This window comes from Micromonospora sp. CPCC 205739, assembly GCF_036906795.1.
GTDB lineage: Bacteria > Actinomycetota > Actinomycetes > Mycobacteriales > Micromonosporaceae > Micromonospora.
This window is the reverse complement of the sequence record NZ_JBAKHS010000032.1, coordinates 1-49,815: the sequence shown is the minus strand read 5'-3', so window position 1 is coordinate 49,815 and position 49,815 is coordinate 1. Positions and strand designations below refer to the sequence as shown.

The following is a 49,815-nucleotide window of genomic DNA, read 5'->3' as shown; positions in this document are numbered from 1 at the left end:
CGGGACGGTCCGCATCCAGTCCGCAAGAGGTCCACGGAGGGTGGGGAGCGGTGAGAGACGCCGGGAGGTATTTCCGCTGCTAGACCATCTAGCACCCAGGTCAGCGAGGCAGGCAGTTTGATCTCGTAATGCGTAGGTCGCCGTGCCATCCACGTGCCAGTACCCGGTACCCCAGACCGCCGGCGCGGCAGAACCCGTCGCTGCCTGAACCGGGCCAGGATCGCCAGGCAGAATCAAAAACACCCATCAACGTGGCTACAACCGGTCGGCGATGCGGCGCCTCAGTGGATCCACCGCGTCAAGCGCCTGCTCAACAGCCTCAGCCGACCCCCGTCCTGTTCTCATGATCTCCTCTACTGCCGACTCGGCGGCTGCCATGTCCTTGACGAGGGCCGAGTCGGCCAGAGCCCTGGCCGTGGCGAAGAGCAACGCATGCACGTCGACCACGGTGGCCTGTCGGTCGAATAGCCGGTCGAACGCATCGAGGAGCGCCTCAAGAAGAGGCAAATCATCTGCCGAGCTCATGCTTCATGACCCTATCGATCCGTCGCCTAAAGACAGGGGTCCGCGGCGTGCCATTAGCGAGCCATTGGGCCAGGACAGGAGGGGCGAGCCGAAGCCACGAGAGACCGCCAGGATCAGGGCCGCCAACCCAGCAGACGGCCAGAGACCGACACTTCCCAAGCTGGCAGTCCGAGCCCTGGCAGAGCGTGCCGAGGAACGACCAGCATGATGGCGATGTGAGTTTCGACCTCGTGGTTCTGGCCGTGGCCCCGAACGCCAGCCTCGCCGAGGCCCGAGCGATGCTCGATCACTGCACCAGCGGGCACCATCGTGACGGCGAGCTTGATGAGCACATCGTTGCCTTCTACGAGGAACTCCGGGCGCGCTATCCCGACGAGCCGCCGCTGCCCCCTGACTCGCCATGGATGTCTACTCCACTCGCCGTGGGCATCGACCACGTCTCGATGAACATCACCTGGTCCGGACATGGCACCGAGGCGGTGGAGGCCGTACTGGAACTGACGCAGCGGCACGGCTTGGTCCTCTACGACCCCCAGGGCGACGAGTTCGTGGGCCTGCGCGCGGTGCGCTCGTAGCTGCGGCCAGCGCGTCAGCAGAAAGTCAGCGAACGCCTGACAGCGGTTCCCCATCAACGAGCCGCAGGCGCCTGCCGATCCTGGGTCACCGCGACCGAGCGGCAGCGGCCGATAGCGGATGACAGCACCGACGGCCGTTCGGGACGAAGAGGTCGTCGGTTCGAATCCGGCCACCCCGACCAGAGGCTGGGGCCAGGTGAGATAACTCTCACCTGGCCCTTTGTCATGTTCCGATGATCTCCTCCATCGGCCCTGGTCGTGAGCTGTCCGCCGCTTTCGTCCTCGTCAGGTCGCCGGCGCCGAGCTGGCACCCCGCCGAACTTCGGCCCTGACGCAACCCGACGGTCGTCCGGACCCGTCGAGCTTGCGGAGGAGGGAGCCCCAATGGCGGATGCCGAGCGTGAGTTCGTGGAGTACGTCTCCGCGCGACTGCCGAGCCTGCACCGAACCGCGTTCCTGATGTGCGGCGACGCCCACCTGGCCGACGACGTGGTGCAGCAGACGATCACGGCGCTGTACGTGAACTGGCGCCGGGTCAGCCGGGCCGACAACGTCGACGCGTACGTGCACCGGATGCTGGTCCACAAGCTCGTCGACGAGAAGCGGTTGAGCTGGGCGAAGGTCCGGCTGCTGGGGTCGATGCCGGAGCCGGAGCGCCCGCCGGTCACGCCGCACGACGAGCTGGCCGAGCGGGACAGCCTGGTCGCCGCGCTCGCCCACCTTCCCCGCGGCCAGCGCACCGTACTGGTCCTGCGGTTCCTGTGCGACCTGTCGCTGGCCGACACGGCCGCCGCGATGGGCTGCTCCGAAGGCAACGTGAAATCGCAGACGGCTCGGGCGCTGGTGGCGGTCCGCCAGCTGCTCGACGTCACTGAGATGTCCGGGAGGAATCCGAGATGACCACGTTGGACGAGCAGCGGATTTCCGAACTGCTGCGATCGGCGCCGGTTCCCGAGCCGCGGGTTGACGTGGGCCGCGCGGTCCGGGACGGCCGGCGTCGCCGCCGGCGCCGCCGCGTCGGCGGGATCGCTGCGGTGACGGTGATGGCCGGGCTCGGCGTCGTGGGCGCCGTCCAGCTCGGCGGGGCCGCCAGCCGGCCGGCTCCGGCCACGCCGGCCGTTGCGGCGTCACCGGCCGGGACCGTGTCGGCCGCCCCGGGCTCGCCGGTCACCTGCGAGGCGTCGTGGTTGCCGCGGCCGATCGGCGGTCCGGTCGCGGTGGCGAACGGCGTCGACCCCACCGGGCGGTACATCGTCGGCGACATCGGCACCGGGCGGGAGGACGGGCGGGTCGTGCTGTGGACCGACGGCCAGGCAGGCGTCCTGCCGGCCGGTGCGCGGCACGCGGCCGCGGTCAACGCCGGCGGCGTCGTGGTCGGCACCAACGGCGACGGCACGGGCTGGGTCTACCGGGATGGGGGGCTGCGCTTCCTGGCCACCCCGCCCGGCTACCACGCGGTCCTCGTGCACGCGGTCAACGGCCGGGGCGACATCGCCGGCACCGCCAGGGGAGCCGGCGACTCGCACCAGGCCGTGCTGTGGTCGGCGGACCGCCCGCAGGAGTACCGGCTGGTCGGCCAGCCGGGATCCGCCGCGACCGGGATCACCGAGGACGGCACGGTCGTCGGTGTGATGGGCCAACTGCCCTACCGGTGGACGCCGCAGGGCACCGGGGCGGCGCTGGCGGTGCCCGACGGCTACCCGCGCGCCTCGGTCGAGTCGGCGCACGGCGAATGGGCGATCGGCATGGTTCCCGGCGTCCGGCAGGGCGGTGCCGTGCAGATGCTGCCGGTACGTTGGAATCTCACGACCGGGGCGGTGAGCCTGCTGCCGTTCCCGGGGACGACCGGGATCGCTGGCAACGGCGACCTGCTGGTCGGCGACGGTGCGCCGCTGGTCGTCGCCCCGGACGGCACGTCCCGCCGGTTGCCGGGCCGGCCCGAGGTCCGGGCGACCGAGGCGGGCACGTACACGGCCAACGGGATCAGCGACGACGGTCTGACCGTGGTCGGTGCCGTCTACGAGAACCAGGTGCACCGGCCGCTGGTGTGGCGCTGCCGCCGCTGAAGGTCGCGCGCCCAGCGCCGACGGCCCCGGACGGTGCGGTCGCGGTGCGACCGGCCGTCCGGGGCGTCAATGGCTCAGGTGATCCTGACCGGCGCCGAGCGCACAGGCGCGGGGCCCGGCGGTCCGACCGGGTGGTCGGTCCGCCGGGCCCCACCGGCGTACGTCAGAGCGGGCGGTTCGGCTCGCTGACCGGACCATTCGGGTAGGTGGTGGCAGCCGGGTCGGGCACGACCTCGGCGTCGGTCACCACGTACTCGGTCTCGGTGGTGGTGGTCGGCGTGCGGTCCTCGTCGTCGCCGGAGCGGTGCTTGGCGGCGGCGAGCCCGGCGGCGGCCGCGGCACCCGCGACGGCGGCGCCGGCCGTGACCGCGGTGCCCGAGACACCGGCCTTGCCGCTGTCACCCTGCGACGACGCCGCGTGCGCGACGCCCGGCGTACCCACGCCGTGCCCCTCGCCGACCGAGCCACGCCAGGCACCGGTCTCGGCGCCCCGGGACTCGATGAAGCTCTTGAACTTCTCCAGGTCGGACTCGGCCTGCTTCTCGACGATGTTCAGCTTGTCGCCGGCCTTCTCGACCAGCCCCTCCGGCTCGTACTCCAGGTGCAGCCGGACCATCGTGCGGCCCGCGCCCACCGGCTGGAAGTAGACCGCGCCGGCGTTGGTCGCGCCCTCGGTCGCCGCCCAGGCGACCTTCTGGTCCGGCACCTGCTCCAGGACCCGCGCGTCCCACTCGCGCTTGACCCCGCCGATCTGGGCGACCCAGTGCATCCGCTGATCGTCGAGCTGACGTACCTCCTGCACGCCGCCCATGAAGCGGGGGAACTCCTCGAACTGCGTCCACTGGTTGTAGGCGGTGCTGACCGGGACGTCGACTTCGATCGACTTCTCGACCACGGTGGTCATGGCAATCCTCCTCGTTCCGGTCGGCCTCCCTCCACGCGGGAGGGAGCAGCGTTCTCGTCCACCAGAATCCCTACCCACCGCCGGGCGACTGAACCGGAAAATGCCGAAGCCGGCGACTTCCCGCTGGTCACGGGGGTCGCCGGCCTCGGCCGGGGTACGGGTCAGTAACCGGCGATGAAATAGCCCGCCTGGTCGACGATCGCGTCGGTGTGTCCGGGGCTGTCGTTCCAGACGGCCACCTGTTCCCCCTCGCCCATGCCGACCATCACCAGGTTGGCGGCGGTTTCACCGGCGACGAAGTTCACGTTCGACGCCTGCGCCGGAACAGCACCGTTCGGGTGCACGGTGAGGACGCCGGCCGCGGTCGGCCCGGTGGCCGTCACGTTCGCCACCACCGCGGTGATCTCCGGTTGGCTGAATCCGATGTACGCCGACCGGAACCCCGCGCGCAGGGTCGGGCCGATCGGGTCGACCGGACGGGTGTCGAGGACCCGGCGCGGGTCCAGCGGGACCAGGACGTCGGTGGCGTCCGCGCCGAACCGGCCGAGCAGGTCGACCACCACGTGGGTGCTGCCGGAACTGGCGTTGTAGATCACCGCCCGGCCGTTCACCACCGGCACCAGCACCATGTTGGGGATGGTCTGCCCGGCGACGAAGTTCAGGTTCGAGGCGGTCGGCAACGACATCGCGCCGTACGGGTAGACCTTCAGCACCCCGCTCGCCGTCGGCCGGGTGACGGTGACGTTCAACGCCACGGCGGTCGTGCCGGACGGGACCCGACCGGTCAGGTCCAGCACCCGGTAGCTGTTGGAGGCCAGGGGCGTCGAGCCGCGGCTGTCGAGCACCCGCAGCGGGGTCACCGCCTTGAACCCGGAACCGGCGGCGGCGTAGAACCCCTGGAGGTCGGCCACCACGTGCACGGTGCCGCTGCCGGTGTTGCGGATCCGCAGATTGCCGTTGGACATCGGCACGGTCACCAGGTTCGGCACCGTCTCGCCCGCCACGTAGTTGACATTCGACACGTCCGGCATCGTCCTGCCGTCCGGCCAGATCCGGATGAAACCGGACGCGGTCGGCTGGGTCACCGTCAGGTTCAGCACCACCGCGCTGACGTCTGCGGCCGGCACCCCGTCGACGGTCTGCATGGGCAGCACCAGCTCGGTGTTCGCGGCCAGCGGCACCGTGGTTCCCACCCCGACGGCGGCCCGGGTGTCGAGCACCCGGACCGGCGACACCGCGGTGTACCGCGCGCCCACGACCGCGCACTCGGGGGGCGGGGTGAAGATGATCTCGGGGATCAGCCGGAAGCCGTCCGTGCTGGCGAACTGCTCGGCACAGACCGGCCCGGCGCGCCGGGCCCGGTGCTCGGCCCGCCCGCCGGGCACGGCGCGGTAGAACGCCTCCCCGCTCCACCGCCGCACGATCGTGCCGACCGGTCCGTCAGTGGGCCAGTCGGAGGTCACGGCCAGCGAGGTGGTCACGTCGAACGGGTTCACCCCGCCGACCGGCTGAACCTTCCCGCCGGTGACGGTCAACTTGCCCTGCAGCTCCACCGCGCCCCGGTCCCGGAAGGCACCACCGGTGTTCGGCGCGGTCGGCGCGTCGGCGTGCGCGTTGAGCAGCAGGTCCGTGGCGGTGGCCCCGGTCGCCGTCGGATCGGCCGAGTCGACCGCCGGCGAGGTCGACGCGAGCGGGAACCAGCCCCGCTCGGTGCCCTGCTGCGCCTGGAGCTGCGCCGGCGCGGCCAGGTCGTCGGCGCCCTGCCCGGTGGTCGCCCGGAAGGCCGCCAGGTCGGTGTGGTCGGTGCCGGCCCATGAGTAGAGCGGGCCGCCGCCCGCCGGGTCGATCAGGTTGTGGTGCGCGGTCGACTGCGGCACCGAGTCGGCCGAGACGCTGATCGCCGTGGCGGCGGCCGGGTCGGCGCAGGGCTGCGGGTCGGGGACCGGTCCGGCCCCGGTCCGGATCAGGTTGTTGGCGACGGCGGTGCCCGGCGACGCGCCGGTCACCCGGACGCCGGCCGTGCAGTCGGTGACCACCGTGTTGCCCGTGACGGTCGTCCCGGGCGCGTCGGTGACCAGCAGGTGGCTACTGCGGAACGTGCTGGCGGTGACGACCGTACCGCTCACCCCCGGCTCGACCACCACTCCGGCGCCACCCGCGCCGGCGAACCAGCCACGGCTCACCGTGACGTCGGCGGACCCGGCGGCCACCCGGACCACCGGACGGGTGCCACTCGAGCCGGCCAGGCCATCGAAGGTGACCCGCTGCGACCCCCGCACCCGGGCGAGCTCCGCGAAGGAGGAAGAGGGGCCGCCGTGCAGGGTGAGCCCCTCGACCCGCACGTCGTGCACGCCGTCGACGTCCAGGGCGGGACCGGTCCAGTTGAGCGAGTTGAAATTGCCCACCCGGACGGTCCGGCCGTACTCGTTGACCGCGCGGAACACGATCGGCGCCGCCTCGGTGCCGGAGCGGGTCAGCCGCACCTTCTCCGGGTAGTTGCCGGCGGCGATCCACACCGTCTGGCCGGGCTGTGCCACTGCGGCGGCGGCGGAGATGGTGCAGAGAGGCGACTCCTGGGAGCCGGTCCCGCCGGCCCTGCAGGTGGACTTGCTGGTGACGTACAGGTCGGACGGTGCGGCGGCGGACGGTGCCGCCGGCGCGGGCGCGGCCGGCGCCACCAGCGCCGCCGCACCCAGCAGCGGCACGACGGCCAGCCGTATCCGCCCAAATGTTCTCGTCATCGACTTCCCCCGTGACGTGTTGGTCGTTGCGTGGTGCTGCCGCAGACTACAGCGACGGTCGCTGATGCGGTTGCCGCCGAACGGCGGAGCCGGCGGCCACCCGCTGGGCGCGGGGGACGCCGGCTCCGGAGGGCGGTCAGGACAGCGGCGCGATGAAGAAGCCCGCCTGGTCCACGATCAGCTCCGAGGCGCCGGGGCTGTTGTGGTGGACGCCGATCTGCCCGCCGGTGCCCGCACGGACGACCGCCATGTTCGCGGCCGTCTCACCGGCCACGAAGTTGACGTTCGACGCGGTGGGCGGCGCGGCATCGGTACGCGGGTAGGCGGTGAGCACGCCCGGCGAGGTGGGCCGGGTGACGGTCGTGTTGAACACGGCCGCGGTGGGCGTCGCGCACGTCGCCGGGCACGCCGTCTGGACGTACCAGGGCAGGAAGGCGACCTTCTCGTACGGCTGGAGCGGGCCGCCGTACCCCCGGCCGTCCAGGCCGATGCTGGCTCGGGTGTCCACGATCCGGTGCGGGTCGACGGGCACGTAGCCGTCGGTGGCGCCGGACGCGGCGGAGCCGTAGTAGCCGGCCAGGTCGGCGATCACGTGCGTGCTGCCCGAGCTGGCGTTGTGGATGCTCACCTTCCCGCCGACGACGGGCACGGTCACCAGGTTGGGGACGGTCTGGCCGGTGACGAAGTTCAGGTTCGACGCGGTGGGCACCGGCGAGCCCGACGGGAAGACCTTCAGCACCCCGCTCGCCGTCGGCTTCGTCACCGTGACGTTGAGGATCGCCGCCGTCGCGCCCGCCGGCAGCTTCGCCGAGAGGTCCAGCTGCCGGGTGGTGTTGGCCGGGAACGGCCCGGCAGTGCCGGCACGGGTGTCCAGCATCCGGGCCGGCGCGAGGGTACGCAGGCCGCTGCCGGTGGCGCCGTACCAGCCCTGGAGGTCGGCGACGACGTGCACGGTGCCGCTGCCGGTGTTGCGGATGCGCAGCTTGCCGTTGGACATCGGCACGGTGACCAGGTTCGGCACGGTCTCCTTCGGCACGAAGTTGACGTTCGAGGCGTCCGGCAACTTGACGCCGTCCGGGTACACGGTCAGGAACCCGGCGCTGGTCGGCTGGGTCGCGGTGACGTTGAGCGCGACCGCCGTGATGTCCGCCGCCGGCACCCCGCCGATCTCGGGAATCGAGAGCACGACCTCGGAGTTGCCCGGCACCGGCGTCCGGGTGGGCACGCCGACCGCGGCTCGGGTGTCCAGCACCCGGGTCGGGTCGATCGGCTGGTAGAGGGAGCCGACCAGGGTGAACAGCGGGCCCACCGAAGCGTTGCCGGCGCGCGACTTCGTGCTGAGGTCGGCCGCGCGGAAGCCGATGAAGTCGATTCGGGCGTTCATGACGACGCTTCCCGCCCGGCGGAACGTGTGCCGCAACGACCCGGCGGTCCCGATCCGCCAGTACCGGTCACCGGTGAACTTGAACGCCACCGAGCCGCCCGGCCCGTCCGTCGGGTACCCGTACGTCGGCACGGCGGTGGCCTCCGTGTCGAGGAACCCGCCCCCGGGCACCCGGCGGAAGCCGGTCGCACCGACCTTGCCCTGCCCGACCCACTCCACCGCGCCGCGGTCGTGGTACCCGTTGCCGGTGCCTTTGTTCGGCACGTGCGGCAGGTCGGCGTGCGGGTTGCCCAGCAGGTCGGTGCGGAGCACACCGGGCGCGTCGGCGTCAGCGCTGTCCAGGCCGGGTGAGCCGCTCCCGAGCTCCCACCAGCCGCGAGACTGGCCGCGCCGGTCGAGTCGCACCAGGTCGAGGAGATCGTGCCCGCCCTGCCCGGTGGCGGCCCGGAACGCGTCGAGGGTCTGGTGGGTGGTGCCGCCCCACCGGTACGGCACACCGCCACTGCGGGAGCCGATCAGGTTGTGGTCGGACGTCGAGCCGGCGGTCGACTCCGCCGAGACGGAGATCGCGGTGGCCGTCGCCGGATCGTCACAGGGCTGCGGGTCGTAGTCGGGGCCGCCCGCGGTCTGGACGACGTTGTTGTGCAGCCGGACGCCCGGCGAGACGCCGGCCACCTGAATCGCCACGTCGCACTCATTGACGACGGTGTTGCCGGTGAGCACCGTGCCCGGCGCGTCGGTCACGTCGATCCGGGCGTCCTCGAGAGCGTTGCCGGTGAGCACCGTCCCCGTCGCCCCCGGCTCGACCGCCACGCCCGCCACGCCGCCGAGGCCGCGCAGCCAGGACCGGCGCAGCGTGACGTCGCTGGACCCGCCGGTGAGCCGGACCAGCGTCGAGGCCTCGAAGGGGTTGAGGACCGCCAGGCCGTCCAGAGTGATCCGGGCGGAGCGGTCCACCACGACGGTGCTGCTGCTGCCCGCGCCACTGGCGATGAAGCCCTCAAGGACGATGTCGTGCACGCCGACCAGGCGGAAGATCGTGTCGGTAAGGGTGTAGTGGCTGCCGACGCGGACCTCGCCGTCGGGGCTGTGCACGGCCCGGTAGGTGATCGGCGCGCCCTCGGTGCCGGACCGGTCGAAGGTCACCGTCTCCCGGTACTCACCCGGCTGCACCAGCACCGTCTGGCCCGGCTGCGCCACCGCCGCCGCGGCACCGATGGTGCAGTACGGCTTCGCCGCGCTGCCGTCGGCGTCCGGGGTGCAGTCCTTGTTGCTGACGTACACCTCCGCCCGCGACGCCACCTCGGCGGTGACGGCGGGCGCCGCCACGGCGGGCGCCACCGGCCCCGCCAGACCGACGCTCGTCACCAGTGGTAGGGCCGCGAGCAGCGCGGCGCCATGTCTTCTCATCGATTGCCCCCGTGATGTCGAGCAGGTGCGGCGGCAGCATATCCGGCCCGCCGCCACTGTGGACGACACCTGCGGATGCGTACAGAGCTCGGACCGAAGTCGCGAGGACCGGTGCCGGGTGGCTTCACGACGCCGGGCCGATGAAATACCCGAACCGGTCCACGATGGCGTGCGTCGTGCCAGCGCTGCTGTTGTACAGCTCGATGCCGGAGTCAACCGCAACCACCGCGGCGTTCGACCCGGTCTCGCCCGTGACGAAGTTGACGTTCGAGGCGGTGGGTCGCTGCGTGCCACCCGGGTACGCGATCAGCACGCCCGGCGCGGTCGGGCCGGTCACCGTCACGTTACCCACCAGCGCGGTTGGAGCCGGGCAGGCCGGCAGGCAGTTCTCCTGCGGGAGGAACGGCTGGAACCGTGCGGTCTCGCGGGCGGCGAGCGGCACGGAGCCGCGATCGGGGAGCCCGGTGCCGTTCCGGGTGTCCACGATCCGGGTCGGCTCGGTCGGCACGAAGGTCTGGGTGGCGTCCGGACTGAACCACCCGGCCAGGTCGGCGACGACGTGGGTCGTACCGGAGCTCTGGTTGTGGATGCTGACCCGGCCGTCCACCACCGGCACGGTGACCAGGTTGGGGATGGTCTGTCCGGTGACGAAGTTCAGGTTCGACGCGGTGGGCACCACCGAGCCGTACGGGAAGACCTTGAGCACGCCGTTCGCTGCCGGCCTGGTAACCGTCACGTTGAGGACGGCGGCCGTCGCGCCGGCGGGCAGCCGGCCGGACAGGTCGAGCGGACGGGTGCCATTGCCCGGGAGCGGGGTGCCGGCGCCCTCCCGAGTGTCGAGCACGCGCACCGGCGACACCGGGGCGAAGCCCGACCCGGACTCCGCGTAGAAGCCCTGGAGGTCGGCGACCAGGTGGACGGTGCCCTGGCCGGTGTGGTGGAACGAGACGGACCCGTTGACCACCGGCACCGTGACCTGGTTCGGCACCGTCTCCTTGGCCACGAAGTTGACGTTCGACGCGTTCGACCCACCGCTACCGGTCGGGTAGACGGTGATGAAGCCGGCGGCGGTCGGCTGGGTCACGGTCACGTTGAGCACGACCGCGCTGATGTCCGCCACCGAGACCCCGGCGATGCTCTCGATCGGCAGCGAGAGGCCGCCGTTCGCCACCACCGGCGCGGCGTGCTCGACGCCGATCGGGATCCGGGTGTCCAACAGCCGGGTCGGCGCCACCGGGACGTACCGTGCGCCGATCTGGGTGCAGACCGGTTCGCCGCCGGTGCTGATCAGGCGGAAGTCGCTCTGGCTGGTCAGCACCTCCACGCAGGCGGAGCCGGCCCGGCGCGCGGTGTGCTCCGCGGTGGCGGAGTCGGTGACCCGCCAGTACCGCTCGCCGGCGAACTTGTACGCGTACGTGGCACGTTCCCGCTCCACCGGCCACGGCGAGTGCAGGCCCGCGCGGGCGATGATGTCGAACGGTCCGCCACCGACCTTGCGTTCGAGCCGCACCGGATCCTGAATCGGGGTGCCCTGCGCCTCCACCGCGCCCCGATCGCGGTAGCCGCTGCCGGTCCCGGTGTTCGGCGCGGCCGGGTCGTCGGCGTAGGAGTTGTCGAGCATGTCGGTGTCGAGGGCACCGCGGGCTCCCGCGTCGGCGGAGTCCCGCGCCGGTGAGCCCACGTCGAGCTGCAGGTAGCTGCGGTTGCCCCCGGGCGCCCACGAAAGCTTCGGGTCCGCGGCGATGTCGTGGGTGGCCTGCCCGGTCGTCTCGACGAACGACGCGAGCGTCGGGTACTGGGTGCCGGCCCAGACGTAGGGCAGCCCGCCGCCGAGCGGGTCGATCAGGTTGTGGTCGGTGCTGGTCTGCGGCGCCGACTCCGGGGAGACGGTGACGGCGGTCGCCGCCACCGAGTTCGGGCAGGTGGGTTGACGCAGCCGGTCGGTCACCACGATGTTGTTCCGGATCGAGGCGCCCGGCGAGGCGCCGGCCAGCTCGATGCCGCGCCGGCACTGGGTGTTGACGGTGTTGCCGGTGACGGTGAGGCCGGGGGCGTCGGTGGCGACCAGGCCGGAGACGTCGAGTTGGCTGGCGGTGACCACCGTGCCGGTGACGCCCGACTCGACGGTGACGGACGGACCGGCAGAGTTGCGGAGGAAGCTCCGGCTAAGCGTCACGTTGTCCGAGGCGCCGCTGATCCGCAGCGCGGTGGGAGCGTACGGACCGCCCCGGACGCTGAGCTTGTCGAGGCGGACGCGGCTGGAGTCCTTCACCACCACGCCGTCCACGTAGCTCACACCGCTCACGACGAAGCCCTCCACCACCACGTCGTGCACATCTGTGACGACGAGGCCCTGCACCTGGGTCCGCTGCCAGGAGACGCTGACCGCCCGGAACGTGATCGGCGCGGCCTCGGTACCGGACCGGGTGAACTTCACGGTTTCGCGGTAATCGCCCGACTCCACCAGCACCGTCTGGCCGGGACCGGCCACCGCCGCCGCTTCCGAGATGGTGCAGAACGGCTTGGCCGCGCTGCCGTCCCCGGTGGCGGGTGTGCCGGCCGGACACCAGGTCTGGCTGACGTACAGCTCGCCGGCGGACGTGTCCGTGGCAGTGACCGGCGCGGGCGCCGCTACCGCCGCGGGCGCCGCCGGCCCCACCAGGCCCGCACCGGCGAGCAGCGGTACGAGCGCAAGCCGCGCCAGCATCTGCCCGGTTGTCATCAACCACCCCCGTGATCAAGTCTTCGGAGCGGGCAGCGTACCCCGATGGACGCCGATGCCAGCAGCGCCGAAAGGGTGGTCGGCCGCACCGTTCGGCGGTCACCGTCATCGAGGTCGCGCTGATCGTCACCCTGATGATCAGCGGCGGGGAGAAGACCCAGTCGCTGGCCCGGGACACCGTCTTCGCCGCCGTCATAATCACCTGCAACGGCATCCTCGGGTTGTCGCTGCTGATCACCGCGCTCCGCCGCCGGGTGGCGGTGTTCAACTCGGAAGGCACCGGCGGGGCGCTGGCCACCGTGGCGACCCTCGCCACCCTGAGCCTGGTGGTACCGAGCTTCACCACCAGCCGCCCCGGCCCCGAGTTCTCCCCCCGACCAGCTGGCCTTCGCCGCGGTGGCGTCCCTCGCGCTCTACGGGCTCTTCGTCATGGTGCAGACCGGCCGGCACCGCGACTACTTCCTTCCCGTGACCAGCGAGGGCAGGCTGCTGGACGCTGACGGCGACCAGCACGCCGACCCGCCGTCCACGCGGACCGCGCTGGCCAGCCTGGGCCTGCTGCTCGTCTCCCTGGTCGCCGTGGTCGGCCTGGCGAAGACCGTCTCCCCCGCCATCGAGGCGGGCGTCGCGGCCGCGAACCTCCCGCACGCCTTCGTGGGCGTGGTCATCGCGCTGCTGGTGCTGCTCCCCGAGACGCTCGCGGCGGCCCGGGCCGCCCGACGCGACAGGGTACAGATCAGCCTCAACCTCGCCCTCGGCTCCGCCATGGCCAGCATCGGGCTCACCATCCCGGCGATCGCCCTCGCCTCGATCTGGCTGGAAGGGCCGCTGCTGCTCGGCCTCGGCGGTACCCAACTGACCCTGCTCGCGCTGACCGCGGTGACCGGGGTGCTCACCGTCGTCCCCGGCCGGGCGACCGTGCTCCAGGGCGGGGTGCACCTGGTGCTGCTGGCCGCGTTCGTCTTCCTCGCCGCGAGCCCCTGACCGACGGGCCCACCATGCACAGCGGCCGCGCCCCTCGTCGGGGCGCGGCCGCTGTCGGAACGGGTCAGTACTGCGGTGTGATGAAGACGCCCGCCTGGTCGACGACCGTGTGGGTGGTGCCCGAGCTGCTGTTGTACAGCTTCAGCCCGCCGCCGCCGGTCCCGACGATGGCGAGGTTCGACGCGGTCTCGCCGGCCACGAAGTTGACGTTCGACACCGTCGGCCGCGCCTGGTCCGCCGGGTGCGCGATGAGGACTCCGGAGGCGGTCGGCCCGGTGACGGTCAGGTTCGCCACCACCGCGGCGGGCGTCACGCAGCAGCCCAGGTCGTTGGCGGACGGAGCGACGGTGATCGTCTCCCGCGGCTGGAGCGGCGTGGTGCCCCGGTTGTACACGCCCGTGCCGTCCCGGGTGTCGGCGATCCGCAGCGGACCGTTCGGCACGTAGCTCAGCTGGCCGTCCGGCCCGAAGTGGCCGGCCAGGTCCGCGATCACGTGGGTACTGCCGGAACTGGCGTTGTGGATGCTCAGCTTGAGGTCCGTCACCGGCACGATCACCAGGTTCGGGATGGTCTGGCCGGTGACGAAGTTCAGGTTCGACGCGGTCGGCACCGCCGAGCCGTACGGGAAGACCTTCAGCACACCGTTGGCCTGCGGCCCGGTGACCGTGACGTTGAGGACGACCGCGGTGGCGGCCGGGGAGACCTTGAGGTCCAGGTCGAGCAGCCGGGTGCTGTTCGGCGCGAGCGCGCCACCCTCGGTACGGGTGTCCAGCACCCGCTTCGGGGTGCCGACGGCAAAGCCCTGCCCGGCGGCTCCGTACCAGCCCTGGAGGTCGGCGATCACGTGGACGGTCCCGCTGCCGCTGTTCCGGATCCTGATCTTCCCGTTGGTCATCGGTACGGTCGCCAGGTTAGGCACCGTCTCCCCGGCCACGAAGTTGACGTTCGACGCGCTCGGTGCGCCCGGGGCGTCCGGGTAGACGGTCAGGAACCCGGCGGCCGTCGGCTGGGTCGCGGTGACGTTCAGGACCACCGCGCTGATGTCCGCCGCCGGTACTCCGCCGATGCTGTCGATCGGCAGCACCACCTCGGAGTTCGCCGGCACCGGGGTGGTGGTGGCCACCCCGATCGCCGACCGGGTGTCCAGCAACCGGGTCGGCGCCATCGCCGTGTAGTGCGCGCCGAGCACCACGCACGACCGCGAGTCGTTGCCTTCGCTCGACCGGTAGTCGGTCCAGCTGGCACGCACCCGCACGCAGGTGCTTCCCGCCCGCCGGAACCGGTGGTCCGCGTCGAGCGACGACCGGGCGGTCCGCCAGAGGGGGGAGTCGTCGTACTTGTAGGCGAACCCGCCGCCCGGCCCGTCGGTCGTCCACTGGAAACGCGTGCTGGCCCGGAGCTTGGTGTCGAGCGGGCCCGCGCCGATCGTCCGGTGCAGCGGCTCGATGTTCGCGCTGGCCCCCTGGATCCGCTCGACCGCGCCCCGGTCGTGATAGCCGGTGCCGGTGCCGGTGTTGTTCCACGTCGGATCGTCGGCGTGCGGGTTCCGGAACAGGTCGGTGGCCGGTACGCCACGCGCGGTCGCGTCGGCCGAGTCCACCGCCGGGGAGCTCTGCTTCAGCCGGATGTAGCCCCGGTCACCGCCGGCCGCGACGTCGAGCAGCGGGTCGGCGGCGATGTCGTGCCCGCCCTGACCCGTGGCGGCCCGGAAGTCGTCCAGGGTCGGATAGGTGGTGCCGGCCCAGGCGTACGGGGCCCAACCGGCGGTCGGGTCGATCAGATTGTGGTGGCTGGTGGTCTGCGGCACCGACTCCGCCGACACCGCGATGGCGGTCTCCGCGACCGGCTTGGCGCAGGGCGCCTGATCGGCGTGGGGCTTCACGATGTTGTTGGCGATGACGGTGCCGGGCGAGGTGCCGGTGACGTCGATGCCGGGACCGCAGTAGGCGACGACGGTGTTGTTGGTGACGGTGGTGCCGGGGGCGTCGGTGAACACCATGCGGCCGGCCGGAATCTGGTTGGCGACGACCGTCGTGCCGGTCACGCCCGCCTCGACGGTCAGCCCCACCTTGGCGAGGGTGAAGAACCAGTTCCGGCTGATCGTCACGTCCCGGGACGAACCGGTGATCCGTACGCCGAGCGGGCCGACACCCTGGCGGACGGCCCCGCCGTCGAGGGTGACCCGGGACGAGCCGTCGACCGCCACGACGGGCGCCGTGCCCGTGCTGTCGCCGTAGACGGTGAAGCCCTCCACGACCACGTCGTGCACCTGGCTGAAGGTGAAGATCGTGCCGGTGACGGAGGTGGTGTTGAAGCGGCCGACCCGCACCATCCCGTCGGGCAGGTTGACCGCCCGGAACGTGATCGGCGCCGCCTCGGTGCCGGACCGGGTGAAGGCGACCGTCTCCAGGTACGCCCCCGGTTGCACCAGCACCGTCTGGCCGGGCTGCACGACGGCCGCAGCGGCCGAGATGGTGCAGAACGGCGCCTCCGCGCTGCCGTCGCCGTCCGGCGCGCAGTCCGTGCCGCTGACGTGCAGCTCAGAGCCGGTCGAGGCCGCCGCGACGGCGGTCGGCGCGGGCGCCGCGACGGCGGTCGGCGCGGGCGCCGCGACGGCGGCGGGGGCCGGTGGCGCCACCAGACCCGCGGCCCCGATCAGGGGTACGAGCGCGAGCAGGGATCGGGCAGATCTTCTCATGGACACCCCGTGACGATGAACGGATGACGCGCCGAGGCAGCGTACCGCGGTCGATATGTGGCCGACGGCCGCCGGACGGCGATGTGGACGGTGACACGGACGGGTCCGGACCGACCGCCTGGACGGACGGTCGGGCCGGACCTCGGATCAGGAAGCCGGGGCGATGAAGTAGCCCGCCTGGTCGACGACGACGTGGGTACTGCCGCTGCTGTTGTTGTACGCGGCGATCCGGCCGTCGGCGCCGACCTTCACCACGGCCAGGTTGGACGCGGTCTCCTTCGCGACGAAGTTGACGTTCGACGCGGTCGGCGCGGCCTGGCCGGCCGGATACGCGGTGAGCACCCCCGCGGCCGTGGGCGCGGTGACGGTCAGGTTGAGCACCGCCGCCGTCGGCTCGGGACATCCGCCGTCGCACTGCTGACTCACGAGCACGCCGGCCGACGCCTTCGCGTACTTCGTGAACGGCCCGTCGTAGGGCTTGATCCAGCCGGTGCGGTTCCGGCTGTCGGCGATCCGGTGTGGTCCGTGCGGCATGTAGGTCTGGTCGGCGCCCGACGCGGCCGAACCGAAGTACCCGGCCAGGTCGGCCACCACGTGGGTGGTGCCCGAGCTGGCATTGCGGATCATCGCCTTGCCGGCGACGACCGGCACGATCACCAGGTTGGGAATCGTCTGCCCGGCCACGAAGTTCAGGTTCGAGGCCACCGGCACGGGCGACCCGTCCGGGTAGACCGTGAGAACGCCGCTCGCTGTCGGCTTCGTGACGGTGACGTTCAGGATCGCGGCCGTCGCGTCCACCGGTACCCTCCCCGACAGGTCCAACCGCCGCTCACCGTTCGCGGCCAGCGCCGCGCCGGTACGGGTGTCCAGCACGCGGGTCGGGGTGAACGGCTTCAGGCCCGAGCCCTGCCGGCCGTAGAAGCCCTGCAGGTCGGCCACCAGGTGCACCGTCCCGCTGCCGGTGTTGCGCAGGCGGATGCGGCCGTTGGCCATCGGCACCGTGACGAGGTTCGGGACGGTCTCCCCGGCGACGAAGTTGACGTTCGACGACTGTGGCGCGCCCACGCCGTCGCCGTCCGGGTAGACGCTGATGAATCCGGCCGCCGTCGGCCTGGTGACCGTCACGTTGAGCACCACCGCGGTGATGTCCGCGGCCGGCGTGCCACTGATGCTCGGAATCGGGAGCACGATCTCGGAGTTCGCGGCGACCGGCGTGGTGGTGGCGGTGCCGACGGCCGCACGGGTGTCGAGCAGCCGCGTCGGCGCCACCGGCTGGTAGAGCGCACCAACCGTGGTGCAGTGGTAGTAGGTGTATTCCGGCGCCATCCGGAAGTCGGTGAAGCTGGTGTGCGTGGTGACGCAGACCTCCCCACCTCGACGGAACGAGTGGTCCAGCGTCCGCGCGGCGGTGACCCGCCAGAACGGCTCGTCCCAGAACCGGTAGGCGATGGAACCGCCCTCGCCGTCGGTCGGCCAGGCGTACTCGGGCGCGGCGATCGCGGTCACGGCGAGCGGGTCACTGCCCCGCTTGCGCTGGATGCCCACCTGGCCGCCGTTGACGCCGCCCTGGGCCTCCACCGCGCCCCGGTCGTGGTAACCCGGACCGGTGCCCGTGTTGGCGACGGCGGGGTTGTCGCTGTGCGGGTTGAGCAGCATGTCGGTGCGGGTGAGCCCCTTGGCGGCGGCGTTCGCCGAGTCGACCGCCGGTGAGGCCGGGTCGATCGGGAAGTACATCCGGGCCGCTCCTTGCCAGGGGCCGATGCGCGGGTCGGCGGCGATGTCGTGACCGCCCTGCCCGGTAGCGGCGCGGAACGACGGCAGGTCGGGGTAGGTGGTCCCGGCCCAGGAGTAGAGGGCGCCGCCGCTGATCGGGTCGATCAGGTTGTAGTCGGCGACGGATCCCTCGGTGGACTGCGGGGAGATCGCGATCGCGGTGGCGTTCTCCGCGGTGGTACAGGCCGCGCGGACCCGGTTGGTGCGCACGACGTTGTTCTGGATCTCCACCCCGGGGGACGCTCCGGCCACGTCGATCCCCCGAGTGCAGTAGGTGAGCACCGTGTTGTTGGTGACCACCGTGCCGGGGACGTCGGTGGCCAGCAGCCCCCCGTAATAGAGCTGGTTGTGGACGACGGCACTGCCGGTGACGCCCGGGTCGATCCGCACCGCCGGCTGCGGAATCGCGGCGACGTTGCTGAAGAAGCCCCGACTGATGGTGACGTCGCTGGACCCTCCGGTGATGCGCACGACCTCGGGGCCGCGCGATACGGAAGCCGTGACGCGGTCGACGGTGACCCGGGTCGAGCCGTCGACCACGAGGGGCGTCTTCTCCGGCTGGGTCGCCAGCCGGAAGCCCTCGATCACGACGTCGTGCACTCCGGTCACGGTGAAGACCGTGCCGATGGTGGAGTCACCGTCGAGGCTGCCCACGTCGACCCGGCCCGCCGGCCCGTTGACGGCGCGGAAGGTGATGGGCGCGTCCGTCGTGCCCGAGCGGTTGAAGGTCACCGCCTCCGCGTAGGCGCCGGGCTGCACCAGCACGGTCTGGCCCGGCTGGGCCACGGCCGCCGCCGCCGAGATCGTGCAGAACGGCGCGGTCATGCTGCCGTCGCCGCCCGGCGCGCATTCCTTGTTGCTCACGTACAGCTCGCTCGCCGCCGCCGCGGTGACCGGCGCCGGCGCGGCGACCGCCGCGGGCGCCGCCGGGGCCACCAGGCCCGCACCGCCGATCAGTGGTACGACCGCGAGCCGCGCCCACACACGTCTGTCCATCAATCGCCCCCGTGACGAATCGATCATGCCTGGCCGGAGCGTACCGTGACGGACGCCGATGTGAGCAGGGTCGGACGGGTGGCGGCCGACGGCCGATCGGCCGGGCCCGAACGGCGCAGCGGCCGCGTCCCGGTGTCGGGACGCGGCCGCTGCGGACCGGCGGTGACCGTCAGGCCGGGGCGATGAAGTACCCCGACTGGTCGACGATGGCGTGGGTGTCGCCGCTGCTGTTGTTGAACGCCGCGACCTGACCGTTCGCGCCGACCTTGACCACGGCCAGGTTCGAGGCCGTCTCGCCGGCGACGAAGTTGACGTTCGACGCGGTCGGCGCCGCCTCGTCCGCCGGGTACGCGGTCAGCACACCCGCCGCCGTCGGCGCGGTGACGGTCAGGTTCAGCACCGCGGCGGTCGGCCGGGGGCACTCGACGCCACAGCCCGTCTCACTCTTCACCGCGACCGACGCGTGCTGGTACCTGCCCAGCTTGCCGGGGAAGACCCCCACCCAACCCGAGCCGTCCCGGGTGTCGGCGATCCGGGTCGGCCCGTACGGCACGTAGACCTGGTTGGCTCCCGATGCGGCCGAGCCGAAGTAGCCGGCCAGGTCGGCGACCACGTGGGTGGTGCCGGAGCTGGCGTTGCGGATCATGACCTTGCCGGCGACCACCGGCACGATCACCAGGTTCGGGATCGTCTGCCCGGCCACGAAGTTGAGGTTCGAGGCCACCGGCACCGGCGAGCCGTCCGGGTAGACCTTCAGCACGCCTGCGGCGGTCGGCTTGGTGACCGTCACGTTCAGGATCGCCGCCGTCGCGTCGGCCGGAAGCCGGCCGGCGAAGTCCAGCTGCCGGTCGGCGTTGCCGGCCAGCGGCGTCGACGTCCGGGTGTCCAGCACCCGGACCGGGCTGAGCGGCTTGAAGCCGGAGCCTTGCCGGCCGTGGAAGCCCTGCAGGTCGGCGACCAGGTGCACGGTGCCGCTGCTGGTGTTGCGGAAGCGGATGCTGTCACCCATCGGCACGGTGACCAGGTTCGGCACGGTCTCGTTGGCGACGAAGTTGACGTTCGACGAACTGGGCAGCGGGGTGCCGTCCGGGTAGACGGTGATGAAGCCCGACGCCGTCGGCCTGGTGACCGTGACGTTGAGGACCAGCGCGGTGATGTCCCGGGCCGGCACGCCGCCGACGCTCGGGACCGGCAGGACGACCTCGCCCTTCGGCGGCACCGCCGTGGTGGTGGCGGTGCCGATCGCCGCCCGGGTGTCCAGCAGCCGGGTCGGCGCCACCGGCGTGTAGGGCGCCCCGACGGTGGTGCAGTGGGAGTAGCTGTACTCGGCCGCGACCCGGAAACCGGTGAAGCTGGTCCGAGTCAGTACGCAGGCCGGACCGCCCCGGCGGAAGGAGTGGTCGCGGGTCCGGGCGTCGGTCACCCGCCAGAACTTCTCATCGGCGAACTTGTACGCGATGGCGCCACCGTCCCCGTCGGTCGGCCAGGCGTACTGCGGAGCGGCGATCGCCCTCACGGCGAACGGATCGTTGCCCCGCTGCCGCTGGATGCCGACCTGGCCGCCGATCACGCCACCCTGCACCTCGATCGCACCCCGGTCGTGGTAGCCGCTCCCGGTGCCGGTGTTGGCGACGCTGGGGTTGTCGCTGCGCGGGTTGCCCAACAGGTCCGTGCGGGTCACGCCCTTGGCCGAGGCGTTGCCGGAGTCGACCGCCGGGGAGTTCGACTCCAGTGGGAACCAGGGCCGCATGCCGCCCTTCTGGAAACCGATCAGGGGGTCCGCCGCGATGTCGTGCCCGCCCTGCCCGGTCGCCTGCCGGAAGGCGGCCAGATCCTGGTACGTCGCGTCGCCCCAGGCGTAGAGGGCGCCGCCCGTGATCGGGTCGATCACGTTGTGGTCCAGCACCGTGCCCGGCACGGACGGGGCCGAGACCGCGATGGCGGTCGCGTTCGCCGGGGTGCTGCACACCTCCCGGCTCCGGTTGGTGCGCACGATGTTGTTCTCGATCGACACGCCCGTCGAGGCCCCGGTCACGTCGATCCCGCGGCCACAGTTCGTGAGGAGGGTGTTGTTGGTGATGACGGTGCCCGGTGCGTCGGTGACCCGGAGCCCGGCGTAGGCGAACTGGTTGTTGGTCAGCACCATCCCGGTGACTCCGGGGTCGACCACGAGGGTCGGCATGCTGGCGGGCACGTTCCCCAGCCAGCTGCGGCTGACGGTGACGTCGGCCGACGCGCCGGTGACCTGGACGGCGCCTCCCGGGGCGCGGGTCCCGAAGACGCTGACCCCGTCGACGGTGACCCGCTGGACCCCGTCGACGACCAGGGCGGGCTTGTCGCCGGGGCTCACCAGCCGGAAGCCCTCGATCGCGACGTCGTGCACGCCGGAGAGGGTGAAGACGGTGCCGGTCACGGCCCCGCTGGTGGTGTTGCCGACGGCGACCTGGCCGTCCGGGCTGTTGACCGCCCGGACGGTGATCGGCGCGCCCTCGACGCCGGAGCGGGTGAAGGCGACCGCCTCCGGGTAGTTGCCCGACTGCACCAGCACCGCCTGCCCGGCCTGGGCCACGCCCGCCGCCGCCGAGATGGTGCAGAACGGTCGGTCCACACTCCCGTCGGCGCCCGGCGCGCAGTCCTTGTTGGACACGTACAGCTCGTCGGTCACCGCCTGGGTGACCGGCGCCGGCGCGGCGACCGCCGCGGGCGCCGGGCCCACCAGGCCCGCGCCGCCGACCAGTGGTACGACCGCGAGTCGTACCCACGCACGTCTGTTCATCAACCGCCCCCGTGACAAGTCGATCATGTTTGTCGGGAGCGTATCGGGACGACTGCCGATCTCATCAGCACCGATCGGTCGGTGCCCTCACCCGTTCGGCCAGCGCCGGAACGGGTAGCGGCCGCGTACCCGGGTCGTGGTAACCCGGACACGCGGCCGCTGCGGACCGGTTGCGACCGTCAGGCCGGGGCGATGAAGTACCCCGACTGGTCGGCGATGACGTGCGTCGCGCCGCTGCTCTTGTGGAACGCGCTGATCTCCCCGCTGGCACCGACCTTGACGACGGCCAGGTTGGACGCGGTTTCCTCCGCGACGAAGTTGACGTTCGACGCGGCCGGAGCCTCCTCACCGTACGGGTACGCGGTGAGCACACCCGCAGCCGTCGGCTGGGTGACGGTCAGGTTCAGCACCGCGGCCGTCGGCTTCGGGCAGGCCCAGTAGCAGGGCGTCTGGATCGACGTCGGCCAGAACCGCGCGTAGGCGTACCCGGTCATCGGGCCGGCCGGGTTCCAGCCGACGGCGGTACGGGTGTCGGCGACCCGCACCGGATTGAGGGGCACGAAGCTCTGCGTGGCGCCGGACGCGGCCGAGCCGAAGTAGCCGGCCAGGTCGGCCACGACGTGGGTGGTGCCCGAGCTGGCGTTGCGGATCAGCACCTTGCCGGCGACCACCGGCACGGTGACCAGGTTCGGAATGGTCTGACCGGTCACGAAGTTCAGGTTGGACGCCGTGGGCACCGGGGTGCCGTCCGGGTAGACCTTCAGCACGCCGTTCGCAGTCGGCTGCGTGACGGTCACGTTCAGGATCGCCGCCGTCGCGTCCGCCGGCAGCTTCGCGCCCAGGTCCAGCCGGAACTCCCCGTTGGCGGCGATCGGCGTGGCGGCCCCGGTACGGGTGTCCAGCACCCGGCTCGGGGTCAGCGGCTTGAAGCCGGAGCCCTGCCGGCCGTAGAAGCCCTGCAGGTCGGCGATCAGGTGCACCGTCCCACTGCCGGTGTGGCGAAGACGGATCTTGCCGTTGCTCATCGACACGGTCGCCAGGTTCGCCACCGTCTCCGCCGCCACGAAGTTGACGTTGGACGAGCTGGGCGTGGTAGCGCCGTCCGGGTAGACGGTGACGAAGCCGGCGGCGGTCGGCTTGGTGACGGTCACGTTGAGGACCACCGCGCTGATGTCCGTGGCCGGCACCTCGCCGATGTTCGGAATCGAGAGCACGACCTCGGAGTTCGCCGCGACCGGGGTGGTGGTGGCGGTGCCGACCGCCGCGCGGGTGTCCAGCAGCCGGGTCGGCGCCACCGGTGCGTAGTGGGCCCCCACCACCGTGCAGTGCTTGCTCGTGCTCCCGGTTCCGTAGTCACGGAACCCGACGAAGCTGGTGTGGATCTCCACACACGCGGTGCCGGCACGACGCAACGAGCGGTCGAGCGCCCGGGCGTCGGTCACCCGCCAGAACCGGTCGCCACCGAACCGGTACGCGATCGACCCACCCTGCCCGTCGACCGGCCAGACGTACTTCGGTACCGCGGTCGCCGTCACGACGAGCGGGTCCGTCCCGGTCTTACGCACGAGGTTGGTCGGGACGTCGGTGACGTGACCCTGCGCCTCCACCGCACCCCGGTCGTGATAGCCGGCACCGGTGCCGCTGTTCGCGACGGCCGGGTTGTCGCTGTGCGGATTGCCGAGGAAGTCGGTGCGGGTCACACCCTTGGCCGTGGCGTCACCGGAGTCGACCGCCGGTGAGGCCGGGTCGAGGGGCCACCAGGCCCGGTTCCCGCCCGTCTGGGCACCGAGCAGCGGATCCGCCGCGAGGTCGTGCCCACCCTGACCGGTCGCCTCCTGGAACGAGGCGAGATTTTGGTACGCCGTGCCACTCCAGGAGTAGAGGGCGCCCCCGCTGATCGGGTCGATCAGGTTGTGGTCCGCGACGGTCCCCTCGACCGACGCCGCCGAGACGGCGATCGCCGTGGCGTTCGCCGGGATGGCGCAGGCCTGCCGGGAGAAGTTCGTCCGCACGATGTTGTTCTGGACGGCGACCCCCGGCGAGGTCCCGGTGACGTCGACCCCCGTGCGGCAGTTGGCCAGCACCGTGTTGTTGACGACCGAGGTGCCCGGGGCGTCGCTGACGAGAACACCGCCGTAGGCCAACTGGTTGGCGACCACCACCGCGCCCGTGACGCCCGGGTCCACCGCGACGCTGGGCCATGAACCGGGAAGGTTGCTCAGGAAGTTGCGGCTGACCGTCACGTCGCCCGATCCGCCGGTGACCTGAACCGTGCCGGGGGCCCGGATGCCGGTACCCGTGATCCCGTCGACGACGACCCGGTGGCTACCGTCGACGAGCACCAGCGGCTTCTCGCTGGTGCCCATGAGGCGGAATCCCTCGACCACGACGTCGTGCACGGCGGACACCGTGAAGACCGCACCGGTGACCACACCGTTGACGGTGTTACCGACATTGACCAGCCCGTCCGGGCCGTTGACCGCCCGGAAGGTGATCGGGGCGCCCTCGGTGCCGGAGCGGGTGACGGAGACCGCCTCCGGATAGTTACCCGGCTGCACCAGGACCGTCTGGCCGGGCTGCGCCACGGCCGCCGCCGCGGAGATGGTGCAGTACGGCGCGTCCATGCCGCCGTCTCCGCCGGGCGCGCAGTCCTTGCTGCTCACGTACAGCTCGTCGGCCGCCGCCGGGGTCACCGGCGCCGGCGCGGCCACCGCCGCGGGCGCCACCGGCCCGACCAGGCCCGCGCCTGAAAGCAGTGGTACGGCCGCGAGCCGGGCCCAGTTACGTCTGTCCATCAACAGCCCCCGTGAAAGATCGATCATGATCGCGAGAGCATATCGCGATGGCCGATCGGGCCAGTAGCGCCGATCGGTCGGTGTCATCGGGCGTTGGGCCAGACCGGACAGCGTCTACAAGGCTCAGTCGTGCCGCTCGGTGCGTTCGATCTCGGCGAACGCCGCGGCCAGGTAGCCCTCGACCGGCCGACCCGTCACCGCCAGCAGGTCCGCGACGAGCAGCGGCGCGTGCCGGGCGACGGCCACCGGATCGGGCGGGGAGTCGTCCTCGCCCGGGTCGTACACACCGAGCGCGGAGGCCAGCAGGACCAGCACGACGTGCGGGTCGACGTCCGGTCGCCAGAGGGCCGCCGCCCGGACACAGTGCTCCAGCACCTGCCGGACGTCGTCACCGTCCAGCCCGTCCGGGTGGGTCTCCTCGAGCAGCAGCCGCACCACCGCCCCGAGAACCAGGCCCGAGCGCTCGGCGCCGGCGAGCCGCGCGGTCGCCACCTCGTACGCCGCACCGTCGCGGGCCTTCGCGGCCTCGACGGCGTCGGTGGCCGCACCGGCGATCTCGCGGGCCGGTGCGGGCAGGTGTCGCCAGGTCACGCTCACCGGGCCAGCATGGCAGAGCCGACCGACAGGCCGGCGGGCCGGACGCTCAGGCCGCCGGCCCGTCGTCCCCGGCCCGCCCGGCCGGGGTCGACGCGCCACGGGCCACCAGCGGCGCGGCGAACAGATGCGCGACGACCACCACGCTGAGCGGCACCGCCGACCGTTCCAGCCGATCGTCCTGGCCGGCCGAGGACAGGGCGATGCCGGCGCCGCAGCAGAGGACGCCGGTGAGCAGAGCGCCGACCAGCGGCACCGCCCAGGGCCGGGGCAGGCGCAGCACCCAGGCGACGAGCAGACCGAGGAGCAGAGTCGCCGGCAGGCCGATGCCCACCGTGAGGGAGACCTCGTCGCCGAGGGCCGCGACACCGGACCCGTTGGCGGCGTCTGCCGCCGTCTCCGCCGCCAGTCGCGCGTCGACCAACCGCCCGGCGTACGCGGCGGCGGCCAGCCAGGCGGCCGCGACGCCGACGCCGACGAGAGCCCCACGGATGCCGTACGACAGAAAGGTCCCTGCGGTCGAGGCCGGGTGACGGTCAGCGGTCACGCCGGAGGCTACCGCGGAGGCAGCCCCGCGACGGCCCCGCGACGTGCGATCGGTCACGCCGGGCCGGGCTCCGCGCGAGAGCCGCGACAAATCCCGTCGCGGTCTGTCGGACCCGCTGGACAGAATCGCGGGCATGCTGCGCCGATCCCTCCCCCGCCGTCCGGAAGCCCGACGCATCCTGCTCGGCACCCTGCTGTCGGCGATCGGTCGCGGCCTCACCCTGCCGTTCCTGTTCATCTACCTGACCGACGTGCGCGGGCTCTCCGACCCACGCGCCGGCCTGGTGATCGGCTGGTACGGCGCGGTCACCCTGGCGCTCTCCCCGCTGGGCGGGACGCTGATCGACCGGTTCGGCGCCCGCCGGGTGGTGCTGCCGTCCCTGCTGATCGAGGCGATCGGCACCGGGTCGCTGGCGCTGGTCGACTCGACCGCCTCCGCGTTCGGGGTGGCCACCGTGATCGCGATCGGCGGCTCGGCGATCTGGTCCGGGCAGAACACCATCCTCGCCTCGCTCACCGCCGACGACGAGCGGCAGCGGGTGTACGGGTTGAACTTCGCCCTGCTCAACCTCGGCATCGGGGTGGGCGGACTGACCTCCGGTGCCATCGTCGACGTCGCCCGGCCGGTGACCTTCCAGCTGATCTACCTGCTCGACGCGCTCAGCTACCTGACGCCGGCGATCATCCTGCTGACCCTGCCGCACGTCGGGCGACGGCTCGCCGCCGGAGTGGCCGGCGCGAAGACGCGCGGCGGGGGCTACCTCACCGTGCTGCGGGACCGGCCGTTCCGCCGCCTGGTCATCTTCGGCCTGGTCCTCACCACCTGCGGGTACGCCCAGATCGAGGTCGGTTTCACCGCGTACGCCGTCCGGGTGGTCGAGGTGACCCCGAGGGTCGTCGCCTGGGCGCTGGCCGGCAACACCGTGATGATCGTGCTTTCCCAGCTGCTGGTGATTCGCCGGATGGAGGGGCGCAGCCGTACCGGGGGCCTCGCGGTCGTCGGCGCGGTCTTCGCGACCGCCTGGTTGACCCTTGGCGCGGCCGGGATGATCGGCACCGGCAACGCGCTGGTGGCGGCACTCGGCGTGGTGGCCTGCGCGGCGATCTTCGGATTCGGCGAGACCATGCTGTCGCCGGTGATGCCGGCGCTGACCAACGCGCTCGCCACCGACGAGCTGCGCGGCCGGTACAACGCGATGAGTTCGATGATCTTCGGGATCAGCGGGGTGATCGGCCCGGTCACCGCCGGCCCGCTGATCGGCGCGGCCGACGGCAAGGTCTGGGTGGCCGTCGTGGTGGGTGGCTGCCTGGCCGCCTCGCTGATCGCCCTCTCCCTGCGCCCCCTCCTCACCGCCATCCAGGACGGCCGCGTCCCCGCCGCCCGCACCCCCGAACCCACCCCCGCCTGACCCCCCGCACCGCCGCACCGGGCACGGGGCGCGGAGACGGGGACGGGCCCCGGAGCGGGTGCTCCGGGGCCCGTTCGCGCGGTGGGTCCTGCCGTCAGGCGGCGGGGACCTCGGCGGTGGTGCGGATGCGGTCCAGGGCCGGCGCGGAGACCGGCGAGGACGCGGTCAGGTACGCCACGAAGGCGTCCAGGTCGATCATGCCGGTGACCAGGTTGCTGCCGCTCTTGAGTGCGGTGAACCCGTCGCCGCCGCCGGCCAGGAAGTTGTTCACCGTGACCCGGTAGGTGGCGTCGGCGGTGACCGCCACGCCGCCCAGGGTCAGGCTGCCCCGGACGACCCGGGTGCCGGCGCACGGGTCGGCGGTGGTGCCGGTGGTGCCGTTCACGTCGACCGTGTAGCGGACCGTGGAGGACGGGTAGAGCGTCCGGCCGACCACGAACTGCTGCTCCAGCACGCAGTAGAGTTGCGCGCCGGTGAGGTCGAGCGTCACCAGGTTGTTGGCGAACGGCTGGACCGTGAACGCCTCCTCGTAGGTGACCTGGCCGGCGTCGAGGTCGGCGCGGACACCACCGGGGTTCATGAACGCGCCGAGCGCGCCCTGCTCGTTGTCGGTCGCCGCGAGCTGCGCGTCGGCGATCACGTTGCCGAGCGGGGACTCGCCCTTGGCCGTACCGAAGAGGGTTTCCTGCACGCGGTTGAGCGGCTCGGCGGTCTGGCCGACGACCTTGGTGGCGACCGGGCCGAGCGCGGTCTTGTAGCGGGTGATCAGCTCGGTCTGCGCCGCGTCCTTGGCGACGTCCCGGGTGACCACGACGTTGTTGGCCTTGGCGGTCAGCACGTCGCCGGTCTTCCGGTCGATCTGCAGGTCGATGTCGGTGACCAGGCGACCGAAGGAGCTGGCGCTGGTGACCAGCTTGCCGTTGATCTCGCAGTTGTACGCCTGGTGGGTGTGCCCGCTGACCACCACGTCGATGGACGGGTCCATCCGGTTGGCGATGTCGACGATCGGGCCGGTGAAGCCCTTGCAGTCGTTGATGCCGCCGGTGGCCTCCTGCTGGCCGCCCTCGTGCAGCAGCACGACGATGGACTCCACGCCCTGGGCGCGCAGGATGCGGGCGTACTTGTTGGCGGTCTCCGCCTCGTCGCTGAAGGTGAGGCCGGCGACGCCCTCCTGGGAGACGATCTGCGGGGTGCCCTCCAGGGTCATCCCGATGAAGCCGACCTTGACGCCGGCGACCTTCTTGACCGCGTACGGCGCCAGCAGCGGCTGACCGGTCTCGGTCTTGAACGCGTTGGCGGAGAGGTACTGGAAGCCGGCGCCCGCGTACGGGGTGCCGTCCGCGCAGCCGTCGACCGGGTGGCAGCCGCCGTTCTGGATGCGCAGCAGCTCGTTGGCGCCCTCGTCGAACTCGTGGTTGCCGACGCTGGCGAAGTCCAGCCCGGCCAGGGTGAGCGCCTCGATGGTCGGCTCGTCGTGGAAGGCGGCCGAGAGCAGCGGGGAGGCGCCGATCAGGTCGCCGGCCGCGACCGTGATGGTGCGCTCCTGCTCCTCCTCGGTGGCCCCGCGCAGGGCGGCGAGCTGGGTGGCGAGGTATTCGGCACCGCCCGCGGGCTGACCGGCGATGGTGCCGCTGGAGCCGGTCGGCGGTTCGAGGTTGCCGTGGAAGTCGTTGAGGGCGAGCAGCTTGACGTCGACCGGCTTGGGGCCGGCCTCGGCCTGGCTCGGGTTGACGGCGACCGTGCTCAGCGCGGCCGCGGCGAGTGCGGTCAGGCCGATGGCGGCCCGACGCATCCCGGGGACGGACATGGAACTCCTCGTGAGGTTCGGCGTTGGACGCTGCCGGGGCGATGGTTCGCCCGGCGACCCTGATCCGTGCCGTGACAGGGGTCGATCGCGGAGGGCGGCGGTCGGGGGTCGCCGCTCCGTCACGGGGACAGCCTCTCACCTCCGCCACCGCCGGTCGACCGGGCAAGTGGAACAGACCTGCGGATACGCCAGGTGGCCCGGGCCGGACGTTCGGGCCATTCCGACATGACGGGTAGGTGACAGCGGTCGGGCGGTCGGCGTCGGATTCCCGTCGGTGGCACCGACCAGGATGGAGACGACACGACGAGGAGAGGATCCCGGATGACCGACACGACCCTGACGGTGGGCACGGTGCGCTCCGCCGACGGCACGACCATCACGTACGAGCGCAGCGGCGAGGGGCCGGCGATCGTGCTGGTGGGCGGCGCGTTCAACGACCGGTCGACCACGCGCTCGGTGGCCGCCGCGCTGGCGGCCGACTTCACCGTGTTCGGATACGACCGGCGCGGCCGGGGCGACAGCGGCGACACCGCCCCGTACGCGGTGCGGCGGGAGATCGAGGACCTGGCGGCGCTGGTCGAGGCGGCCGGTGGCACGGCGTACCTCTACGGGGTCTCCTCCGGCGCGATCCTGGCCGCCCTGGCGACCGCCGCCGGGCTCCCGGTCGCCGGGCTGGCTCTCTTCGAGCCGCCGTTCCAGGTCGGGCCGCGCGCGGGGTCGGGCACGGCGCTCGCACCCCGGCTGGCCGAGCTGGTGGCGGCGGGCCGGCGGGGCGACGCCGTCGAGTGCTTCATGGTCGACGCGGTGGGCCTTCCCGTGGACCAGGTGCGCGGCATGCGCGACCAGCCGATGTGGTCCTGGCTGGAGATGATGGCCCCGTCCCTGGTCAACGACGCCACCGTCACCGGCGACGGCACGCTCCCCGCCGAGCTGCTCGCCGGCATCGGCGTGCCGACCGTCGTGGTGGACAGCACCGGCAGCCCGGGCTGGCTGCGCGAGGCGGCGGGGGCCACCGCCGAGGCGATCCCGGGCGCCCGACGGGTGAGCCTGGAGGGCGGTTTCCACGAGGTGCCCGCCGAGCTGCTCGCCGCCGAGTTGCGCCGCCTCCTGCCGAGCTGACCGCCAGCGCCCGGCCGGCGGCTCGACCGAGCGCCAGGCTCGGCGGCCCCCGAACGACGAAGACCGCCCCGGGCAGGGGTGGCGGCTCCGGGTGCCAGAGGAGCCGATGCCCGATCCCCCGGGGCGGTCAGATGTCGTGCCGGCTTCCGCCCCTGCGGGCGCCGTCTGCCATGGCCTGCGCCGCGCGGGCCGTTGCCGGCCCGCGTGGGTCAGCAGTAGGTGTAGCTGCCGCTGCTGCCCCAGGAGCAGGAGTCGATCGCCGTACCGGCGGAGTTGCGCAGGTAGGCGGCGTCGCCGGTGTTGTTCCAGATGTACGCGCCGGAGCCCCAGTACCGGTGGGTGGAGGTGTTGGTGCCCTTGCCGGTGTGGATGTAGACGCTGGCGCCGGAGGCCAGGCGGAAGTCGCTGGCGAACTTGTAGACGTGGTTCGACTTGTCGCGCAGCGTCCAGTACTTCAGGTTGATGGTGGTGCTGCGCCGATTGGTCAGCTTGACGTACTCGGCGTTCAGGCTGCTGTTGGAGCGGTTGTCGGTGCCCGGCGAGTTGTAGTAGACCTTGGTGATCTGGACGGCCGGCGTGGCCGCCTGCGCCGGCGTGGCGACGGCGAGCGTGCCGCCGAGGATGGTGGCGAGCGCCGCCGCGTATCCGATGAGCTTCTTGTTCATGTGTTCCCCCACATGGTCGCGGGCCGACCTGGCGAGTCGGCCACGGAGTGGGCCGAGGTTATCGATGCCACGGGGCAAAAGTGGACCGTGAAACCTCTGCGTCCGCAAATAAATCCGCGAGTACCAGCCGTCCAAACCGGATGGTGATCATGTTTCGTGCGCCCGTCGAACCCACAGCGACCCTTCCGCCGACGATCGCCGCCCGACCGCCCGGCCTGACGAGCCCACCCGTGCGCCGTCCGCCCGCCGAGCGGGTCAGCTCGCCGGGACGTCCGCCACCAGGCCGGTCAGGTCGGCGCGGGTCCACCGCCCGGTGACCCCCGGGCGGTCGGCCAGGTAGTCGACCGTGCGCGCGACCGACCAGCCGTGCGCCTCCCGCACCCCGCCCGCGATCATCCGCAGGTAGACCGGCGCCGGCGGAGTCCACTTGACCTCGGCGGCCCGCCACGGCGCGGTGAAGGTCAGCATCGGCACCCCGTCGCGCACGCCGACCCGCAACAGCGTCTCGTACCGGCCGGGGCCGAGGGTGGCCCGCCCGGTGTCGGCGGCCACGGCGATCAGGTCGAGGTCGGCGCCGGGCGGGCGGTGCATCTCCTGGGCGGCGATGTCGGCGAACTGCCCGGCGGTGAGCAGGTAGCCGCGCGCCGCCGCCGTACCGGGCAGTTCGGGGTCGTAGAACGCCATCCCGCCCGTCCAGGTCCGGGACTCCCCGGCGAAGTAGACGCCGCCGGGGACCAGCACCGCGGCCGTCCGGCGCGGTGGCCGGCAGTCCCGACACCCGGGGTACGACCGCAGCCCGCCCGGTGGCCGGCCACCGGCGAGGTACCAGCCGAGCCGTGCGGCGTGCATGTTCGACCCGTACGCGACGTACCAGAGCAGGTCCACCCGGTGAGGTCAGTAGCCGCAGGTCTGCCCGGCGGCGTGGCTGACCTGCACGGTATGCGTGACGCAGCCGCCGTCGCCGATCGCGTGCAGCAGGAAGGCGGTCGGCTCGTCGACCCAGCCGATCTCGTCGTCGGCGCTCATGGTCAGCGACGCCTGCCGCCAGGTGCTCGGCGCGACGGTCAGCACGGTGCCGGCGTACGCCGTGGTCACCGGGCGGTGCAGGTGGCCGGCGGCGACGCGTACCACGTGGGGGTGCCGGCGGACGACCTCGGCGAGCGCCTCACCGTCGGCGAGCCGGATGGCGTCGGCGGCCGGGACGCCGACGGCGACCGGCGGGTGGTGCACGCAGATCACGGCGGGCACCTCCGGGCGGCCGGCCAGCACCCCGTCGAGCCAGCCGAGCTGGTCCTCGCCGAGCCGGCCACCGCCCTCGCCGGGGGTCAGCGAGTCGAGCACCACGACGGTCACCTCCGGGTGGTCGACGTGGTAGTACGCGGAGAAGCCGCCACCGAGGCAGGGCGTGCCGCCGAAGGCGTCCAGCAGCGACTCCCGGTCGTCGTGGTTGCCGGCGACCAGGTGCACCGGCAGCGGGTACGGCCCGATCACCTCGCGCAGCGCCGCGTACTCGTCGGGGCGGCCCTGGGCGACCAGGTCGCCGGTGATCACCACGCAGTCCGGGCGGGGGCGCAGCGCCAGCACCCGGCCGAGCGCGCGGTGCAGGCCGGCGGCGGGCACGGCGCCGAGCACTCCGGTGGTGACGTGCGGGTCACTCAGCTGGGCGATGAGCATGGCTCCTCCACTGCGACCGGGACCTTCACGCTAACCCGGGCCCGCTCCCGGCGGGGGCGGTCGCGCAGCCCACAGGCCCTGTCCACAGCCTGTGGATGGCACATGTGTACGAACGGCGGATGATCTTCCGCGTGGGCGGACCGCCGCGGGCTGAGTACGCTTGATCGCAGCCCCGGCACCGGCCGGGCCCTCCCCCACCTGGAAGAACGTGGATCACGAGCGAGTCGTCCGCGACGTCACGGTCCGCCTGCCGATGGCGTCCAGCGCCGTCGAGGCGTGCCAGTGGACCGTCACCGCGCTCGCCCGGTACGCCCCGGCGACGATCTCCGTGCTGCTCCAGGTCCACGACCGGCTGCGCTGCGTCGCCGCCACCGGATCCTGGCAGGTCTTCTCCACCGTCCCGCCGAAGTCCGGCATCGTCGGCCGGGTCTACGCCTCCGGCGAGGGGGCCACGGTGCCCGACGTCGCCGCCGACCCGGACTACCTCCCGCTGCGCCCGGACGTCACCGCCGAGATCTGCGTACCGGTGCTCGACCCGGCCGGCCGCCCGATCGGGGTGCTCGACCTGCAGTGGAGCGGCCCGGCCGAGCTGGGGCGGTGGCGGGAGACCGCGGAACGGCTGGCCGGTCGGCTCGGCGCCCGGATCATGGCGCTCGGCGGACCGCCGGCCGAGAGCCGCAGCGAGAAGCTGCTGCGGCACGCCACCGCCTTCACCTCCGCCCCCACCGACTGGGACCTGATGGCCGCGGCGCTCACCGCGGCCCGGGACGTCTCCACCCTCTCCGCCGCCGTGCTGGTGCTCACCGGCCGACGCGGCTCCCGGCTCGGCGCCCCGACCGGCGAGCCGGGCGAGCTGGAGTCCCGCGTCCGGGCCGAGCTGACCGAGGCCGGCCCGGGGCCACTCGCCCGGCTGGTGGCCCGCGCCCACCGGCACGGCACCGCGTACACGCTGGGCGAGGCGGGCCACCCACCGACCGACGAGTACGCACCGCTGGCCCGGGCCGGGGTACGCACGCTGGTGTCCGTGCCGGTCGGCCGGCCCGACGCCGGCGCGGTGCTGCTGGTCGCCGACGAGCGGCTGCTGCGGCCGGACCCGACCACGGTCAACCTGATCGAGTTGCTGGCCGGGCAGGCCTGGGGGGCGCTGGAACGGCTCCGTACGCTGGTCCGGCTCCGCGAGCAGGCCAGCTCCGACCCGCTCACCGGGCTGCGGCACACCGGGCCGTTCGGGCAACGGATCAGGGCGGCCACGCCGGGGCGTACGGCCCTGCTGGCCATCGACGTGGACGGGTTCAAGACGGTCAACGACACGTACGGCCACCAGGCCGGTGACCGGCTGCTGGTCGGGTTGGCCCGGGCCCTGGAGGGGGCGCTGCGCCAGGGCGACGAGCTGTACCGGATCGGCGGCGACGAGTTCGTGGCGGTGATCGAGGTGAGCCGCCCCGACGAGGCGGTCCGGATCGCCGAGCGGCTGACCGAGGCGGCCCGGCGTACCGGCCGCACCATCAGCGTCGGCGTGGCCCTTCCCCAGCCCGGCGAGTCCCCGGAGATCACCCTCCGCCGCGCCGACCAGGCCCTCTACGCCGTCAAGCGCCACGGCCGCGACGGCGTCCGCCTCGCTGCCGCCTGACCCCGCCCCCTCCCCGCACTTTCAGAGAAGAGGCCCTATCCAGCGGCTGGATAGGGCCCCTTTCTCTGAAAACGGCCCCCGGTGGAGGTTAGGGGCGGGTCAGTTCCTTGGCGAGGAGTTCGGCGATCTGGGCGGTGTTCAGGGCCGCGCCCTTGCGGAGGTTGTCGCCGGTGACGAAGAGGTCCAGGGCGCGCGGGTCGTCCAGGGCGCGCCGGATCCGGCCGACCCAGGACGGGTCGGTGCCGACCGCGTCGATCGGCATCGGGAACTCGCCGGCGGCGGGATCGTCGACCAGGATCACGCCGGGGGCGTTGCGCAGCGCCTCCCGGGCGCCCTCGGCATCGACCTCGGTGGCGAAGACCGCGTGGATCGCCACCGAGTGGCCGGTCACCACCGGCACCCGTACGCAGGTCGCGGAGACCTTGAGGTCGGGCAGGCCGAGGATCTTGCGTGACTCGTTGCGGACCTTCATCTCCTCGGACGACCACCCGAGGTCGGCGAACGACCCGGCCCACGGCACCACGTTCAGCGCCAGCGGCGCGGGGAACGGACCGAGCTCGTCGCCGACCGCCTGGCGCACGTCGCCGGGGCGGGAGCCCAGCACCCGGTCGCCGGCGATCTTGCCGAGCTGCAGGTGCAGCGCGTCCACGCCGGCCTGCCCCGCCCCCGACACCGCCTGGTACGAGGCGAGCACCAGCTCGCGCAGCCCGTACTCGCGGTGCAGCGGAGCGATCGCCACGATCATGGCGAGGGTGGTGCAGTTGGCGTTGGCGATGATCCCCTTGGGCCGGTTGCGTACCTGCTCGGGGTTGATCTCCGGGACCACCAGCGGCACGTCGCGGTCCATCCGGAAGGCGCCCGAGTTGTCGACCACGACCGCCCCGCGCCGCACCGCGACCGGCGCCCACTCGGCGGAGACCTCGTCCGGCACGTCGAACATGGCCACGTCGACGCCGTCGAACGCCTCCGGGGTGAGCGCCCCGACGGTCAACTCCTCGCCCCGGCAGCGCAGCGTGCGCCCGACCGAGCGTTCCGAGGCGAGCAGCCGGATCTCACCCCAGACGTTGCGCCGGGAGGAGAGCAGATCGCACATCACCGTTCCGACGGCGCCGGTCGCCCCGACGACGGCGAGCGTGGGCTGCGCCGACACGGGCGCTACCGTCCCGTCCCCGCGTAGACCACGGCCTCGGAGTCGCCGCCCAGCTCGAACTGGTCGTGGATGGCCCGGACCGCCTTGTCGAGGTCGGTGTCCCGGCACACCACGGAGACCCGGATCTCCGAGGTGGAGATCATCTCGATGTTGACCCCGGCGGCGCCGAGCGCGGCGAAGAAGCCGGCGGCGACACCGGGATGCGACCGCATGCCGGCGCCGATCAGCGACACCTTGCCGACGTGGTCGTCGTAGAGCAGGCCGCGGAACTTGACCGCTTCCTGGATCTTGCTGAGCGCGGCCATGGCGGTGGGACCGTCGGTCTTGGGCAGCGTGAACGAGATGTCCGTGCGGCCGGTGCCCTCGGTGGAGACGTTCTGCACGATCATGTCGATGTTGATCTCGGCGCCGGCCACGGTGTCGAAGATCTTCGCGGCGGCACCGGGCTCGTCGGGCACGCCGACGATGGTGATCTTGGCTTCACTGCGGTCGTGGGCGACCCCGGTGATCAGTGCCTGTTCCACGGGAAGGTCCTCCATCGATCCGGTGACCATGGTGCCGGTGTTGGTCGAGTATGACGAACGGACGTGGATCGGCAACCCCGCGCGCCGCGCGTACTCCACGCTGCGCAGGTGCAGCACCTTGGCGCCGCAGGCGGCCAGCTCCAGCATCTCCTCGTAGGTGATCTGCTTGATGTGCCGGGCGTTCGGCACGATGCGCGGGTCGGCGCTGAAGATGCCGTCCACATCGGTGTAGATCTCGCAGACGTCGGCGCGCAGCGCGGCGGCGAGCGCCACGGCGGTGGTGTCCGAGCCGCCCCGGCCCAGCGTGGTGACGTCCTTGGTGTCCTGCGAGACGCCCTGGAAACCGGCGACGATCACCACCGCGCCCTCGTCGAGCGCGCCCTTGAGCCGGCCCGGGGTGACGTCGATGATCCGCGCCCGCCCGTGCACCGAGGTGGTGATGACACCGGCCTGCGAGCCGGTGAAGGAGCGCGCCTCGTACCCCAGGTTGTGGATGGCCATGGCGAGCAGCGCCATGGAGATCCGCTCCCCGGCGGTGAGCAGCATGTCGAGCTCGCGGCCCGGCGGCAGCGGGCTGACCTGGTTGGCCAGGTCGAGCAGCTCGTCGGTGGTGTCGCCCATCGCGGAGACCACCACCACGACGTCGTCGCCGGCCTTGCGGGCGGCGACGATCCGCTCCGCGACCCGCTTGATGCGCTCGGCGTTGGCGACGGAGGATCCGCCGTACTTCTGCACCACGAGTGCCACGACGGTGCACTCCCTCCCAGCGACGACCCTGAGCGTGCCGACGCCGCCGGGTCGAATGGTCCGGCGGCGCGTGTCAGACCTGTCCAGGGTATCGGGCGGTACGCGAGGACGGGTCGGGTGATCCCACCATCCGGCGGAAACGGCAGGTCGACGGCCTGCCCACGGCGGTCGCGCCGGCCCCCGCCGACACGCCGGTCGACCCTCGGCCGCACGGGTCCGTGAGCGGCGGGCGCGCGGCGCAGAATGACCGGGTGCATGCCCATCCACGCGTGGCGCGCCGGTCGATCGGTGCCCTGGCCCTGCTCCTGCCGGTGCTCCTCGCCGCCTGCACCGCCGACCGGCCGACCCCGGCACCCACCGCCGGCTCGGCCGGCCCGGGTCCGGCCGAGGTGGACGCCGCCCGGGACGGGCTGGCCGCGCTGGCGGCGGCGGCGCGGGACCGCCACCTCACCGCCCGCTACACGCTCACCGGCACCGACGGAGCGACCCGGGACGTCACGGTGATCAGCGCAGCGGACGGGACCTGGCGGGTCGACGTACCGGCGGGCGCGCTCGGCGGTACGGCCGACGTGTCGCTGGCCACCACCGCGGACGGGCTCTTCCAGTGCGGCCTCCCGTCGGCCGGCCGCCCCGAGGCCGCGAGCTGTGTCCGTATCGGCGACCGGGGCGACTCCGTGCCGCGCTCGCTGGACCCCCGGGTGCAGCACCCGTTCACCGACTGGCTGGAGGTGCTCACCGACCGGCGTACCCCGCTCGCGGTCTCCCCCGCCGGGGCGCCCCCGGGCGTGGCCGGCACCTGCTACGCGGTGGAGACCACCTCCGCCTCGCTCAACCCGCCGCTGGACGTCGGGATCTACTGCTACGAGCCGGACGGGACGCCCACCTACGTCCGCGCCGCCCTCGGCACGCTCACCCTGGCCGGGCCGCCCGGGCCGGCACCGGCCACCGTCCCGCTGGCCGGGCCGGTGGTGAACGCCGAGCCACTGGGCCTGGACGCCCCCACGCCGACCGACGCCCCGAGCGCGGGAACGTCCTGACCCGGTGCGGCGTTACGGGTGTGCTTGACCACATTTGCCCCACCCGCCCGGCTGGACGAATCGCCCATACGGGACGCTCTTCGCATGGTCGACCTCACCCCGCTGCTCGCCTTCCGCTGGAGCCCCCGCGCCTTCGACCCGGCTGCCGAGCTGACCGGGGACGAGGCGTCCTCGCTGCTGGAGGCCGCCCGCTGGGCCCCGTCGGCGGGCAACGCCCAGCCCTGGCGCTTCGCCCTCGGCCACCGGGACGACGAGAGCTGGAAGCGAATCCTGGTCAGCCTTCCCGAACGCGACCAGCGCTGGGCGCGGCACGCCGCCGCCCTGGTGGTGGGCGCGCACGCCGGCACCGACCCGGAGCGGGCCGCGTACGACCTGGGACAGGCGATGGCCCACCTCACCGTGCAGGCCACCGCGCTCGGCCTGCACGTGCACCAGCTCACCCGCTTCGACCGCGCCGCGCTCTGCGCCGACCTGGACCTGCCGCCCGCCGTACGCCCGCTGGTGGTGGCGGCCGTCGGCCGGCTCGGTGACCCGTTCGACCTGCCCGAGGAACTGCGGCGACGCGAGACCGCGCTGCGCCACCGGCAGCCGGTGCACGCCTTGCTGCTGCGCTGACCCGCCGCGGCCGCCGTGACTCCGATCCCAGAGTCCGGACCTGCCTTCCCACCCCCCGTCTCACCACGTAGGGTGACCTTGTCATGTGGCAGGCGTACCTCCTCCTTGGTCGCCGCGACGAGGCCTGACCGGCCGGCACCTCGTCGCGGAGTCGAACCGCGCCGTCCAGCAGATCCGAACTTCCCCTCGGCACCGCCCGGGCACCGTCGCCCGGCACTCGCCGACACCTTCCGATTGCTGACGCCCGACATGACCCACGGGAGCACTCCGCCATGGCTCAACCCGCCACTGACGCCGAAACCGATCCGATCGCCCGGCAGCGCCCCAGCCGGATGCCGTTCCGCCGTTACCAGCCGTACCAGCAGCAATTCCGGATCGACCTGCCGGACCGCGCCTGGCCGACCCGGCACGTCGAGGTCGCGCCCCGCTGGTGCGCGGTCGACCTGCGCGACGGCAACCAGGCCCTGATCGACCCGATGTCCCCGGAGCGCAAGCGCCGGATGTTCCAGCTGCTGGTGCAGATGGGCTACAAGGAGATCGAGGTCGGCTTCCCCTCGGCCAGCCAGACCGACTTCGACTTCGTCCGGCAGCTGATCGAGCAGGACCTGATCCCGGAGGACGTCACCATCCAGGTGCTCACCCAGTGCCGGGAGCACCTGATCGACCGGACGTTCGAGTCGCTGCGCGGTGCCCGGCGGGCGATCGTGCACTTCTACAACTCCACCTCGACGCTGCAGCGCCGGGTGGTCTTCGGGCTGGACCGCGACGGCATCACCGACATCGCCACCCAGGGTGCGCGGCTCTGCCAGAAGTACGCCGAGATCCACACCCCGGACACCGACATCCACTACGAGTACTCGCCGGAGTCGTACACGGGCACCGAGCTGGAGTACGCGCTGGAGGTCTGCGCCAAGGTCATCGAGGTGGTCGACCCGACCCCCGACCGCAAGCTGATCGTCAACCTGCCGGCCACCGTCGAGATGGCCATGCCGAACGTGTACGCCGACTCGATCGAGTGGATGCACCGGCACCTGCCCCGGCGGGACAGCCTGGTGCTGAGCCTGCACCCGCACAACGACCGGGGCACCGGGGTGGCCGCCGCCGAGCTGGGCCTGCTGGCCGGCGCGGACCGGATCGAGGGCTGCCTCTTCGGCAACGGCGAGCGCACCGGCAACGTGGACCTGGTGACGCTGGGGCTGAACCTGTTCTCCCAGGGCATCGACCCGATGATCGACTTCTCGAACATCGACGAGGTCAAGCGGGCCGTCGAGTACTGCAACCAGCTGCCGGTGCACGAGCGCCACCCGTACGCGGGCGACCTGGTCTACACCGCGTTCTCCGGCTCCCACCAGGACGCGATCAAGAAGGGCTTCGACGCCCTGGCCGCGGACGCGGCGGCGGCCGGGGTGCCGGTCGACCAGCAGCAGTGGGCGGTGCCGTACCTGCCGATCGACCCGAAGGACCTGGGCCGCACCTACGAGGCGGTCATCCGGGTCAACTCGCAGTCCGGCAAGGGCGGCGTCGCGTACATCATGAAGACCGAGCACCAGCTCGACCTGCCGCGCCGGCTCCAGATCGAGTTCTCCGGGGTGGTCCAGCAGGTCACCGACCACGACGGCGGCGAGGTCGACCCGGGCAGCATGTGGGAGATCTTCGCGCGGCACTACCTGCTCGACCACCAGAGCGACCCGGCCGTCACGCTGGCCGGCTACACGATCGGCACCGCCGAGGGCAAGGTCGAGATCGAGGCCGAGGTGGGCCTGGGCGGGGAGTGCCGCACGCTCGCCGCGGTCGGCAACGGCCCGATCGACGCGTACGTCAACGCGCTCCAGGCGGTCGGCGTGGCGGTACGCGTGCTCGACTACCACGAGCACGCGCTCTCCTCCGGCGGTGACGCGCAGGCCGCCGCGTACGTCGAGTGCGAGGTCGACGGTCGTACGGTGTGGGGCGTCGGGATGGACGCCAACATCGTCACCGCCTCGGTGAAGGCGGTCACCAGCGCGGTCAACCGCGCCCGCGGCTGAGACACGCGGCAGGGTCCGGCTCCGGCCGGGCCCTGCCGCGCAGCTCGGTCAGACCGGAACGACTCCGGTCGACCAGCCATAGCGAAACATCGTCACCGCTCCGGCGGGGTGGACGCGGGCGGCGACGGCGGGGCCGCCCGCGGTGGCCGGTGCACGAGCAGGCCGGCCGTGGCCGCTCCGGCCAGCATCAGCCCGGCACACCAGGCCATCGCCCCCCGGTACGCGGGGGTCAGCTCGGCCGCCTGCGCGTAGCCGGTGCCGGTGAGCCCGACCAGCAGCGGCAGCGCGGCCACCGCGAGCAGGCCGCCCACCCGGGACGCGGCGTTGTTGAAGCCGCTCGCCACCCCGGCGAACCGGTCGGAGACCGCGGCCAGCACCGAGGCGGTCAGCGGCGCCACCACCAGAGTCAGCCCCAACCCGAACAGGAGCACCCCGGGCAGCACGTCCACCCAGTACGAGGCACCCGGACCGACCTGGCGCAGCAGCAGCAGGCCCGCGGCGGCGACGACCGCGCCGACGGTCAGCGGCAGCCGGGGCCCGATCCGCGCCGACAGGGCACCCGCCCGGGCCGAGCCGACCAGCAGCACCAGGGTCATCGGGACGGTGGCCAGGCCGGTGCGCAGCGCCGACCAGCCGACCACGTTCTGCAGGTAGACGGCGAAGAAGAAGGTGGACCCGCCGAGCGCCGCGTAGACGATCACGGTGAACAGGTTGAGCACCGAGAAGAGCCGGCTGGTGAACAGCCCGGTGGGGAGCATCGCGGCGTCGCCCCGGCGCCGCTCCACCAGCACGAAGACCACCGCGCCCAGTACGCCGACCAGCGCGGCCACCAGCACCGGGAGCGAGCGGACGCCCCGCGCCGGGGCGTCGATCAGCGCGTACGTGACGCCGGCCAGGCCGAGGGCGCCGAGCAGCGCCCCCAGCACGTCGAAGTGTTTCCCCCCGCTGCGTGAGGCGTTCTCGTCGCGGCTCTCCGGGACCCAGCGCAGCGCCGCCAGGATCACCGCCACCGCCAGCGGCAGGTTGATGAAGAAGATCCACCGCCAGGAGAACACGTCGACCAGCCAGCCGCCGAGGAACGGGCCGAGCGCGGTGGACACCCCGGACAGCCCGGACCACGCGCCGATGGCCCGGCCCCGGTCGTCCGGGTGGAAGCTGGCCTGGAGCACGCTGAGCGAGCCCGGGGTGAGCAGCGCCCCGCCGGCCCCCTGGAGGATCCGGGCGGCGACCAGCCAGCCGGGGCCCTGGGCCAGGCCGCAGAAAACGGAGGCACCGGCGAAGCAGACCACCCCGAGCAGGAAGAGCCGGCGTCGGCCGAAGCGGTCCCCGAGCGCCCCGCCCAGCAGCACGAACGCGGCCAGCGTCAGCAGGTAGCCGTTGACCGTCCACTGCAGATCCGCGACGGTCGCGTCGAGTTCGGCGCCGAGCCGGGGCAGTGCGACGTTGACCGCCGTGCTGTCCAGGAAGACCATTCCGGACGCGAGGGTCGCCGCCAGCAGGGCACCCCGACCGGCGCCACTGCGCATCCGCAACGCGTGAGCGGGTGTGGGCATGGGTACCAATCTGCCCGCGCCGCGTGGGAGATTCCACGAAACGCCGAAACCCCGCCCGGGTACTGTGCGGGATCGCCGAGAGCCCGCAAGCTGGAGAGGTGTCGTCTGTGCGTACCAGATCAGGAGCCCGTGGGACGGCGGCCGTCGCGCTCGCCGCGGCGCTCGCCCTCGGCGTCGGCGGTTGCGATGTCTCGCTCGACGAGCCGGAGGCCCCGCCGAGCAGCGCCGGTAACGTCGGTGAGCAGCTCGCCGAGCTGACCGTCGCCAAGGCCGGCTCGATGCGCGGTTACAGCCGCGAGCGCTTCCCGCACTGGCGGGACACCGGCACCAACTGCGACGTCCGGGACAGCGTGCTCAAGCGCGACGGCGAGGACATCCGCCTCTCCGGCTGCAACGTGGTCGCCGGGCACTGGGAGAGCGTCTACGACGGGCGCACCTTCACCGATCCCTCCGACGTGGACGTCGACCACATGGTGCCGCTGGCCAACGCCTGGCGCTCGGGCGCGAACGAGTGGGACGACGCCAAGCGCGGCGAGTTCGCCAACGACCTGACCCGTCCGCAGCTCATCGCGGTTTCCGCGTCCTCGAACCGGGCAAAGGGTGACCAGGACCCGTCGCAGTGGAAACCGGCGAACCGGTCGTACTGGTGCAAGTACGCCGAGAGTTGGGTGACGGTCAAGCATCACTGGCGGCTGACGGTGACCAGCGCCGAGAAGGCCGCCCTCAGCGACATGTTGGAGGGTTGCACATGGGCGAACAAGCCGTGACCGGGGCGGGGGCGACCCCCGCGCCGGAGCAGGCGCCCGACGCCGGCGGGGAGAACGCGGCCGCCGCGACCGGCAGCGGCGAGGCCGGCACGACCGCCGCCACCGCCGGGATGACCGCCGACGGGCACCCGGCGGCGCCCGCCGCCGTGCCCGGGGCGGGCATGAGCGCCGACGCCGGTGATCGCGGATCACCCCGGGAGCTGACCGCGGACCTGATGGCCGGGCCCGGCGGGGTGATGACCGACGAGGTCGGCGTGGTCACCGGCGAACTGACGCTGAAGACCCGGTACGCCGACGGCCAGGTCACCCTCTCCGTGCAGTACAAGGACGCCGACGAGTGGTACGCGGTGACCGGCGGGAAGGCCGCGCTGGTCGACCCGGCCGGGCTGGACGCCGTGCACGCCGTCGCGGTCGCTCTGCTCCACCGCCCGGAGGGCTGAGACGGACCGAGGCCCCCGACCCTGCGGGGTCGGGGGCCTCGGCGCGTGCTCACGGAGTCGGGATCAGCTCACCGGTGTCGCCCGGCGCCCCACCGTCGTCCGGCCGGACCAGCTCCGGCTCGACCTCGTGCGGCCGGATCCGCCCGGCCGCGATCTCCTCGGCGTAGTGGCAGGCGACCCGGTGCCCGCCGACCACCTCACGCAGCGCCGGCCGCTCGTCGGCGCAGCGGGTCGGCTGCGCCCACGGGCACCGGGTGTGGAAACGGCACCCGGACGGCGGGTTGGTCGGCGAGGGCAGGTCGCCGGCGAGCAGGATCCGCTCGCGGCGGTCCTCCACCAGCGGGTCCGGCACCGGCACCGCCGACATCAGCGCCTTCGTGTACGGGTGCATCGGCTCCCGGTAGAGGTCGTCGCTGGACGCCTCCTCCACCAGGCCACCCAGGTACATCACGCCCACCGTGTCGGCGATGTGCCGGACCACCGCCAGGTCGTGCGCGATGATCAGGTACGTCAGACCGCGCTCGTTCTGCAGGTCCTCCAGCAGGTTGAGCACCTGCGCCTGGATAGACACGTCGAGCGCCGACACCGGCTCGTCGGCGACGATCAGCTCCGGGTTGAGCACCAGCGCCCGGGCGATGCCGATCCGCTGGCGCTGGCCGCCGGAGAACTCGTGCGGGTACTTGCTCAGCGCCGACGCGGGCAGGCCGACGGCCTCCAGGGTCTCCCGCAGCCGCCGGCTCGTCGCCGCCTTGTCGTCGGCGAGGCCGTGCGCCTTGAGCCCCTCGACCAGCAGGGACTCCACCGACTGCCGGGGGTCCAGGCTGGACAGCGGGTCCTGGAAGATCATCTGCATCCGGCGCCGGGCCAGGCGCATCTTCTCGCCCTTGAGCTGCCGGACGTCGGTGCCGTCGAAGACGATCTCGCCGTCGGTCGGCTCGACCAGCCGCAGCAGGCCCCGGCCGAGCGTCGACTTGCCGCAGCCCGACTCGCCGACCAGCCCGTACGTCTCACCCGCCTGGATGGAGAGCGAGACGCCGTCGACGGCGTAGACGTACCCGACGGTGCGGTCGAAGAGCAGGCCGCTCTTGATCGGGAAGTGGACCTTGAGGTCGCGCAGTTCGACCAGTGGTCCGGTCCGCTCGGTCACGGGACCGCCACCTCCTCGGAAACGGGGTTGTTGCAGCGAAGGTCGCCGCCGGTGGCGGTGGGCTCCAGCGGGGGCGGGCCCTCCAGGCAGGCGTCCACGACGTTGTCGCAGCGGGGCGCGAAGGCGCACCCCTCGGGCCACGGGATGTTGTCGGCCACCGAGCCGCGGATGGCGTGCAGCCGCTCGCCACGCGGCGAGTCGAGCCGGGGCACCGAGCTGAGCAGCCCATGGGTGTACGGGTGCCGGGCCCGGGCGAACAGCTCGTGCCGGGCGGCCCGCTCCACCACCCTGCCGCCGTAGAGCACGTTGACCGTGTCACAGAGGCCGGCCACCACGCCCAGGTCGTGCGTGATCATGATCAGCGCGGTGCCGGTCTCGTCGACCAGCTGCTTGAGCAGGGTGAGGATCTGCGCCTGGATGGTCACGTCCAGCGCGGTGGTCGGCTCGTCCGCGATCAGCAGCCGCGGCTTGCAGGCCAGCGCGATGGCGATCAGCGCGCGCTGCCGCATGCCGCCGGAGATCTGGTGCGGATACTCCTTGAGCCGCCGGTCCGGGTCGGGGATGCCGACCGCGTCGAGCAGCTCCTTGGCCTCCCGCAGCGCCTTCTTCCGGTCCATCCCCTGGTGCCGCTCCAGCACCTCGGCCACCTGCACGCCGATCGGGACCACCGGGTTCAGCGAGGAGAGCGGGTCCTGGAAGATCATGCCGATGTCCCGGCCGCGCCGGTCCCGCATGTCGTCCGCGCGGAGCTTGAGCAGGTCGGTGCCGTCGAAGAGCACCTCGCCGCTGACCTGATTGCCCCGCTTGGGCAGCAGGCCCATGATCGCCAGGCTGGTCACGCTCTTGCCGCAGCCGGACTCGCCGACCAGACCGACGGTCTGCCCCGGCTCCACGCTGAAGCTCACCTTGTCGACGGCGGTGAACGGCCGCTCGCCCCGCCGCTGGAACACCACGCTCAGGTCGCGTACGTCGAGCAGGCTCATCGGGTCACTTCCTCACTGCACTGGTCCTGTGCGCGCGACTGCGGAGCTCGCACGCTGACTCCTCGCGCTCGCCGGCGGTCTCCGCCGGCCGTGCTGGTCCGCCGCACCGCCGTCACCGCCGGTTCTTCGGGTCGATGGCCTCGCGCATCGCCTCACCGAGGAGGGTGAAGCCGAGCGCGACCACGATGATGGCGAGCGCCGGGAAGTAGGCCAGCTCGGGGCGGACGTCGAAGTAGCGCTGGCCGTCCACGCCGAGCATCAGGCCCCACTCGGCGCGGTTGATGTCCGGGTCGCCGAGGCCGAGGAAGGAGAGCGCGGCGGCGTCCAGGATCGCCACCGCGAAGGTGAGCGTGGCCTGCACGATCACCGCGGTCAGCGAGTTGGGCAGCATGTGCCGGAGCACGATGTTGCGTTCCTTGACGCCGAGCGCCCGGGCGGCGAGCACGTGGTCGCTCTCCCGCTGGGCGAGCATCGACCCGCGCAGCAGCCGGGCGAAGATCGGCACGTTGACGATGGCCACCGCGAAGATGACCGTCCACTGGCTGGACCGGCTGGCCATGGCGACCAGGGTGATCGCCAGCAGCAGGCTGGGCAGCGCCAGCATCACGTCGGTGAGCCGCATCAGGACGACGTCGACCCAGCCGCCGAAGGCACCCGCGATCGCGCCGAGCAGCACGCCGAGGCTGAGGCCGATCAGGGTGGCGAGGACACCGACGAAGAGGGTCTGCCGGCTGCCGTGGATCAGGCGGGACAGGAAGTCGCGGCCCAGCGGGTCGGATCCCAGCGGGTGCTCCGCGCTGGCGCCCGGGATGCTGTCGACGGTGAGGTTCCTGGTCAGCTCGTCGAAGCGCTGCACGGGGTCGTGCGGGGCGATCAGCGGGGCGAAGACCGCCACCAGGACGAACAGCCCGACGATGGCGGCGCCGATGATGGCCACCGGGTTGCGGCGGAGCCGGCGCAGCGCGTCGCGGAAGAGGCTGACGCCGCCCTTCTCGGCGCTGGCCCGGGCCAGCTCCTCCAGCCGCGCCTTCTTCCGGTCGCCGAGCAGGCCGATACTGCGTTCGCTCATGCCGTCGCCTCGCTTCGCTCGCCGGTGGGGTACCCGGCCGTGATCTGCTCGCTCATCGCACACGCACCCGGGGGTCGATGAAGGCGTAGGAGAGGTCGACCAGCAGGTTGACCATCACGAAGACCAGCGCGGCGAGCAGGATGATCGCCTGGAGCACCGGGTAGTCCCGGCCGCCGGTGATCGAGTCGGTGATCAGCGTGCCGAGCCCGCCCCAGTTGTAGACCTTCTCGGTGAGCACGGCGCCGGAGAGCAGCGCGCCGGTCTGCAGGCCGATGGTGGTGACCACCGGCAGCAGGGCGTTGCGCAGGATGTGCCGGCCCCGGATGGTGCGGTGCCGCAGGCCCTTGGCCTCGGCGGTGCGCACGTAGTCCTCGTTGAGCACGTCGAGCACGCTGGCCCGGGTGATCCGCACGATCACCGCGAGCGGGATGGTGGCCAGCGTGACCGCCGGCAGGATCAGGTGCCAGAGCGCGTCGGCGGTGGCGTCGAACTCCCGGGTGAGCAGGCTGTCGAGGACGAAGAAGCCGGTGACCTCGGTGTTGTCCAGCCCGGTGGTGACCCGCCCGGAGGGCGGGAACCAGTGGATGTTCTGGGTGAAGACGTCCTTGAGCAGGTAGCCCAGGAAGAAGATCGGGATCGAGATGCCGAGCAGGGTGCCGGCGATGGTCAGGTTGTCCGGCCAGCGACCGCGCCAGCGGGCGGCGAGGTAGCCGAGCGGGACACCCAGACCCACCGCGATGATCATCGCGGCGAGGGCCAGCTCGATGGTGGCGGGGAAGGCTCGTCCGATCACCTCCGTGACCGGATCACCGGACCGGATGGAGTTGCCGAAGTCCCCGGTGAGGACCCGCTGCATGAACTTGCCGTACTGCACCAGGATCGGCTGGTCGTAGCCGAGCGCCTTGATCAGCAGGGCGCGGCGTTCCGGGGTGGCCCGCTCGCCGAGCAGCGCCTCCACCGGGCCGCCGGGCAGGTTCCGCAGCCAGATGAAGATCAGCGCCGACAGCGCTATCAGGGTCACCACCAGCTGCAGCAGGCGGCGGACTATGACTCGCAACATCTCTCACACACCAGACTCTCGATGTTCGCGGAATCGGCCCGGGCCGGGGTGGAGCCCCCGACCCGGGCCGATTCGCGCCTACGGCGTCAGCCGACGTACGTCACTTGCTGACGCTGACCGTGTTGAACCGCTCGTCGGTCAGCGGGCTGGCAACCACGCCCTTGACGTCCTTGGTGACGACGATGGCCGGCGGGGCGTGCCAGACCGGCACGGCCGGCAGCCACTTGGCGGCGATGTCCCGGTTGACCTGCTCCCAGGCCGCCTTCTTGGCCGCCTCGTCGACGGTGGCGTCGGCCTTGGCGATGGCGTCGAACATCTCGGTCATCGCCTGGTCGCCGAACTCGACCTTGCCCCGGCCGAAGAACGTGCCGACGAAGTTGCCCGGGTCGTTGTAGTCACCGGTCCAGCCCAGGATGTGCAGGTCCTGCTTGCCGAACTGCTGCACGTCGTCCTTGAAGCCACCGTTCCACGGGCGCGGCACACCGTTGACCTTGATGCCCACGGCCTGCAGGTCGTTGGCGAGGACGGTGAAGATCTCCTGCGGGTTCGGCATGTACGGCCGCGAGACGTCCGGCGGGTAGTAGAAGTTGAGGGTCAGACCCTCGGCGCCGGCCTCCTTGAGCAGCTGCTTGGCCTTCTCCGGGTTGTACTCGTACTTCTGCACGTCCGGGGCGTAGCCGAGCACGGTGTCCGGCATGAACTCGTCGGCGACCTTGGTGCCACCCGGGCCCTTGGTCTGCACGAGCTGCTGACGGTTGAGGGCGTAGGCGATCGCCTGGCGCACCCGCAGGTCCTTCAGCTTCGGGTTCTTCTGGTTGATGCCCAGGTAGAGGATGTTGAACGCGGGCCGGTCGAGGACCTGGAAGCCCTCACCGGAGAGCGCCTTGCGGTCGGCCGGGGCCGGGAAGTCGATGCCCTGGACGGTGCCCGCGCGCAGCTCCTGCTTGCGGGTGTTCTCGTCCTTGATGATCTTGATGATCAGCTTGTCGACCTTGGCCTTCTCCCCGAAGTAGTCCGGGTTCCGGTTCAGGGTGATCTCGTTCTTGGCCTTGTCCCAGCCACCGAAGGTGAACGGACCGGTGCCGACCGGGGTGCTGGTCGCGAACGAGCTGTACTCGAAGGAGTCGCCGTTCTGCTTGACCGTGTCGGCGTCGCCCTTCTTCAGGGCGTCCGGGCTGGCGATCGAGAGCGCGGTCAGCGCGAAGGCGCCGGGGAACGCGCCCTTGTACTGGTTCAGCGTGATGACGGCGGTGCCGTCGTCCTTCGCCTCGCACTTGTTGTAGACCGGCTTGCCGGCGTCGGGGTTCTCGTTCTTCGCGAAGCCGCCGAAGACGTCCATGTAGTAGATCATCTGCGACTGGGCGGCGGCGCCCTTCATGTTGTACCAGCGGTCGAAGTTGAAGCAGACCGCCGTGGCGTTGAAGGGGGTGCCGTCGTGGAACTTCACGCCCTGGCGCAGCTTGAAGGTCCAGACCTTGCCGTCGGGGTCGTGCTCCCAGCTCTCGGCCAGGCCGCCCTGCAGCTCCGCCGTGCCCGGCTTGTGCTGGATGAGGGTGTCGTACATCTGCCGGATCGGCCGGAACGACTCACCGTCATCGTTGAAGATCGGGTCGAAGTTCTTGGGGTCACCGGCACCCGCGAAGATGAAGGTGCCGCCCGTCTTGGCCTCGCCGCTGTCGTCGCTGCGGTCGCTCTCCGCACAGCCGGCCGCGCCGACCGCCAGGGCTGCAACGGCCGCGAGGGTCACAGCCGTTCTAAGCCTTCTCGCCTGCATCTCTCACCTCTGTCATCCGCGTGACCACGCCGGTTCATGGCTCGGTCCGTGAGCGGGAGGCTATGACAGGAGACACAGAAGCGGAACGCCCGTTAGGCAATCGCTATCAAGCCGACACCAAGTGACCGGGTCTGACACCCTCGGATCGGCCGACAAACGGGACTGTCACACCGGGCACCCCGTCCCGGACCGTTCCCACCCCACCGGCCAGGACCCCCCCAAAACCCGGCAAAACCTCCCCCGGGCCACCGCCCGTCCCCGCCGGCTCCTCTTCGGGTACGCGGACACCCGTCCCCGCCTGCCGCCAAGCGGACCGACCGATGCCCGCTGCGCGCGACGCCCGCCCGGCCAAGTCGTTCCCGGCGACGGGCCCCGATGGCGGGGTGTCCGAGTTCGGCCGGTCGTCCGCTCGGCGCGATGTCCGGTTCATGCCCGGATCGGGTCTGCGGTCCCGTGGTCGGCAGCACCCTGGTGGCGGAATGGTGGCCGGCCCGGGGTCGTTACATTCACTGGACGATCGCAGCAGCAACCTCGGCTGCGTGGCCCGATGACGTGGCCGGCCCGGGATGGCGAGCCCCGGAATGATGGCGGGCGGCGGGTCGTTACATCACCTGGACGATCGCAGCTATCCCGCTGGCCTGGCCCGATGACGTGGCCGGGGTGCGAGGCCCCGGAATGATGGCGGGCAGCCGGTCGTTACACATGGTCCCGGCGCCGCGAGCCTCCCGCTCGCGATGACCTGCCGGACGAAGACTTTCCCCTTGGAACTTTGTGAGCGCCTGATCGTGGTGCTTGCACCCGCTCGACCCCCATCGAGCCTGGGTGCCAACCCCCTGAAGGAGCTTCCCCCATGAACACGACCATTCTGCGTAAGAGCGTTCTCGGTATTGCTGGTCTGGCTTTCGCCGGTGGTGTCTTCGCCGGCCCGGTCACCGAGGCTCACGCCGCGCCGGTCGAGGCCAAGGCGGTGGCGGTGGTGCAGGCCGACAAGGCGGACAAGAGCAAGCTGATTCCGCACGGTGTGCAGGGCAAGCAGTCGCGCATCGACCTGAACGACGAGCAGGTCAAGAACGTGAAGGCGATCATCGCGGCGACGAAGAAGTCCGACATGGACGAGCGCGCCGCCGTGGTC

The 49,815-nt window shown here is 72.2% G+C and carries 33 protein-coding genes and 3 pseudogenes; 13 read left to right on the top strand and 23 right to left on the bottom strand.

The features are described 5' to 3' along the window. Positions 1-255: 255 nt before the first annotated feature. On the bottom strand, positions 256-525 hold the full coding sequence (locus V6U88_RS28440) for a hypothetical protein (protein WP_334457683.1): 270 nt from the start codon (positions 523-525) through the stop codon (positions 256-258). Between the two features lie 215 nt (positions 526-740). On the opposite strand from V6U88_RS28440, the gene V6U88_RS28435 reads away from it, so the two are divergent. From V6U88_RS28435 to V6U88_RS28425, 3 genes are all read left to right on the top strand, one after another. Continuing rightward, a complete protein-coding gene (locus V6U88_RS28435; protein WP_334457681.1) occupies positions 741-1,100 on the top strand; it encodes a hypothetical protein in 360 nt (119 codons plus the stop codon). Between the two features lie 384 nt (positions 1,101-1,484). After that, positions 1,485-2,000 carry a SigE family RNA polymerase sigma factor gene (locus V6U88_RS28430; protein WP_334457679.1) on the top strand — a complete coding sequence of 172 codons (516 nt, stop codon included), beginning with the start codon at positions 1,485-1,487 and terminating at the stop codon, positions 1,998-2,000. Continuing rightward, on the top strand, positions 1,997-3,166 hold the full coding sequence (locus tag V6U88_RS28425) for a hypothetical protein (RefSeq protein WP_334457677.1): 1,170 nt from the start codon (positions 1,997-1,999) through the stop codon (positions 3,164-3,166). Before V6U88_RS28430 ends, V6U88_RS28425 begins: the two co-directional genes overlap by 4 nt. Before the next feature lie 457 nt (positions 3,167-3,623). Here the strand turns inward: V6U88_RS28425 and V6U88_RS28420 are convergent. The 4 genes and pseudogenes from V6U88_RS28420 to V6U88_RS28405 all read right to left on the bottom strand — a co-directional run. After that, a pseudogene (locus V6U88_RS28420) lies at positions 3,624-4,070 on the bottom strand (SRPBCC family protein); the annotation flags it as partial. Positions 4,071-4,231: 161 nt separating this feature from the next. Continuing rightward, complete coding sequence (locus tag V6U88_RS28415; RefSeq protein ID WP_334457675.1) at positions 4,232-6,811, bottom strand: DUF1565 domain-containing protein; 2,580 nt, start codon at positions 6,809-6,811, stop codon at positions 4,232-4,234. A gap of 136 nt (positions 6,812-6,947) precedes the next feature. Continuing rightward, positions 6,948-9,605, bottom strand: a complete 2,658-nt coding sequence (locus V6U88_RS28410; protein ID WP_334457673.1) for a hypothetical protein — start codon at positions 9,603-9,605, stop codon at positions 6,948-6,950. A 124-nt stretch (positions 9,606-9,729) separates the two neighbouring features. Beyond that, positions 9,730-12,327, bottom strand: coding sequence for a right-handed parallel beta-helix repeat-containing protein (locus tag V6U88_RS28405; RefSeq protein ID WP_334457671.1), 2,598 nt, complete (start codon positions 12,325-12,327; stop codon positions 9,730-9,732). Between the two features lie 95 nt (positions 12,328-12,422). Here V6U88_RS28405 and V6U88_RS28400 point away from each other — a divergent pair. Beyond that, a pseudogene (locus tag V6U88_RS28400) lies at positions 12,423-13,311 on the top strand (calcium:proton antiporter); the annotation flags it as partial. Between the two features lie 64 nt (positions 13,312-13,375). Here the strand turns inward: V6U88_RS28400 and V6U88_RS28395 are convergent. The 6 genes from V6U88_RS28395 to V6U88_RS28370 form a co-directional block, all read right to left on the bottom strand. After that, the gene (locus tag V6U88_RS28395; protein WP_334457669.1) at positions 13,376-16,009 is read right to left on the bottom strand and encodes a NosD domain-containing protein; all 2,634 of its coding nucleotides are present in this window, start codon (positions 16,007-16,009) and stop codon (positions 13,376-13,378) included. A gap of 147 nt (positions 16,010-16,156) precedes the next feature. Then, positions 16,157-18,778 carry a right-handed parallel beta-helix repeat-containing protein gene (locus V6U88_RS28390; RefSeq protein ID WP_334457667.1) on the bottom strand — a complete coding sequence of 874 codons (2,622 nt, stop codon included), beginning with the start codon at positions 18,776-18,778 and terminating at the stop codon, positions 16,157-16,159. A gap of 169 nt (positions 18,779-18,947) precedes the next feature. Beyond that, positions 18,948-21,554 (bottom strand): right-handed parallel beta-helix repeat-containing protein, encoded by a 2,607-nt coding sequence (locus V6U88_RS28385; RefSeq protein WP_334457665.1) that lies wholly within the window; start codon positions 21,552-21,554, stop codon positions 18,948-18,950. A gap of 179 nt (positions 21,555-21,733) precedes the next feature. Continuing rightward, on the bottom strand, positions 21,734-24,349 hold the full coding sequence (locus tag V6U88_RS28380; RefSeq protein ID WP_334457663.1) for a right-handed parallel beta-helix repeat-containing protein: 2,616 nt from the start codon (positions 24,347-24,349) through the stop codon (positions 21,734-21,736). A gap of 123 nt (positions 24,350-24,472) precedes the next feature. Beyond that, positions 24,473-24,946 (bottom strand): hypothetical protein, encoded by a 474-nt coding sequence (locus V6U88_RS28375; RefSeq protein ID WP_334457661.1) that lies wholly within the window; start codon positions 24,944-24,946, stop codon positions 24,473-24,475. Between the two features lie 46 nt (positions 24,947-24,992). Further along, positions 24,993-25,490, bottom strand: coding sequence for a hypothetical protein (locus tag V6U88_RS28370; RefSeq protein ID WP_334457659.1), 498 nt, complete (start codon positions 25,488-25,490; stop codon positions 24,993-24,995). A gap of 133 nt (positions 25,491-25,623) precedes the next feature. Between V6U88_RS28370 and V6U88_RS28365 the strand changes: the two genes are divergently transcribed. Beyond that, positions 25,624-26,898: an MFS transporter gene (locus tag V6U88_RS28365; RefSeq protein ID WP_334457657.1), complete on the top strand. Its 1,275-nt coding sequence runs from the start codon at positions 25,624-25,626 to the stop codon at positions 26,896-26,898. A 94-nt stretch (positions 26,899-26,992) separates the two neighbouring features. On the opposite strand, the gene V6U88_RS28360 is transcribed toward V6U88_RS28365, so the two are convergent. Continuing rightward, on the bottom strand, positions 26,993-28,705 hold the full coding sequence (locus tag V6U88_RS28360; protein ID WP_334457655.1) for a bifunctional metallophosphatase/5'-nucleotidase: 1,713 nt from the start codon (positions 28,703-28,705) through the stop codon (positions 26,993-26,995). A gap of 321 nt (positions 28,706-29,026) precedes the next feature. Here V6U88_RS28360 and V6U88_RS28355 point away from each other — a divergent pair, with 321 nt between their 5' ends. After that, positions 29,027-29,824, top strand: coding sequence for an alpha/beta fold hydrolase (locus tag V6U88_RS28355; RefSeq protein ID WP_334457653.1), 798 nt, complete (start codon positions 29,027-29,029; stop codon positions 29,822-29,824). Between the two features lie 209 nt (positions 29,825-30,033). Here the strand turns inward: V6U88_RS28355 and V6U88_RS28350 are convergent, their stop codons facing one another. From V6U88_RS28350 to V6U88_RS28340, 3 genes are all read right to left on the bottom strand, one after another. After that, positions 30,034-30,489 (bottom strand): lamin tail domain-containing protein, encoded by a 456-nt coding sequence (locus tag V6U88_RS28350; RefSeq protein ID WP_334457651.1) that lies wholly within the window; start codon positions 30,487-30,489, stop codon positions 30,034-30,036. A 255-nt stretch (positions 30,490-30,744) separates the two neighbouring features. Next, positions 30,745-31,374, bottom strand: a complete 630-nt coding sequence (locus V6U88_RS28345; protein WP_334457649.1) for a histone deacetylase — start codon at positions 31,372-31,374, stop codon at positions 30,745-30,747. 9 nt (positions 31,375-31,383) lie between these two features. Beyond that, positions 31,384-32,163, bottom strand: coding sequence for a phosphodiesterase (locus tag V6U88_RS28340; RefSeq protein ID WP_334457648.1), 780 nt, complete (start codon positions 32,161-32,163; stop codon positions 31,384-31,386). A 253-nt stretch (positions 32,164-32,416) separates the two neighbouring features. On the opposite strand from V6U88_RS28340, the gene V6U88_RS28335 reads away from it, so the two are divergent. After that, positions 32,417-33,793 (top strand): diguanylate cyclase, encoded by a 1,377-nt coding sequence (locus V6U88_RS28335; protein ID WP_442934718.1) that lies wholly within the window; start codon positions 32,417-32,419, stop codon positions 33,791-33,793. A gap of 88 nt (positions 33,794-33,881) precedes the next feature. On the opposite strand, the gene V6U88_RS28330 is transcribed toward V6U88_RS28335, so the two are convergent. Further along, a complete protein-coding gene (locus tag V6U88_RS28330; protein WP_334457645.1) occupies positions 33,882-34,943 on the bottom strand; it encodes an aspartate-semialdehyde dehydrogenase in 1,062 nt (353 codons plus the stop codon). Between the two features lie 5 nt (positions 34,944-34,948). After that, the gene (locus tag V6U88_RS28325) at positions 34,949-36,214 is read right to left on the bottom strand and encodes an aspartate kinase (RefSeq protein ID WP_179802241.1); all 1,266 of its coding nucleotides are present in this window, start codon (positions 36,212-36,214) and stop codon (positions 34,949-34,951) included. Between the two features lie 251 nt (positions 36,215-36,465). On the opposite strand from V6U88_RS28325, the gene V6U88_RS28320 reads away from it, so the two are divergent. The 3 genes from V6U88_RS28320 (at position 36,466) to leuA (ending at position 39,890) form a co-directional block, all read left to right on the top strand. Continuing rightward, positions 36,466-37,251, top strand: coding sequence for a hypothetical protein (locus V6U88_RS28320; RefSeq protein WP_334457642.1), 786 nt, complete (start codon positions 36,466-36,468; stop codon positions 37,249-37,251). An 84-nt stretch (positions 37,252-37,335) separates the two neighbouring features. Continuing rightward, the gene (locus V6U88_RS28315; protein ID WP_442934716.1) at positions 37,336-37,866 is read left to right on the top strand and encodes a nitroreductase family protein; all 531 of its coding nucleotides are present in this window, start codon (positions 37,336-37,338) and stop codon (positions 37,864-37,866) included. A gap of 272 nt (positions 37,867-38,138) precedes the next feature. Continuing rightward, on the top strand, positions 38,139-39,890 hold the full coding sequence (leuA, locus tag V6U88_RS28310; RefSeq protein WP_334457640.1) for a 2-isopropylmalate synthase: 1,752 nt from the start codon (positions 38,139-38,141) through the stop codon (positions 39,888-39,890). A 92-nt stretch (positions 39,891-39,982) separates the two neighbouring features. On the opposite strand, the gene V6U88_RS28305 is transcribed toward leuA, so the two are convergent. After that, positions 39,983-41,443, bottom strand: a complete 1,461-nt coding sequence (locus V6U88_RS28305; RefSeq protein ID WP_334457638.1) for an MFS transporter — start codon at positions 41,441-41,443, stop codon at positions 39,983-39,985. Between the two features lie 107 nt (positions 41,444-41,550). Between V6U88_RS28305 and V6U88_RS28300 the strand changes: the two genes are divergently transcribed. Both V6U88_RS28300 and V6U88_RS28295 read left to right on the top strand, forming a co-directional pair. Then, the gene (locus V6U88_RS28300; RefSeq protein WP_334457636.1) at positions 41,551-42,210 is read left to right on the top strand and encodes an HNH endonuclease family protein; all 660 of its coding nucleotides are present in this window, start codon (positions 41,551-41,553) and stop codon (positions 42,208-42,210) included. After that, positions 42,192-42,650, top strand: coding sequence for a hypothetical protein (locus V6U88_RS28295; RefSeq protein ID WP_334457634.1), 459 nt, complete (start codon positions 42,192-42,194; stop codon positions 42,648-42,650). Before V6U88_RS28300 ends, V6U88_RS28295 begins: the two co-directional genes overlap by 19 nt. A gap of 49 nt (positions 42,651-42,699) precedes the next feature. On the opposite strand, the gene V6U88_RS28290 is transcribed toward V6U88_RS28295, so the two are convergent. The 5 genes from V6U88_RS28290 to V6U88_RS28270 all read right to left on the bottom strand — a co-directional run bounded on the left by V6U88_RS28290 (position 42,700) and on the right by V6U88_RS28270 (position 48,683). Next, positions 42,700-43,797 carry an ABC transporter ATP-binding protein gene (locus tag V6U88_RS28290; RefSeq protein ID WP_334457631.1) on the bottom strand — a complete coding sequence of 366 codons (1,098 nt, stop codon included), beginning with the start codon at positions 43,795-43,797 and terminating at the stop codon, positions 42,700-42,702. Then, positions 43,794-44,780: an ABC transporter ATP-binding protein gene (locus tag V6U88_RS28285; protein WP_334457629.1), complete on the bottom strand. Its 987-nt coding sequence runs from the start codon at positions 44,778-44,780 to the stop codon at positions 43,794-43,796. The genes V6U88_RS28290 and V6U88_RS28285 overlap by 4 nt, the downstream gene beginning before the upstream one ends. Positions 44,781-44,892: 112 nt before the next feature. Beyond that, on the bottom strand, positions 44,893-45,792 hold the full coding sequence (locus V6U88_RS28280; RefSeq protein WP_442934717.1) for an ABC transporter permease: 900 nt from the start codon (positions 45,790-45,792) through the stop codon (positions 44,893-44,895). A gap of 109 nt (positions 45,793-45,901) precedes the next feature. Next, a complete protein-coding gene (locus V6U88_RS28275) occupies positions 45,902-46,909 on the bottom strand; it encodes an ABC transporter permease (RefSeq protein ID WP_334457625.1) in 1,008 nt (335 codons plus the stop codon). Positions 46,910-47,009: 100 nt separating this feature from the next. Then, entirely contained in the window at positions 47,010-48,683 is a 1,674-nt protein-coding gene (locus tag V6U88_RS28270) for an ABC transporter substrate-binding protein (RefSeq protein WP_334457623.1), read from the bottom strand. A gap of 850 nt (positions 48,684-49,533) precedes the next feature. Here V6U88_RS28270 and V6U88_RS28265 point away from each other — a divergent pair. Continuing rightward, positions 49,534-49,815, top strand: a pseudogene (locus V6U88_RS28265) (hypothetical protein); the annotation flags it as partial.

What these genes read in the sequence shown, in the direction of transcription:
- V6U88_RS28275 (WP_334457625.1), bottom strand. Translation starts at nt 46,909, where the DNA reads ATGTTGCGAGTCATAGTCCGCCGCCTGCTGCAGCTGGTGGTGACCCTG.
- V6U88_RS28270 (WP_334457623.1), bottom strand. Translation starts at nt 48,683, where the DNA reads ATGCAGGCGAGAAGGCTTAGAACGGCTGTGACCCTCGCGGCCGTTGCA.
- V6U88_RS28285 (WP_334457629.1), bottom strand. Translation starts at nt 44,780, where the DNA reads ATGAGCCTGCTCGACGTACGCGACCTGAGCGTGGTGTTCCAGCGGCGG.
- V6U88_RS28425 (WP_334457677.1), top strand. Translation starts at nt 1,997, where the DNA reads ATGACCACGTTGGACGAGCAGCGGATTTCCGAACTGCTGCGATCGGCG.
- V6U88_RS28355 (WP_334457653.1), top strand. Translation starts at nt 29,027, where the DNA reads ATGACCGACACGACCCTGACGGTGGGCACGGTGCGCTCCGCCGACGGC.
- V6U88_RS28365 (WP_334457657.1), top strand. Translation starts at nt 25,624, where the DNA reads ATGCTGCGCCGATCCCTCCCCCGCCGTCCGGAAGCCCGACGCATCCTG.
- V6U88_RS28335 (WP_442934718.1), top strand. Translation starts at nt 32,417, where the DNA reads ATGGCGTCCAGCGCCGTCGAGGCGTGCCAGTGGACCGTCACCGCGCTC.
- V6U88_RS28390 (WP_334457667.1), bottom strand. Translation starts at nt 18,778, where the DNA reads ATGGACAGACGTGTGTGGGCGCGGCTCGCGGTCGTACCACTGATCGGC.
- V6U88_RS28430 (WP_334457679.1), top strand. Translation starts at nt 1,485, where the DNA reads ATGGCGGATGCCGAGCGTGAGTTCGTGGAGTACGTCTCCGCGCGACTG.
- V6U88_RS28295 (WP_334457634.1), top strand. Translation starts at nt 42,192, where the DNA reads ATGGGCGAACAAGCCGTGACCGGGGCGGGGGCGACCCCCGCGCCGGAG.
- V6U88_RS28360 (WP_334457655.1), bottom strand. Translation starts at nt 28,705, where the DNA reads ATGTCCGTCCCCGGGATGCGTCGGGCCGCCATCGGCCTGACCGCACTC.
- V6U88_RS28405 (WP_334457671.1), bottom strand. Translation starts at nt 12,327, where the DNA reads ATGACAACCGGGCAGATGCTGGCGCGGCTTGCGCTCGTACCGCTGCTC.
- V6U88_RS28315 (WP_442934716.1), top strand. Translation starts at nt 37,336, where the DNA reads ATGGTCGACCTCACCCCGCTGCTCGCCTTCCGCTGGAGCCCCCGCGCC.
- V6U88_RS28385 (WP_334457665.1), bottom strand. Translation starts at nt 21,554, where the DNA reads ATGAACAGACGTGCGTGGGTACGACTCGCGGTCGTACCACTGGTCGGC.
- V6U88_RS28440 (WP_334457683.1), bottom strand. Translation starts at nt 525, where the DNA reads ATGAGCTCGGCAGATGATTTGCCTCTTCTTGAGGCGCTCCTCGATGCG.
- V6U88_RS28350 (WP_334457651.1), bottom strand. Translation starts at nt 30,489, where the DNA reads ATGAACAAGAAGCTCATCGGATACGCGGCGGCGCTCGCCACCATCCTC.
- V6U88_RS28305 (WP_334457638.1), bottom strand. Translation starts at nt 41,443, where the DNA reads ATGCCCACACCCGCTCACGCGTTGCGGATGCGCAGTGGCGCCGGTCGG.
- V6U88_RS28415 (WP_334457675.1), bottom strand. Translation starts at nt 6,811, where the DNA reads ATGACGAGAACATTTGGGCGGATACGGCTGGCCGTCGTGCCGCTGCTG.
- V6U88_RS28380 (WP_334457663.1), bottom strand. Translation starts at nt 24,349, where the DNA reads ATGGACAGACGTAACTGGGCCCGGCTCGCGGCCGTACCACTGCTTTCA.
- V6U88_RS28410 (WP_334457673.1), bottom strand. Translation starts at nt 9,605, where the DNA reads ATGAGAAGACATGGCGCCGCGCTGCTCGCGGCCCTACCACTGGTGACG.
- leuA (WP_334457640.1), top strand. Translation starts at nt 38,139, where the DNA reads ATGGCTCAACCCGCCACTGACGCCGAAACCGATCCGATCGCCCGGCAG.
- V6U88_RS28395 (WP_334457669.1), bottom strand. Translation starts at nt 16,009, where the DNA reads ATGAGAAGATCTGCCCGATCCCTGCTCGCGCTCGTACCCCTGATCGGG.
- V6U88_RS28340 (WP_334457648.1), bottom strand. Translation starts at nt 32,163, where the DNA reads ATGCTCATCGCCCAGCTGAGTGACCCGCACGTCACCACCGGAGTGCTC.